The following is a 56819-nucleotide window of genomic DNA, read 5'->3' on the forward strand; positions in this document are numbered from 1 at the left end:
TATAAGAGACAGGCCACCGCCCGCCGCCCCGCACGCACGACGGCCCGCCCCGGCAGAACCGGAACGGGCCGAAGGAGCGGAGCGAACCGCCGGCGTCAGTGCGCCGCGGCGGGGATGCTCCCGGTCGTGGCGGATCCGGCACGTGCGAGCCGCTCGACCCGCACCGACTGCCGGTTGATGAGCAGGCCGCCGGCGAGGGCGACGAGCACGAGCACCCCGGCCGAGATGCCGAACGCCGCGTGGTAGCCGTCGAGCGTCGCCTGGGCCTGCTGCAGCTTGGTCGGGGCGGCGGACAGCCCGGACAGGCTGTTCGACACCACGTCGGCGAAGATCGTCGACAGCAGCGCCGTGCCGATCGAGCCACCGATCTGCTGCATGGTGTTGACCGTCGCCGAGGCCACGCCGGCGTCGGCCCGTGCGACCCCGGTCGTCGCGGTGTTCATCGCGGACGAGAAGATCGTGCCCATGCCGAGGCCGATCACGATCAGCGCCGGCAGGACGGTGCCCGCGTAGGAGCTGTCCAGGTCGGTGCGGAGCAGCAGGAGGAGCCCGGTCGCGGCGACCAGGCCACCGGCGAAGATGAGCACCTTCGGCCCGACGCGCGGCAGCAGGCGGCCACCGATCTGCGTCGCCGAGATCATGATCGACAGCGGCATCGGCAGGAACGCGAGACCGGTCTGCAGCGAGCTGAACCCGAGGGTCTGCTCCAGGTAGTAGGTCAGGAACAGGAAGATGCCGAACATGCCGATCGCGACCAGGCCGATCGCGATGAACGAGCCGCCGCGGTCACGGTCGAGCACGACGCGCAGGGGCAGCAGCGGGTGGGCGACGCGGGTCTCGATGAACACGAACGCGGCGATCAGCACGACGCCGCCAGCGAGCATGGCGATCGTGACGGGGGAGTCCCAGCCGTTCGTCTCGGCGTTCGAGAAGCCGTAGACGACGCCGACCAGCCCGAGCGTGATGGTGATGACCCCGAGGACGTCGATGCGCGGACGCTCGACCTTCGGCGGGCGCTCCATGAAGACCAGGGCGCCGATCACACCGAGCACGGCGAAGACGACGTTGACGTAGAGGCACCAGCGCCACGAGGCGTACTCGGTCAGCACGCCGCCGAGCAGCAGGCCGATGGCCGCACCCGAGCCGGCGATGGATCCGAAGATGCCGAACGCGCGACCGCGCTCCTTGGGGTCGCGGAACGTGGTGGTCAGCATGCCGAGTGCGGACGGGGCGAGCAGTGCGCCGAAGACACCCTGCAGCGCGCGGGCCGCGACGAGCAGGCCGAACGAGTCGGCCAGGCCACCGAGCACCGAGGCGACGGCGAAGCCGACGAGCCCGATGATGAAGGTGTTCTTGCGGCCGAACAGGTCGCCGAGACGACCGCCGAGCAGCAGCAGCGAGCCGAACGCCAGCGAGTACGCGGTGACGATCCACTGTCGCTGGTCGGTGCCGAAGTCCAGGTCGGCCTGGGCGGAGGGCAGGGCGATGTTCACGATGGTCGCGTCGAGCACGACCATCAGCTGTGCGAGGGCGATGACCGCCAGGGCGATCCAGCGGCGGTTGCTCTTGGCGGGGGTGGTGCCCGGAGTCGTGGGTGCTGTCCCGGTGGGGGTCGGCACGGTGTGTTCTGCCGTCACGGCAGCCTCCTTCGAGAAGGTTGGAGGGTGGGGTGGAGGTGCGCGCCGTCGGGCACTCCGGAGATGTGGTGGTGACGAAACCGGATGCAGGGCATCCGTTTGTGGTCAGTGTAGACCGAAACGGAAGGAGTGCATCCACTTGTTCCCAGAAAGTGCAACTACGGTCGGATCGTGAGCACCACCGACTCTGCGTCCGACCTCGAGCGACCGCTGCGCGCCGACGCAGCGCGCAACCGCGAGCTGATCCTGCAGACGGCGCGCAAGTGCTTCGCGGAGCGCGGGCTCTCCGTCACCTTGAACGACATCGCGCACGAGGCCGGCGTCGGGGTCGGCACCGTCTACCGACGCTTCGCCGACAAGGACTCCCTGATCGAGGCGCTGCTCGCCACCAAGTTCGAGGCCATGAACGACGCCGCAGCGCGTGCCGCGGACGTGTCCGACCCGCGTGAGGCGCTCCGGGTGTACCTGATGGGCGTCTTCGCGTTCCGTGCACGCGACCGTGCCCTCGCCGACGCCATCGTCCGTGCCGGCAAGGCCCGTCCGTCCATCGTGCAGGAGCGCGACCGGCTCGAACGTCAGGTCGCCGCGATCATCGGCCGTGCCGAGACCGCCGGCGTCGTCCGCCCCGGCTTCGACTCCCGGGACCTGCCGATGCTCACCGCGATGGTCGGTGCGGTCGCCGACGCCACCCGCGAGCACGACCCGGACGCCTGGCGTCGCTACGCGGAACTCCTGATCCAGGGCGTCCTGCCGGGCACGGGCGACACCGCGCCGATGCTCGGCGACCCGCTGGACCGCGAGTCGATCGAGCGCGCGCTGCACGCGCAGTCCTGACCAGGGACCCACCGGAGGCCCGTGGCGGCGCCGCCACGGGCCTCCAGTCCGGCGGTGGTCGCCACCAGAGCGGCCAGCGCGACGGGCGCGGCCGGACCGGCCGGATCGGCTACAGCCAGCTGGGGATCCAGTAGTGCGACCGGACGAAGTCCCACGGCACCTGCATCGCCGTCCACATCGGGTACCAGTAGACCGAGGCCAGCACGACGACGCCCAGGTACACGCCGACCCACAGGATCGCCCGTGACCGGCGTGACCGTTCGTCGCTCCGCCTGCCGAGCACCAACCCGATCGCGGCGGCCAGCGCCATCACCATGTAGGGCTCGAAGGCGATCGTGTAGAACTGGAACACCGTCCGGTCGACGTACATCAGCCAGGGCAGGTACCCCGCCGCGACGCCGAGCAGGACGAAGCCGTACTCCCACTTCCGGCGCAGGACCCAGAGCACGAGCAGCGCCACCGTGGCGATGACCGAGGCGTACCAGATGAACGGGTTCGCGATGCCGGTGATCGCCTCGCCGCAGCGGTTCGCCCAGCAGCCGTCCTGCCCGGCGTCCGTGCCGACGTAGAACATCGACGTCGGGCGCTGCATCACGAGCCAGAGCAGCGGGTTCGCCTGGTACGAGTGCGGGGTGTGCAGTCCGATGTTGAAGGCGTAGATCTCCGACTGGTAGTGCCACCAGTTCTGCAGGCTGTCCGGCACCCAGGCGAGCAGCCCGGTCCAGCGTTCGCCGCCCGAGGACAGCCAGTTGCGGTCCCAGCCGTCCTTCGACACGAACCAGCCCGTCCACGACGCCACGTAGGTCACCGCGGCGATCGGCACGGTCAGCAGGAACGACACCGGTGCCTGCTGCAGCAGCGCGCTCGACGACCAGAACTCGACCCCGGCGCGGCGGCGCATCATCATGTCGCTCAGCACGGAGTACACGGCGAAGAACGCCAGGAAGTACACCCCCGACCACTTCGTCGCCGCTGCCAGCCCCAGGGCCAGGCCCATCGCGAACAACCACGGCCGCCACCAGAGCACCGGACCCCACAGGGTGGTCCGGCCGGCGGCGGCGCGGGCGGCGACCCACTCGTCGAGTCGCCGTTGACCCTGCCGACGGTCGAGCAGCAGCGCCCCGAACCCGAGGATGACGAAGAAGGTCAGGATGCCGTCGAGGAGCGTCACCCGCGACATCACGATCGCCTGCCCGTCGATCGCGAGCAGGAAGCCGGCGAGCGTGCCGATCATCGTCGAACGGAACAGCGACCGGGCGATCACCGCGGTGAGGAACACCGTCGCGATGCCGAGCACGGCCACCGTGAAGCGCCAGCCGAACGAGTTGTCGGCCCCGAACAGCAGCATCCCGAGGCCGATGAGGTACTTGCCGAGCGGCGGGTGGGCGATGAACTCCGCGGCGCTCGTGAAGATGTCCGTCTCGCCGCGAACGAACCGGTCGTCGGTCGTCGGGGCGGTGTCACCGCTCGGGTTCGCGGGCCAGGTGCCCTCGTACCCGAGGTGCACGATCGACCAGCCGTCCTTGACGTAGTAGGTCTCGTCGAACACGAGCGAGTGGGGGGTGCCGAGGTTCACCAGCCGCAGCACGGCGGCGAGGAGCGTCACCGCGAGCGGACCCGTCCACCGCCACACGGCGACCCGCTGCGACGTGGAGAGCACCCGCCCCCACCAGTCGTCCAGGCGCGAGCCGACCGGCCGGTCGGGCACGGCCGTGCGGTCGTCGGTCAGCTCGCTGGTCATCGCTGAGCATCCTACGGATCGACCGCATGTCCCCGCTGCGACGGCGGTGCTCGCGCCGCGCGGCCGCGCCGGAGTCGCCGTGCGGGGACAATGGGTGCGTGATCGTCCTCGCAGCAACGCCCATCGGCAACCTCGGGGACGCCTCGCGCCGTCTCGTCGAGACCCTCTCCAACGCCACGGTCGTCGCGGCGGAGGACACCAGGACCGCCATCCACCTGATGCGCGCCCTGGGCATCGAGAACCGTCCGCGGCTCATCGCCCTGCACGAGCACAACGAGCGGGCGAAGGCGTCCGAGGTCGTCGAACTCGCCCGCGACGAGGACGTCGTCGTCCTCACCGACGCCGGCATGCCCGCGATCAGCGACCCCGGCTTCCCGCTCGTCGAGGCCGCCGTGGCCGCCGGGGTCACCGTCACCGCCCTGCCCGGGCCGTCGGCCGTGCTCATGGCGCTCGCCGTGTCCGGGCTGCCCACCGACCGCTTCACGTTCGAGGGGTTCCCGACCCGCAAGGCCGGGGAGCGCCGCCGGGCGTTCCAGGCGCTGGCGGGGGAGCAGCGGACGATGGTGTTCTTCGAGTCGCCGCACCGGCTGGCCGAGACCCTGGCGGACATGGCCTCCGGGTTCGGGGGTGACCGCCGCGCCGCGGTCTGCCGCGAGCTCACGAAGCTGTACGAAGAGGTCCGTCGCGGGCCGCTGGACGAACTCGTCACGTGGGCGTCCGAGGGTGTGCGTGGCGAGATCTGCATCGTCGTCGCCGGCGCCGCGGAGGCCACCGAAGAAGCCACGCTCGACGACGGGGTGCGCCTGGTGCTCGAGCGGGTGGCCGCCGGCATGCGCATGAAGGAGGCCGCCGCGGCGGTCGCGGACGCGACCGGGCTGTCGAAGCGGGACCTGTACGAAGGGGCGCTCGCGGCGCGCTGAGCGGGCACGTCACGTTCGCGTCCGCCGGTCTGGAGGCGCGTGGCGGGCCCGTCACGGGCCTCCAGGACCCGGTTCTCCACAGTCCACCGCCGCACGCGTCATCGGGGTTCCGTGCGCCCGTAGGATGGTCCGCATGTCCGCCGGGTCCTCGTTCAGCATCACCACGCCGATCTTCTACGTGAACGACGTGCCCCACATCGGGCACGCCTACACCGAGGTCGCCGCGGACTTCCTCGCGCGCTGGCACCGGCAGCGCGGTGACGACACCTGGCTGCTCACCGGCACCGACGAGCACGGGCAGAAGATCCTGCGCACCGCCTCGGCGAACGACGTCTCACCCAAGGAATGGGCCGACCGCCTGGTCAACGATGCCTGGAAGCCACTGCTCGACACGGTCGACGTCGCGAACGACGACTTCATCCGCACCACCGACGAACGGCACGAGCGTGGCGTGACGGCGTTCCTGCAGAAGCTCTACGACGACGGCTTCATCTACGCCGGCGAGTTCGAGGGCTTCTACTGCGTGGGCTGCGAGGAGTACAAGCAGCCGAGCGACCTGGTCGCCGGGACCGGTGCCTACGAGGGCCAGCAGGTCTGCGCGATCCACTCGATCCCGGTCGAGGTACTGGCCGAGCGCAACTACTTCTTCCGGATGTCCGACTTCGAGCAGCGCCTGCTCGACCTGTACGAGTCGAACCCGCTGTTCATCCAGCCCGAGAGCGTCCGCAACGAGATCATCTCGTTCGTCAAGCAGGGGCTCCGCGACCTGTCGATCTCGCGCTCCAGCTTCGACTGGGGCATCAAGATCCCGTGGGACAGCGACCACGTGCTGTACGTGTGGTTCGACGCCCTGCTCAACTACGTCACGGCGCTCGGCTACGGCACCGACGACGACGAGGCCTTCCGGCGCCTCTGGCCGAGCGTGCACATCGTCGGCAAGGACATCGCCCGCTTCCACGCCGTCATCTGGCCGGCGATGCTCATGGCCGCCGGGCTGCCCGTGCCGGAGCGCGTCTTCGGCCACGGCTGGCTGCTCGTCGGCGGCGAGAAGATGTCCAAGTCGAAGCTGACCGGCATCGCGCCGTCGGAGATCACCGACACGTTCGGGTCCGACGCCTTCCGCTACTACTTCCTGCGCGCCATCACCTTCGGGCAGGACGGCAACTTCAGCTGGGAAGACATCTCGGCGCGCTACCAGGCCGAGCTCGCGAACGGCTACGGCAACCTGGCGTCACGCCTGGTCGCCATGCTGCAGAAGTACTGCGACGGCGAGGTCCCGGCGCGCGGTGCGCTGACCGAGTCCGACCAGGCGATCGATGCCCTGGCCGTCTCGGTCACCGAGCGTGCCGACGCCGCCATCGCCGCCTTCGCCCCGCACGAGGCCATCGCGAGCGTGTGGGAGCTCGTCGACGCCCTGAACGGGTACATCACCGAGCAGGCGCCGTGGGCCCTGGCGAAGGACGACGCCAACCGCGAGCGCCTCGGTACCGTCCTGACCACCGCGCTCCGTGGCCTCGGCACCGTCACCGTCCTGCTGTCCCCGGTCATGCCGAAGGCGACCGAGAAGCTCTGGGCCTCGATCGGCGCCGGCGGGTCCGTCGCCGAGCAGCGGGTCGACCGTGCGTTCGAGTGGCAGGGTGCGTCGCACGTGGTGCCGCTCGAGAGCGGGCTCTTCCCGCGGATCGAGCAGGTCTCCGCGTGACCGACGCCGAGTCGCACGTCCGGTCCCGCGGTGACGGGGCGTCCGGTGGGTCGAAGCGCGACCTGACGTACCCGCCGCTGCCGCAGGCGCTCGTCGTGCCGGTGTACGACAACCACACCCACATGGAGATCGCCGACGGTGTCGGCGACGGGGGTGACGGTCCGCTCGAGTACCGCGAGCACCTCGACCGTGCCTCGAGCGTCGGCGTGCGTGGAGTCGTGCAGGTCGGCACGGACCTCGCCACCTCGGAGTGGTCCGCGTCGATCGCCGCTCGGGAGCCCCGGGTCCTGGCAGCCGTCGCGTTGCACCCGAACGAAGCGCCCGTGCTGCAGGAACAGGGGCTGCTCGACGAGCACCTCGCCGGCATCGAACGGCTCGCCGCGCTGCCGCGGGTCCGGGCAATCGGTGAGACCGGCCTCGACTTCTTCCGCACCGGCGAGGACGGCCGCGACGCCCAGGTCCGATCGTTCGAGGAGCACATCCGCATCGCGAAGGAGCACGACCTCGCGCTGACGATCCACGACCGCGACGCACACGACGCCGTGGTCGAGGTCCTCGACCGCGTGGGTGCCCCGGAGCGGACCGTCTTCCACTGCTTCTCCGGCGGCCCGGACCTCGCCCGGCTCTGCGCCGAGCGCGGCTGGTACATGTCCTTTGCCGGCACCGTGACGTTCAAGAACGCCGCACTGCTGCGTGAAGCCCTGGTCGTCGCCCCGCGGCACCTGATCATGATCGAGACGGACGCGCCGTTCCTGACGCCCACCCCGTTCCGCGGTCGCCCGAACGCGCCGTACCTCATCCCGCTCACCCTGCGGTCGATGGCGGAGACGCTCGGCACGGACGCCTCGATGCTCGCGGCCCAGATCGCCTCGAACACCGAGCTCGTCTACGGCGCGTGGGACGCCGAGCCCGTGACGGTGGACGAGTAGTCGTGGGCGCACTGCTCGGCCCGGCGGAGATCCGGGAGCTCGCGGCCGAACTCGACGTCACCCCGACGAAGAAGCTCGGCCAGAACTTCGTGCACGACGCCAACACCGTGCGGCGGATCGTGTCGGTCGCCGGTGTGACCCCGTCGGCTCAGGTGCTCGAGATCGGCCCGGGGCTCGGGTCGTTGACGCTCGGGCTCACCGAGACCGGCGCCCCCGTCACCGCCGTCGAGATCGACAAGCGCCTGGCCGCCAAGCTGCCGTCGACGGTGTCGTCGATGCAGCCGGACGCGTCGCTGACCGTCGTGCAGCAGGACGCCATGACCGTCGCCGCGTCGGACCTCGACACCGCACCGACGCACCTGGTCGCGAACCTGCCGTACAACATCTCCGTCCCCGTGCTGCTGCACCTGCTCGCGACCTTCCCGTCGATCGAGCGGTCACTCGTGATGGTGCAGGCCGAGGTCGGGTACCGGCTCGCCGCCACCCCCGGCAGCAAGGTCTACGGGTCGCCGAGCGTCAAGGCTGCCTGGTACGGCGCGTGGAGCACCGCGGGACTGGTCAGCCGCCAGGTCTTCTGGCCGGTGCCGAACGTCGACAGCGTGCTGGTGGCGTTCGACCGGCACGAGCCCCCGGGCGACGAGGCCCTGCGGTCGCAGGTGTTCGCCCTGGTCGACGCGGCGTTCCAGCAGCGCCGCAAGATGCTGCGGCAGAGCCTGTCCGGCGTGCTCGGCGGCAGCGCGCACGCGTCCGAGGTCCTGGCAGCGGCGGGCATCGACCCGACCGCTCGGGGCGAGGCGATCGGTGTCGACGACTTCGTGCGGCTCGGGCGGACGGTCCTCGCTGCTGCCGAGTGACATCTGGCCAACGGACAGGCAGCGAAATACGGAATGTTCGGTGGCGTCCGTTCGGCGCTCCTACGGTTGACTCCATCAACCAAGGAGGCATCGTGCGACCAGCCGAATCACCCCGCCCGCTCCGCCGTGTCCCGACCGAGGCGCAGGCCGCAGAGGGACGTCTTCGAGCGCTTCGGCGAGCTGACCTCGACCATCAGCGAGCAACGAGCATCTCCACTGCGGCGGAACGTCGAGCCCTCTTCGCCGGCACCCCGCGACCGGAGGGCACGTTCGAAGAACGTCGCGAGCGCCGGCGACGAGCGTCCGAGTTGATCGATCCGGACTTCTGGGTCGAGCCGACCGCGGCGTTCCACAGTCGACTCTGACCGTGTTCGGTCGACTCGAGCCGCATCAGTTCGACGAGCACCGGGTCCTCGAGTTCAACGACTGCGCCGCCAGGCCGGACGTCGTCCTCGTCGGCTCCAGTTTCGTCCGGAGCGCCCTGCGCCGATGCGAGCGTCAGGATGCCGAGGTGGTCACGTTCCTCGATCACCTCGACCTGGTCGGCACGGAGATCCTGTACAGCGCCTACACGGAGTTCGAGGTGCTGCAGGCTGCTCATGGGATGGGTGCGGAAGCCGCTCGTCGCCACGTCGCTGCGTGGAGGGAATTGCTGCGGTCGACTCAAATGCACTGGGTCGGGATCGATGCCGTCAGCGACGAGGTCCCGCACCTCATGGAGCAGTTCGGACTGACCGTCTCGGGTGCCGTGCACGTCGCAACAGCGGCGAACTGGGAGGTCGACGGCTTCGTGACGGTCGATCCGGCATTCGGGGTGGTCGACAAGGAGCGCCTGCCGAGGTTCCGTGGTCCGTGCGAGCCGGGGTGCCTCGCACCGAACACGGAACCTCGCACCGTGCGAACGCCGGCCGTCGCCTGTCTCAGTGCTCGCGGGACGCCATCATCTCGAGGATCTGCTGGTGGTTGCCGTTCCGCTCGGCGAAGCGCAGCGGGTGCACGTTCTGCACCAGGATCTCCGGGGCAGCGCCGGACTCGATGAGCGCCATGACCTCGTCGGCGAAGGCGTCGAGCGGCATCCCGCCGAAGTCGGCACCGCCCATCAGGTCGGTCGACACCGCCGGGGGAGCGAGCTCGAGCACCTCGACGGACGAACCGACGAGCTGCTGACGGAGGGCCTGGGTGTACGAGTGCACCCCGGCCTTCGTGGCGTTGTAGGTCGGCGTCGCGGTCAGCGGGACGAACGCGAGGCCTGAGGTGACGGTCATCAGCGTCGCGGCGGGCTGCTCGAGCAGGTGCGGCAGGAACGCGTCGATGAGCCGGATCGTGCCGACCAGGTTCGTCTGGATGGTCTCGATCGCGTCGTCCATGTGGTCGGAGGAGCGCAGGTCCTCGTTCCGCATGATCCCGGACATGGTGATCAGGGTGTTCAGCGAGGGGTACGCCTCGAGCACGGTGGAAGCGGCCGACGCGATCGAGTCAGCATCGCTGACGTCGATCTGCACGGTGCCGAAGCCGTGCTCGGCGGCGAGGGAGTCGAGGAGCGCCTGGCGGCGCCCGCCGATGACGACGGTGCTGCCGGCGGCCTGCAGACGCTGGGCGAGGGCGAGACCGATGCCCGAGGTCGCGCCGGGGATGAAGACGGTGGAGTTCGTGATGTCCATGACCACCACGATGCTCCGTGGACAGGGTCGCAACCAGAGCGCGGTCATCGGGGGATCGGCGATCCCTGGCACCCGGGCAGGAAGCGGACGATGATCGACCCATGGACCGTGCCGCGCTCGCCGACTTCCTCCGCCGTCGCCGCGAGCTGCTGCGCCCCGAGGACGTCGGCCTCGGGCAGGGGCCACGACGCCGGACCCCGGGGCTCCGCCGTGAAGAGGTCGCTGCCCTCGCCGGCATGTCCGTCGACTACTACACGCGACTCGAGCAGCAGCGCGGACCGCAGCCGTCCGAGCAGATGATCGCCGCGATCGCCCGGGCTCTGCGCTGCAGCCTGGACGAGCGCGACCACCTGTTCCACCTGGCCGGGCAGAACGCCCCGACCCGCATGCACCGCGCCGACCACGTCGACCCGGCGATCCTGCGGGTGCTCGACCGGCTCGAGGACACCCCGGCGATCGTCGTCAGCCACCTGGGCGAGACCCTGGTCGAGAACCGGCTCGCGGCGGCGCTCCTCAGCAGCTCGGTCGACCTGCCGGGCAACCGGCGGTACCAGGCGTGGCGGTGGTTCGTGACGGGTGAGGAGCTCGCGAAGTACGCACCCGAGCAGCACGAGCGGCTGGGGCGGGTGGTGGTCGCGTCGCTCCGGGCGACCGTCGGGCTCGCGGGCCCGGGAGACCGCCGGGCGACCGAACTCATCGCCGAGTTGCAGGCGCGCAGCCCCGAGTTCTGCGACCTCTGGGCCAAGCACGAGGTGGCCACACGCTGGTCGGACAACAAGACGATCGTGCAGCCGGAGCTCGGGCGCATCACCGTCGACTGCCAGGTCTTGCACACCGACGACCAGGCGCAGGCACTGCTGCTGTTCACCGCGCCTCCAGGATCGGAGGACGCGCAGAAGCTCGAGCTCCTCGGCGTCGTCGGACAGCAGACCTTCGCCGGCTGACGACCTCGCACCGTGCGAACAGCGCCCCGAGAAGCAACGCCACGTCACACACTTGGCCGCGTGCGGTATACCGTGCCTAGGGTGGGGGCGTGAGCACTCCGCGCGTGTACGTCATCCACGAGAACCCCGAGTGGTTCCCCCCGCTCGCCGCCGCCTTCGAGGCCGAGGGCGTCCCCGTCGAGGAGATCCTGCTGACCGAGGGGCAGATCGACCTCGCGGCCGAGCCGGCACCCGGCGTCTACTGGAGCCGCATGTCCGCGAGCTCCCACACCCGCGGCCACGAGCACAGCAAGGAGTACACCCGGGCGATCCTCGGCTGGCTCGAGCGTGCCGGCCGCCAGGTCGTCGGCGGCAGCCACGTGCTCGAGCTCGAGGTGTCCAAGGTCGCCCAGCACGGTCTCCTGCAGCAGGCCGGGTTCGACGTGCCGCGCACGACCGCCGTGTTCGGCACGACGACGCTCGAGGACGCAGCCCGCACCTTCACCGACGGGCAGGACGTCCCCTTCATCACGAAGCACAACCAGGGCGGCAAGGGCCTGGGCGTGCGGCGGTTCGACTCGCTCGTCGAGTTCGACGCCTACGTCGACAGTCCCGAGTTCGAGGCCCCGGTCGACGGCATCACCCTGCTGCAGGAGTACCTGACGGCCCGCGAGCCCTTCATCACCCGCGTCGAGTTCGTCGGCGGCGAGTTCGTGTACGCGGTCCGCGTCGACACGAGCGCCGGCAGCTTCGAGCTCTGCCCCGCCGACGCGTGCGAGGTGCCCCAGGTCATCGCGGGTGCCGTCTGCGACGTCCCCGGCACCGAGACCCTCGGCGCGCCCCCGGCGTTCGCCGTCCGGACCGAGATCACCGCCGAGCACCCGCTGGTCCAGCAGCTCCGCACGTTCCTCGCCGACCAGCGCATCTCCATCGCGGGCGTCGAGTTCATGGAGACGACGGACGGCCGCACCGTCGTCTACGACATCAACACGAACACGAACTACAACCCCGCGGTCGAGGAGTCCGCGCCGGCCTCCGGCCCGCGCTCCATCGCGAAGTACCTCGGTGGTCTGCTGGAGACGCAGTACGCGGCGCAGCTCACGGCCTGAGAACGCAAGAACCACCGGACTGGAGGCCCGTGGCGGGCCCGCCACGGGCCTCCAGTCCGCCTTTCCCACACCCCAAGGAACCAACGTGCGATTCGGATACTGGACCCCGCTCTTCGGCGGCTGGCTGCGCAACGTCGACAACGAGAACATGCCGGTCACCTTCGACTACGTGAAGCGCCTGGCGCAGCGCGCCGAGCGGATCGGCTTCGACCTGACGCTCGTGCCGGAGCTCAACCTCAACGACATCAAGGGCACGGCGGCGCCCTCGCTCGAGGCGTGGTCGCTCGCGGCGGCCATCGCGGCGACGACCGAGCGCCTGGAGATCATGGCGGCGATGCGTCCCGGGTACCACCTGCCCGCGGTGACGGCGAAGCAGGCGGCGACGATCGACGACATCTCGTGCGGCCGGTTCACCTTCAACGTCGTGAGCGCCTGGTGGGCTGAAGAGGCGAAGCAGTACGGCGGGATCTTCTCGGAGCACGACGACCGGTACAAGCGCACCGCGGAGTTCGTCGAGGTCATGAAGGGCCTGTGGCGCGAGACCCCGTACTCGTTCTCGGGCGAGTACTACGACATCGAGAACGCGCACCTCGAGCCGAAGCCCCGCGTGACGCCGCGCATCTACGCCGGTGGGGAGAGCGAGGCCGGCAAGGCAGCGATCACCGGGTACGCCGACGCCTACGTCACGCACGGCGGCACGGTCGAGGAGCTCCGCGCGAAGATCGACGAGATGAAGCAGCGTCGCGTCGACGCCGGCCTGCCGCCGTTCGAGGCGTTCGGCATGGCCGCGTACGTCATCGTGCGGGAGACCGAGGAAGAAGCGCAGGCCGAGCTCGCCCGGATCACCGACGTGCAGCACGGCAAGGCGTACGAGTCGTACCAGGACTTCATCTCGAAGTCGCAGCTCGAGCACGTGCCCTCGCTCGAGGACTACTCGGTGTCGAACCGCGGCCTGCGCCCCGGTTTCGTGGGGACGCCGTCGCAGGTGGCGGACCGCATCCGGGAGTTCGAGGACGCCGGCGTCGACACGCTCCTGCTGCAGTTCTCGCCGCAGCTCGAGGAGATGGACCGGTTCGGCGAGCAGGTCATCCCGCTCGTCCGACAGTCGGTCGGGGCGCAGTCCTGATGGGGGCCGCGCCGACCAACGCGGAGGACGGCTGGGCGTTCGAGACCCGCCAGATCCGCGCCGGCTTCAAGGCCGACCCGGGCTGGGGCGCGAACGTGCCGCCGATCGCACAGAGCGCCGCGTACGTCTACCCGTCGGGCGAGGACGCCGCCGCGCGCTTCATGCTCGACGCCCCCGGCCACACCTACACGCGGGTGAACAACCCGTCGGCGGCAGCCCTCGAACGCCGGATCGCCGACCTCGAGGGCGGGATCGGTGCGCTGGCGTTGGCCTCCGGGCAGGCGGCGACGTCGCTGGCCGTGCTCGGTGTCGCACGCGCCGGTGACCACGTGGTGTCGAGCGCCTCGCTCTACGGCGCGACCTACACGTTGTTCGCGTCGACCCTGCGGGACCTCGGCATCACCTTCACGTTCGTGCAGGACCCGACCGACCTGTCCGAGTGGGCGGCGGCGGTGCGTCCGGAGACGAAGGCGTTCTTCGGCGAGTCCATCCCGAACCCCCGCGGGGACGTCCTGGACTTCGCCGGAGTGGCCGGGGTCGCGCACGGGGCCGGTGTGCCGCTCATCGTCGACAACACCATCGCGACGCCGTACCTGGTGCGCCCGATCGAGCACGGCGCCGACATCGTCGTGCACTCCGCGACGAAGTACCTGGCCGGACACGGCAGCGCCATCGCCGGGCTCATCGTCGACAGCGGGAACTTCGACTGGGCGGCCCACGCCGACGCCTACCCGCAGCTGGCCACGACCGAGCAGTCCGGCTTCGCGAACACGAACTTCGCCGAGAAGTTCGGGCGACGGGCGTTCATCCAGCGCACCCGCTCGAAGCTGTCCGCCGACCTCGGGCCCGCGATCGCACCGTTCAACGCGTTCCTGGTGCTGCAGGGCATCCAGACGCTGTCGCTCCGGATGGACCGGCACGTGTCGAACGCCGCCACCGTGGCGACCTGGCTCGACGCACACGACCAGGTCGAGCACGTGCACTACGCCGGCCTGCCGGACTCGCCGTGGCACCACCTGCAGCAGCGCTACGTGCCGAAGGGGCCGTCGGCGGTGCTGTCGTTCGACCTCGCCGGCGGGGTCGCCGCGGGTCGACGGTTCGTGGCGGCGCTCGAGCTGTTCGACCACGTCTCGAACCTCGGTGACGTCCGCTCGCTCGTCGTGCACCCGGCATCGACCACCCACGTGCAGATGACCTCTACCGAGCGGGCGGCCGCCGGGGTGGGGGACGGTCTCATCCGCCTGTCGATCGGCCTCGAGCACATCGACGACATCACCGCGGACCTGGCGCGGGGGTTCACGGCAGCCGCAGCGGGATAGGTTGGGCGCATGACCACGTTGGCCGCACCGACCCGCGTGCGGACGCGCGCCCCCGGCAAGATCAACGTGTTCCTGTCCGTCGGGGCGTTGCAGGACGACGGCTACCACGACGTCGCCACGGCGTACCAGGCGGTGTCCCTGTACGAGGACGTCACCGCCGAGGCCGCCGACGACTTCTCGGTCACCTTCACGGGGCCGATCGACACGAGCACCGTGCCGGTCGACGAGTCGAACCTGGCCATCCGTGCGGCCCGGCTCGTGGCCGACGCGGCCGGACACCGCGGTGGTGTGCGGCTGACCATCGACAAGCAGGTGCCCGTCGCCGGCGGCATGGGCGGTGGGTCCGCGGACGCCGCGGCGACCCTGCTCGCCGTCGACACGCTCTGGGGCACCGCGCTCGGTCGCGAAGAGCTGCTCCGCCTCGCCGCGCAGCTCGGCGCCGACGTGCCGTTCGCCTTCGCCGGCGGCACCGCCGTGGGCACCGGCCGCGGTGACGAGCTGAGCCCCGCGCTGGCCAAGGGTGAGTTCCACTGGGTCCTCGCCCTGAGCGACGACGGGCTGAGCACCCCCGCCGTCTACCGTGCGCTCGACGAGCACCGGGAGCGGTACCGAGCCGACATCTCCCCGGCGCCGTCGCACCCCGTGGTCGAGGCCAACGTGCTGCAGGCCCTGCGCGCGGGCGACCCCGACCTGCTCGCCGACTGCGTCCACAACGACCTGCAGGCACCGGCCATGCGGCTGCAGCCCCGGCTCGCGGCGACCCTGGAACTCGGTGAGAAGTCCGGTGCCCTGGCCGGCCTGGTGTCCGGAAGCGGCCCGACCGTGGCGTTCCTGGTGGGCGACCGTGACGCCGCGCTCGAGCTGCAGGTCGAGCTCAGCGCCGCCGGCCTCGTCGCACTCCGCGCCACCGGCCCGGTGCACGGCGCACGCGTGGTGCACTGACCCGACGCCCCGGCGCAGCCGTCGGCGGCTGGCCGGCAAGCGTCAGCGGCTGTACTTCCAGAGGATGACCGTGCCGGTGTGCCAGTAGCGCACGACGTGGAAGCCCTCGGCCACGAGGGTCTCGGTGACCTGCGGGCGGATGTTCCGCGACTTGCCGCCGACGAACCACACGGTGTCGATGCCGGAGATCCGCTCGGGCACGGTCGTGGCCACGTCGCCGTTGACGTTCCAGAGCTGTCCGCGTTCGGCACCGGTCTCGGCGACGGCGAGGTCGCGCATCCCGGTGAAGGCTTCGGGGTAGGAGTCGGCGATGACCTGCGCGGTGGTGCCCGGGTGCTCCCAGACGCTGCCGAAGACGACGCCCTCGTTCCGGTCGGTGCGCCGGTCCCGCTCGCGCTCGATGATGGCCGCCGCGTTCGCCCAGTGCGAGTCCTGCTTGGCGTGGGGCAGCCGGACGATCGTGCTCGTCGGTGCCGACACGAGCAGCATCCCGACGACCGCGAGCGCCAGCCACCGCCGGGGTCGGATAGCCGTGATCGCCAAGCCGATGAGCAGCGCGACGAACGCCAGGCTCAGGCTGGCGTACTTCGGGGAGTACAGGTGCTCCCCGGCCGCGGTCGCGCCGACGAGCAGTGCGGTGGGGAGGATCGTCAGGGGGACGGCGACGCGCACGGCCTGCAGCCGCAGCAGGTCGCGGGCGGCCGGGGCAGGACGTCGGGCGGCACGCACGGCGAGCACGACGCCGACGATCATCAGCACCCACCCGAGCACCGCGTACGGCCAGACGGCACCGAACCAGGCGGTCGCGACGACCTGACGCACGGTGGCCCACCCGACTCCGGTGATCCAGCCGACCTGCTTGGCCTGCCCGGCGGCGAGGACGATGAACGGCGACACCACGAGCGCGGCCCCGACGGCGGCGACGCCCCAGCGCACGAACGCGGCGCGGTCGACCACCGGCGAGGACACCGGACCGCTGCGCTGCGAGAGCACGGCGTCGCGCCGTGCGGCACGGTCGGCGACGGCGGTCCAGAGGAGCACGACCCCGTGCGCGACGACGGCCAGGGCCAGGTAGACGTTGAACAGCACGGCGACCACGGCGAGCAGGCCGTAGACGACCCACCACCGGGTCGCGTGGTGCCGGATCCGGGTGCGCCGGACCGCGGTGATCCCCACGAGGGTCAGCGTGACGGCGAAGGTCGTGACGGTGGCGTACGGTCGCCCCTCGGTGCCGGCCCACGCGACGCGCGGCAGGACCAGGAACACGATCCCGGAGACGACGCCGAGCCGCACGCCGCCGAGACGACGGCCGAGGGCGACGACGAGCCCGGCGGAGACCCCGATGGCCAGGGCACTCGGGAACCGCAGCGTGAACGGCGAGTACCCGACGAGCGTGAACCAGACGTGCATCACGGCGTAGTACAGGCCGTGGACGGCGTCGACGTTCTGCAGTTCGGCCCAGAGCGCCGGCCAGCTCCGCTGTGCGCTCGCGATGGTCGCGGCCTCGTCGTACCAGACCGACGGCACCCAGCTGAAGGCCGCTGCGCCGACGACGCCGAGCGCGCCGACGGTGATCTCCGGGGTCCGTGCGAGGGCCCGGACGGCGGCCGCGACGAGCCCCAGCGAGCGCGCGCGCACCGACGTGTCCGACGTCGTGCGTCGGACCGGGACGGTACCGGTACGCGGGGAACTCACGCCCGCGACCGTACCGATCGGCTCTGGGGATCCGCCGCGTCCCGGCACTGAACTCTCACATGCAGGAGTTCGGTGCGACGGGCCAGAATGACGGGATGGAACCCCTCGTCGCCCCCGCCGCCGCGCTCTCCCCGGGACGGACGCAGCTCGGTTCGCGGACCGCCGCGCTCGCCGACGTCGGGGTCACCGGGCTGCGACGCCTGGCCACATCGCGCATCCTCGTCGTCGGGGCCGGCGGGCTCGGGGCGCCGGTGGTCGCGTACCTCGCCGGGATCGGTCGGCTCACCGTGGTCGACCCCGACGTGGTCGACGGCTCGAACCTGGCCAGGCAGACGCTCTTCACGGCCGCCGACGTCGGCTCGCCGAAGGCACGGGTCGCGATCGCCCGAGCCGTCGCGGTCGACCCCGAACTCGACGCGGTCGCCGTGGTCGCGTCGTTCACGCCGGACCTGGTCGCCGGACACGACGTCGTGGTCGACGCCGCCGACTCGGTCGTGGTCACCCGAGCGATCTCGGACGCCTGCGCCGCGGCCGGCGTGCCGTTCGTGTGGGGCACCGTGCTCGGCCACGACGGGCAGGTCAGCGTCTTCCGCGACGCCGGGCCGGACGGCGTCGACTTCCACGACCTGCACCCCGACGCCCTGCCCGACGAGGGCTCGTGCGCCCTCGACGGCGTCGTCCCCGCACTGTGCGGCGCGGTCGGTGCGGTGATGGCGGGACAGGTCTTCGCGTTGGTCACCGGCACCGGCGACCCGCTGCTCGGACGCGTCCTGACCGTCGACGCCCGCCGGTGGCGCTGGACCGAGAGCCCCGTCCGTCGCGGGCCCGCCTCGCGTCGACCGGCACCCGCATCCGCCGTCACGACGCCGCGCATCGCGCCGTCCGCCCTGGCCGCCAGGGTGGCGGACCCGTCGGACCCGCTGGTCGTCGTCGACGTCCGGACCGACGAGGAACGCGCAGCCGGCGTGGTCGCCGGTGCCGTCACCGACGACACCGGTGCGGACGAGGTCGTCGTGTACTGCGCACGCGGGCCCCGTGCGGACGCGTGGGCGGCGCGGCAGCCGGCCGGGAGGCGCGTGGCGGTCCTCGACGGCGGCTTCGAGGCCTGGCGTCGCGAGGGGCTGCCCGTGGCGATCGAGCACCGGTCCTGACCCAGCCCACTCACCCTCACCGGGTCTGGCACCGCATCCGCGGATAGGATCGGGCGATCATGACGCAACTGCGGGTACGGGACGCTGCGGCCTTCCTCGGGATCAGTGACGACACCGTTCGACGGCTCGTCGACGGGGGCACCTTCACCCGGGCCACGGACGACGCGGGGCGAGCCGTGGTCGACGGTCGCGAGGTCGCCGCGTACGCACGGGATCGCAGCTCCGAGCTGACCGACCCGGCGTCCGCGGTGAAGAGCTCGGCGCGCAACCGCTTCGTCGGGATCGTCACCGACCTGGTCGTCGACACCGTGATGGCGCAGGTCGAGCTGCAGTGCGGCCCGCACCGCGTGGTGTCCCTGATGAGCGCCGAGGCCGTCCGCGACCTGGGGCTCGAGGTCGGGTCCGTCGCGGTGGCGTCCGTCAAGGCCACGATGGTCGCCGTCGAGGCACCCGCCCATCAGGAGGACCCCCGATGACCCGTCTCCGGCCGTTCGCGGCGCTGGCCCTCGCCGCCACCGTCGCCCTCGGGCTCGCTGCGTGCACGGCTCCGGACACGGGCTCGGGGGCGTCGACCCCGGCGGGCTCCGACACCGAGGGGCCGACCGGTTCGATCACCGTCTTCGCCGCCGCGTCCCTGCAGCAGACCTTCACGACCCTGGGCGAGCAGTACGAGACCGCGCACCCCGGCGCCTCGATCCGGTTCTCGTTCGCCGGCTCCAGCGACCTCGTCACCCAGATCCAGAACGGCGCCCCCGCCGACGTGTTCGCCGCGGCGGACCAGGCGAACATGGCGAAGCTGACCTCGGGTGACCTGGTGACCGGGTCGCCGCGGGCCTTCGCCACGAACACGCTCGAGATCGCGGTCGCCCCGGGCAACCCGCGGGGCATCGGTGGCCTCGACGACCTGACGGCTCCGGGCGTCCGGCTCGTCACCTGCGCCGCCCCGGTGCCGTGCGGTGCCGCGACGGCGAAGGTCGAGTCCGCATCGGGCGTCGATCTCGAGCCCGTCAGCGAGGAGCAGTCCGTCACCGACGTGCTCGGCAAGGTCGAGTCCGGTCAGGCCGATGCCGGCCTCGTCTACGTGACGGACGTCCGAGGGACCGGCGGCAAGGTCGACGGGGTCCCGTTCGACGAGTCGAGCAAGGCCGTCAACACGTACCCGATCGGTGTGCTCCGGGAATCCGGGGACCCGGAGCTCGCGCAGGCGTTCTCGGAGTACGTCCGCTCCGCCGCCGGGCAGCGCGTGCTCTCCGACGCGGGCTTCGGGAAGCCCTGACCCGTGGCTCCGCGCGCTGACGGACGGCCACCGGTCGCGTGGTGGCTCCCGCTGCCCGCGGTGCTCGGCGGATTGTTCGTCGTCGTGCCCGTGCTCGCGATGCTCGGCCGGGTGGACTGGTCGTCGTTCGTCGGGCTCGTGACCTCGACCGCGTCGCTGACCGCGCTCGGCCTCAGCCTCGGCACGGCGCTCGCGGCCACCGGCGTCGCGTTCGTCCTCGGGTACCCGCTCGCCGTGCTGTTCGCGCGGTCGGCGTCGCGCTGGGTCGGCGTCGCACGAGCCGTCGTGCTCCTGCCGCTCGTGCTGCCGCCGGTGGTCGGCGGCCTCGCGCTGCTCGCGGCCTTCGGTCGGCTCGGCGTGGTCGGGGCCTTCCTCGACGACCACGGGCTGCACATCGCGTTCACCACGACGGCGGTGGTCATCGCGCAGACCTTCGTCGCGATGCCGTTCCTGGTGTCCTCGGTCGAGGGGGCGCTCCGCGTCGAGGGCGACCGCTACGAGCGGGTCGCCGCGACCCTGGGTGCCGGGCCGACTCGGACGTTCCTGACCGTCACGACGCCGCGGGTGCTGCCGGGGATCGTGTCGGGGCTCGTGCTCTGCTTCGCCCGGGCGCTCGGCGAGTTCGGAGCCACCCTGACCTTCGCCGGCAGTCTGCAGGGGGTCACGCGGACCCTGCCGCTCGAGGTCTACCTGCAGCGCGAGGTCGACCCGGACACCGCGGTGGCCCTGGCGGTCGTGCTCGTCGTGGTGGCCGTCGTCGTCATCGGGGCCTCGTCGTTCCGGACCCGCGGAGCCCTGGCGTGACGGCCGAGGGCGCGGCGGGTGTCTGGGCGCGCGTCGTCGTCGGGTCGCGGGACGTCGACGTCGCGATCGAGGTCCGCGCGGGGGAGTGCCTGGCGGTCATCGGGCCGAACGGTGCGGGCAAGTCGACGGTGCTCGAGGTCCTGGCCGGACTGCTGCCGATCGACTCCGGGCGGATCGAACTCGACGGGGTCCAGGTCTCGAGCCCACGGCACACCGTGCCCGCGCACCGTCGTCGGATCGGACTCGTCGCGCAGCGGTCCGACCTGTTCCCGTTCCTCGACGTCGTCGGGAACGTCGCCTTCGGACCCCGAGCCGCCGGAGCCGGTCGCGCCGCGGCCCGGCAGCTCGCCCGCCACGCGCTCGACGCCGTCGGGGCCGCCGAACTGGCCACCCGCGACCCCGGAACACTCTCGGGCGGTCAGGCGCAGCGCGTCGCGATCGCCCGCGCGCTCGCCACCGACCCGGCGGTCCTGCTGCTCGACGAACCGACCTCGGCGCTCGACGTCGGCGCGCAGGACGAGGTCCGCGCGGCACTCCGGACCGCGGTCGCCGGCCGGCCCGCGGTGCTCGTCACCCACGACCCGGTCGAGGTCGTCGCCCTGGCCGACCGCGTCGTCGTGCTCGAGGGTGGACGGGTGGTCGAGCAGGGCACCCCCGCCTCCGTGCTCGGTCGTCCGACGAGTGCGTTCGCCGCGACGTTCTCCGGACTCGCGCTGGTACACGGGACCGCCACCGGGGGTGGGATCGCGATCGACGGCGGTGGCGAGCTGGCGTCGGGGGCGCACGCCGTGCCTCCCGGCCGGCCCGCCCTGGCCGCCTTCCACCCGACGGCCGCCGTGCTGACGCGGGACGGTGCCGGAGCTGCGCGCACCGTGTCGTCGCTCGAGCCGCGCGACGGACTGGTGCGGGTGCGGGCCGGTGACCTGGTGGCGGACCTGACGCTCGCGCGGCTGACCGCGCTCGGGATCGCCCCCGGCGACGCGGTGCGCATCGACGTCCCCGCAGCCGAGGTGGCGGTCTACGCGCCCCGCGGTTGAGGAACGGGCGCCGGATCGGGCGTACCTGATCGGATCGGGCGTACCTGGTCGGAAGTTCGCACCAGGTATGCCCGAAAGCACCAGGCATCGCGGGCGTTCTGGGAAGGAACGTGCGCCGCTCAGCCGCCGGCGAAGGGCGGCATGACGTCGACGACCTCGACCCCGTCGAGCGAGGTCGCCCGCTCGCGCGTGGTCACGCCGTCGACCAGGTACGAGCAGCGCTCCTGCAACCCACTCCAGCGTGCCGGGTCGGCCGCGTCGATCGCGCCGAGGGCGGCCTCGATGGTGGGGGCCGTCGTGGTCAGTGAGTCGACGCCCACGGCGGCGCGGGCAGCGGCGAAGAACCGGATCGTGGTCATGCCTCAGCCGCCGATCGCACTCATGCCACGCGTCGGGTGCACGAGTTCGTCGCTGTCGTCACCGTGGTCGCGCGGCTTCGCCCACATCGCGAGCCGCCAGAGCTCGGCGACCTGGTCGTCGTCCGCCCCGGAGCGCATCGGTCCGAGCACGTCGGTCTCCTCGTCGGAGAACAGGCAGCTGCGCACGTGGCCGTCGGCCGTCAGCCGGGTGCGGGTGCAGTCGGCGCAGAACGACTCGGTGATGCTCGCGATGATGCCGACGGTGCCGAGCGGCCCACCGGTGACGGCGTCGTGCACGCGGTACCGCTCGGCCGGGGCACCGTCGCGCGGGGCGTCGTCCGGCGTGAGCACGAACGACGTCGCCAGCAGCGCGCGGGTCTCGGCGGCGGTGATCATCGAGGTGCGGTCCCAGGCGTGGTCGGGGTCGAGCGGCATCTGCTCGATGAACCGCAGCTCGTAGCCGCGCTCGAGGCACCAGCGGAGGAGCTCCGGGGCGGCCTCGTCGTTGATCCCGCGCAGCAGCACCGCGTTCACCTTGATGTCGAGGCCGGCGTCGTGCGCGGCCGACAGCCCGGCGATCACCTTGTCGAGGAACGGGCGTCGGGTCACGGTGGTGAAGACGTCGGGGTCGACGGTGTCGAGCGACACGTTCACGCGCCGCAGCCCGGCGTCGTACAGCCCCTGGGCGCGGTGGGCGAGACCGATCGCGTTCGTGGTGAGCGAGAGCTCCGGGGCGTCGGGCAGCGCGGCGCACCGGGCGATCACGTCGACCAGGTCGTGCCGGAGCATCGGCTCCCCGCCCGTGAACCGGACCTTGCGGACGCCGAACCGCGACGAGCCGATCCGGACCAGCCGCTCGATCTCGGTCGCCGTCATCAGGGCCTCGTCGGGGGCGAACGGCAGTCCGGCCGCGGGCATGCAGTAGGTGCAGCGCAGGTTGCAACGCTCGGTCAGCGACACCCGCAGGTCGACCGCACGCCGCCCGAACCGGTCGACGAGCCCGGCGGGAGCCGGGTCCACGGAGCCGGTCGTGCCGAGCAGGATCGCGGGTGCCATGGTCGTCAGCGTACGTGTTCCACACGTCGGAACGACAGCCGCTCCCACCACCGCCGCCACTCCGACCGCTCCGTGCGCAGCAGCGTGACGACCACGATGACGGCCACGGCCGCGAGCAACCACCACCGGTAGGCATCCGCTGACGGCCACACTCCGCGCAGCGCGATGGCGAGCCCGATCGAGAGCCACTCCCACCGGCCGGACAACACCACGAACGGGATGAGCAGCAGCGCGTACCAGGGGTAGCGCGGGGTCACTGCGAGGAAGGTCACGCCGATCATCAGGACCTCGCCGGACCACGGCCGTGACGGGTCGGACAGCCGCCACGCCACGAACGCGGCGGCCAGCACCAGGAGCCCGACCACCACCGTCCCCGCGTCGCCCTTGACCACGAGCGACACCAGCGCGAACCGGGAGCCGTCCTCGTAGCCCTCTTCGCTCAGGTAGCCGGGCAGGTACCCGAGCACGTCGAGGCCGGTCGTCAGCACGTAGGGCACGTAGAGCAACCCGAACACCGCGATGCCGATCGGGATCGCGCACCACGCCCGACCGCGGCCGAGCAACGGCGGGTACACGATCGCCGGGATGAGCTTCGTCGCGGTCGCAGCCCCGAGCGCGATGCCGCCCCAGATCGGTCGCCCGAACGCGACGAGCACGACACCGGCCGTGGCGAGTGCGGCTCCGACGACGTCGACGTGCGAGTTGGTGACCGCCTCGGACGCGACGAGCGGCGACCAGGCCCAGAGCGTCGCCCACCAGGTCGGCCGGCCGATCCGGCGGAGCACCAGGACGAGCCCGACGGTCACACCGAGCGACACGAGCAGCCCGGCGACCTGGAACGGCAGGTACTGCGCGCTCGCCGGCACGAAGAACCGCACGGCGGCGAACCAGAGCTGGGCCATCGGCGGGTAGATCGTCGTCACGTCGGGCCGGTTGATCGCGGTGCAGTGTCCGTCCGCACCGTCGCCGAGCCCGCGGAACCGGGGCTTGATGTCGTCGCACGTGCCGTTCACCTTGTCGGGGAACAACCAGTCGGGTCGGAGACCGGACAGTGCCGTGGACTGGGGGGTGTGCGCGTAGGGGGAGACACCGGCATGCTGGACGATGCCGTCCCACGCGTACCGAGCGGAGTCGGTGCTCGTGTTCGGCGGGCCGACCAGCGCGGCGATGCCGATCACCACCGCTCCGCCGATGACCATGGTGGTCATCCACCGGACGGGCACGAAACGCACCGCGAGCACGGCGATGACGAAGACGGTCCAAGCGATCAGCGTCCACGCAACGAATGCAGAACGATGGCCCGATCGGAGGAACCCCAGATGCGTGACGCCGACGGCGATGACGCCCGACAGGGCGAGTACCCCCACGACGGCCAGCACCGTGCCGATGCGGGCGGCGGTGCCGTCGGCCAAGGACGGTCGGAAGGCACGCAGTCGGTCGCTCATGGTCCGTCGAGGCTATCCGGCGTCCAGCGCCTGCTGCACGACGGACGAGCAGCTCTGGCGTCCCCCAACCGCAACGCCCGCTCGGCGGTGGTGCTCGGGCGCCTGCTCGGCATCGCGTTCCTGATCTGCTTCGGCACCGGGATCTACAGCCACCTGCTGCAGGAACCGCTCGGCTGGATGCGGTTCCCGACCCGTCCGACGCAGCTGTACCAGTTCACGCAGGGCCTGCACATCACGACCGGCATCGCGATCATCCCGCTGCTGCTCGCCAAGCTCAACACCGTCATGCCCGCCCTGGTGCAGGTGCCGCCGGTGCGCGGTGTGCTGCACCTGCTCGAGCGGCTGTCGATCGCGGTGCTCGTGTCCGCGTCGATCATCCAGGTCGTCACCGGACTGCTCAACACCTACCAGTGGTACCCGTGGCCGTTCCCGTTCCGGCAGGTGCACAACGCGATGGCCTACGTGATCATCGGGTCGCTGGTCATCCACATCGCCGCGAAGCTGCCGGTCATCGCCCGCTACTGGCGGAAGCGCGACTCCTACGACGCGCACGGCCGGTTCGTCGCGGATCCCGCGTCCGGCAGTGAACTGCTCCCACCAGGCCGGGAGGCCCGACATGGGACTGCCCCGAGCGCTGCGGTCTCCGAGACCGCCGGGTCCACTGCACCCGGCCTGCTGGGCCGCGTGTTCCGCTGGATCGACGGCGTCGACGCCGCCCCGAGCGGCGGCGCCGAGTCTCGGCCCACCGGACCGGACTCGGCCCCGGACACCCGCGAGGTGTCCGAGGAGCCGAGTCTCGGCCAGCCGGAGGTCGACGTGGCGGAGCCGAGCGGGGCCTCCAGGCGGACGCCGGACGCAGCTGCCGGACGACGTGAGCGGATCGCCCGACGCGGGTTCTTCGCCGGCGTGACGGCGGCGACCGTGGGCGTCGTCGCGCTCACGGCGGGCCAGTCCTCGAAACTCGCCGAACCGTTGAACGTCTTCGGCGCCCGCGGCCGCGGCATCGGTTCGCACGGTCTGCCGGTCAACCGCACCGCCCGTGCCGCCGGCGTGCTCGCCAGCGCGACCGCCGCCGACTGGACGCTCACCGTCGTCGGCCACGACGTGAGCCGCACCTTCGTGCGAGCCGAACTCGTCGCGCTCGGCACCGCGCAGGTCGACCTGCCGATCTCGTGCGTCGAGGGGTGGAGCCAGATGGCCACCTGGAAGGGCGTGCGGATGCGCGATCTGCTCGACGCCGTGCAGGCGCCGCAGGGGTCGCACGTGCGGGTGACGAGCCTGGAGCGGCACGGCGGCTACCGGATCATGGACATGGGTCCGGAGTACGCCGAGGACCCGACGACGCTCATCGCCCTCGAGCTGAACGGTGCGACGCTCGACCTGGACCACGGGTTCCCGGCGCGGATCATCGCTCCGGGGCGGCCCGGTGTGCTGCAGACCAAGTGGATCGAGAAGATCGAGGTGCTCCGGTGAAGGCCGCGCGGATCGTGCTCGTGGTGATCGGCGTGCTGGTCATCGCGTTCGGGGCGTCCGTGCTCGTGACGTCCGTCAAGCCGAACCGCATCGGCGGGCTCGGGGTGTGGCTGCTCGCGGCGGTGGTGCTGCACGACGCGGTCCTGTCGCCGTTCGTGGTCGGTGCCGGGCTGCTGCTGCGTCGGGCCGGACGCTCGCTGCGGGCCTGGGTGCTCGTCGTCGTCCAGGCGGCGATCGTGCTCGGCAGCGTGCTCGCCCTGGTGGTCCTGCCGGAGATCGCGGCCAAGGACCACGGGCAGAAGAACCCCACCGTGCTGCCGTTCGACTACGGTACGCGGCTGCTGCTCGTCGAGGGGGCGTTGCTCGTCGTCGTGGTGGTGGTGCTCGTGGTCGGGGTGGTGCTGGCCCGTCGGCCTCCGTCCGGTCCGTCCGGTCCGTCCGGTCCGTCTGGTTCGTCCGGTCCGTCTGGTTCGTCCGCCGTGCGCACCACTGGTTGACGGGACAACCTTTCGGTATGATCAGGTCATGACCGACGAGACCCCGTGGCTCACCCGCGAGCAACTGCGCGCGTGGATGAAGCTCGTCGCCGTCATGGAACTCCTGCCGGCGGCGCTCGACCAGCAGCTGCAGCGCGACGCCGACCTGACGCACTTCGACTACATGGTCATCGCGATGCTCTCCGAGACCGACACCCGGACCCTGCGGATGTCGGCGCTCGCCTCGGCCACGAACGCCTCGTTGCCGCGGCTGTCGCACGTGGTGTCCCGCCTCGAGAAGCGGGGGCTCGTGACCCGGTGCCCGTCGACCTCCGACCGCCGGGCCACCGACGTCCGCCTGACCGACGCCGGCTACGCCACCATCGTCGAGGCTGCTCCGGACCACGTCCGCACCGCCCGCCGGGTGGTCATCGACGCGCTCTCCGACGAGCAGGTCGCGCAGCTCGACGGCATCGCGGCGTCGCTCCTGACACGGCTCGACCCCGAGGGGCGCTTCGCGGCGCTCACCTACCCGCGCGAGGACGACGACACCGCGATCTGCGAGGCGCGGCTGACGGGAACGGCGTCCGACTGACGCCGGTCGTGGCCCTCGTCACGCTCGCTCGGCTGTGCCCGTCACTGCAATAGGCTCGCCGCATGACCGACCCCGCCGCGCCGTCCGACACGTACTCCTACCTCGGACCCGCCGGCACCTTCACCGAGGCGGCCCTGAAGCTCGTCGAGGCCGCCGCCGGCAAGCCCTGGCGGAGCGTCAACAACGTCGGTGAGGCCCTGGACGACGTCATGTCCGGCCGGTCGATCGGGGCCGTCATCGCGATCGAGAACAGCGTCGACGGCGGGGTCAGCGCCACGCAGGACGCCCTGGCCAGGATCCCCGGCGTGCGGATCGTGGGGGAGTACCTGGTCCCCGTCGACTTCGTGCTCGTCGCCCGACCCGGCACGACCCTGGCCGACGTCCGCACGGTGAACGCGCACCCCGTCGCCTACGCGCAGACCCACAACTGGCTCGAGACCAACCTGCCCGGCCACGGCCACATCCCGGCGTCGTCGAACGTCGCCGCGGCGCTCGCCCTGCTCGAGGCGAACCCGACCGCCGACGCCGCGGTCGCGCCGCCCGGCATCACCGACCACCACGACGTCGTCGTGCTCGCATCGTCCATCGGTGACAACGCCTCGGCGGTCACCCGGTTCGTCCTGGTGTCCAAGACCCTCGCCCTGCCCGAGCCGACCGGCGCCGACAAGACCAGTGTCATCGTCGAGCTGCCCGCCGACCACCCCGGCGCCCTGGTCGACATGCTCGAGCAGTTCGCGACGCGGGGCATCAACATGGGGCTGCTGTCGTCGCGCCCGATCGGGGACGAGCTCGGCCGCTACCGGTTCGTCATCGACCTCGACGGGCACGTGCGCGACGAGCGGGTGGCGGACGCGCTGCTCGGCCTGCGCCGGTTCAGCCCGCGCGTGACGTTCCTCGGGTCGTACCCGCGTGCCGACGGCGCCCGCCCCGAGGTTCCGGCGCGCTACTCGGACGCCGCGTTCGTCGAGGCGCGCGACTGGCTGCGGGGCATCGTGTCGGGCGAGCCCGGGGCGCGGTAGCGCGGCGCGGTGGGGCGCGGCGCGCCGAGGCGCGGCGCGGTGAAGCCGTGTGGTGCGAGGTTCCGTAGTCCGTGGGAGCCCGCGGCCCTCGCACGGGCCACGGAACCTCGCACGGGGCGTCCGGAGCCCGAGCGACAGGGTCAGGGCACCTGGCGCGAGCCGTGGCGGTCGTCCGCCGGGTCCGGCACGCGCACGGAGAGTCCCATCGGGTCGATCCGCGAGCGGAAGGCGATGACCTCGCCCACCGGGTCGCCGTCGATCTCGAACTCGTCGGGGCGCTCGAGCCGTGCCGTGAACTCCTGCCCGCGCAGGTAGCGCAAGGGGCGTTCCTCGCGGGACTTCGAGACGATCTTCTGGCCGACGGCGGTCTTGCCGAGGGTCGAACGACGGAAGGCCCGCAGGATCCCGTTCTCCCAGAACACCCGGGCGCCGATCCGAACCCAGCCGAAGAACCCGCGCGGACGCATGACGGCGATGTCGAACACGCCGTCGTCGATCTCGGCGTCCGGTAGCAGGATCGCGCCGGCCTGCAGCATGCCGCAGTTGCCGACGATCAGGGAGTGCGCCCGGAGCGAGCGGTTGCCGTCGTCGTCGAGCTGGTACCGGAACTCGAACGCGTTCGCGTCGCGGACCGACCGGAACAGGGAGTCGACGTACGCCAGCCAGCCCACCTTCTTCTTCAGCTCGGGACGGGTGTTCACGAGCATCCGGGCGTCGAGCCCGAGGCCCGCCATCACCAGGAAGCCGAAGCGTTCGCGCTCACCGCCGGGGCGCTCGACCTTGAGCATGCCGAAGTCGATCTTGCGGTCGTCGCCGTGGAAGATCGTTCGGACGCTCGCGCCGAGGTCGTCGAGGGGCAGCTTCATGTTGCGGGCGAGCAGGTTTCCGGTGCCGCTCGGCAGCAGTGCGAGGGTCGAACCGGCCTCGTGCACGACCTCGGCGACCGCGCGGACCGTGCCGTCACCACCGGCCGCGGCGACGACGTCGGCACCGGCCTCGATCGCGGCGCGGGCCATGCCGCCGCCCGGGTCCTGTTCCGACGTCTCGAACCACAGGGTGTCGGCCCAGCCGGCTTCCTGCTGCTGTTCTTCGACGGTGCGCTTGAGGGTCGGCAGGTGGACCTTGACCGGGTTGTAGACCACCGCGGCCGTCCGCTGCTCGGTGGGGAGGGCGTCCTGATCCGCGGGCGCGGTCTCCGAAGGGGTCGACATGCCTCCACGGTACCGATCGAGGCTGCGTGCGGTTGCCCCCGTCTAGGATGGGGCGGTGATCGATCCACAGCTGCTTCGCGACAACCCGGACGTCATCAAGGCTTCACAGCAGGCGCGCGGTGCCTCCGTGGCCGTCGTCGACGAAGCCGTCGCCGCCGATTCCGCCCGCCGCAGTGCGATCACCTCGTTCGAGTCGCTCCGCGCCGAGCAGAACGCCTTCGGCAAGACCGTCGCCAAGGCCCCGAAGGACGAGAAGGCCGCGCTCGTGCAGCAGGCGCAGGCGCTCGCCGCGAAGGTCAAGGAGGCGCAGGCCACCGTCACCGCGGCCGAGGACACCTTCAACACCGTCGTCCGCGGGATCCCGAACGTCGTGCTCCCCGGGGTGCCCGAGGGCGGCGAGGACGACTTCGTCACGCTCCGCACCGTCGGCACCAAGCCCGAGTTCGACTTCGAGCCGAAGGACCACGCCGACCTCGGCGAGCACCTCGGCATCATCGACATCCCGCGTGGCGTGAAGGTCTCCGGATCGCGCTTCTACTTCCTGCGCGGCATGGGCGCCCGGCTCGAGATCGCGCTGATGTCGCTCGGCCTCGACCGTGCGATCGCCGCCGGCTTCGAGCCGCTCATCACCCCGACGCTCGTCCGCCCCGAGACGATGGCCGGCACCGGGTTCCTCGGCGAGCACGCGGCCGAGGTCTACCGGCTCGAAGCCGACGACCTGTACCTGACCGGTACGAGCGAGGTCGCCCTCGCCGGGTTCCACGCCGACGAGATCCTGCCGCTCGAGGAAGGACAGGCCCACCGCTACGCCGGCTGGTCGACCTGCTACCGCCGCGAGGCCGGTTCGGCGGGCAAGGACAACCGCGGCATCCTCCGCGTGCACCAGTTCAACAAGCTCGAGATGTTCGCCTACGTGCACCCGGACCAGGCCGAGGCCGAGCACGAGCGCCTCGTCGCCCACCAGGAGCAGATGCTCCAGGACCTCGGGCTCCACTACCGCGTGATCGACGTCGCCGCCGGTGACCTCGGCACGAGCGCGGCGAAGAAGTACGACATCGAGGCGTGGGTCCCGACGCAGGGCACGTTCCGCGAGCTCACCTCGACGTCGAACTGCACGACGTTCCAGGCCCGCCGCCTCGACATCCGCTACCGCACCGAGAGCGGCAAGACCGCTCCGGTCGCCACCCTGAACGGCACCCTCGCCACCACCCGCTGGATCGTCGCGATCCTCGAGACCCACCAGCAGGCCGACGGTTCCGTGGTCGTGCCCGAGGTCCTGCGCCCCTACCTCGGTGGCGTCGAGGTGATCGAGCCCCGATGAGCACCCAGGGACGGTTCGTGGACGGCACCTCGCAGGGCGCGGGCAGCGACGCGCCCGCCCGCACCAAGCGCTGGCTGGTCGCGCTCGACATCGACGGCACCACCATGCGTGAGGACGGTGTCGTCGCCGAGGCAGTCGTCGCCGCCGTCCGTGACGCCGAGGCCGCCGGCCACGAGGTCATGCTCTCGACCGGCCGCAGCGAGGGCATGACCGTGCCCCTGCTCGAGACCCTCGGCATCCGGCCGAAGTACCTGGTGTGCGCGAACGGTGCGCTCATCCTGGCCCGCCGCGCCGACGGCTCCTACGTGCGCGAACACGTCGAGCGGTTCGACCCGTCCGAGGTGCTGCAGACCATCCACGGAGCGCTCGAGAACGCGGCGTTCGGCGTCGAGGACGAGACCGGGCACTTCCTGTTGTCCGGCAACTTCCCCGACGACACGATGACGGTGGAGGGCGAGCACGTGCCGTTCGAGCAGCTGCTCGGCGTCGAGGCCACCCGCGTCGTCGTCATCTCGCCCGGCCACGACACCGAGGACTTCCTGCAGATCGTCGAGCAGATGGGCCTGCACAAGGTCTCGTACTCCGTCGGCTGGACGTCGTGGCTCGACATCGCTCCCGAGGGCGTGACGAAGGCCACCGCGATGGAGCGCGTGCGCGAGTGGCTCGACATCCCGCGTTCCCGCGTCTTCGCCGCGGGCGACGGCCGCAACGACATCGACATGCTCCGCTGGGCCTCGACCTACGGCCGCGGGGTCGTCATGGGCCAGGCCCCCGACGACGTCGTCGACGCCGGCAACGAGCTCACCGGTGGCATCACCGACGACGGCCTGGCAGCGGCGCTCGACTCCCTGCCCCGTTAGTCCGCGCTCGCGCGCACCCCTGCCTGGAGGCCCGGGTAGACTTCCCGGGACGCGACCACGTCTCGCCACGTGGTCGCGTCACTGGAGGGTTGTCCGAGCGGCCGATGGAGCCTGTCTTGAAAACAGGTGGGCAGAGATGTCTCGTGGGTTCGAATCCCACACCCTCCGCGATGGACACACGGTTGCGCCCACTCCGCCTCGACGACGCGGCCGTCCTGGCTGCGGTCATCACCGAGAACGCCGACCACCTGCGACCGTGGGAACCGGCGCGAGCGCCGTCGTACTACACGGAGTCCGGGCAGCGGGACGTCATCACGCAGGCTCTCGCCGCGCAGCGCGCGGGCAACGCGGTGCCGTTCGTCATCGAGTCGACCGACGGGGAACTCCTCGGGCGGATCACGCTGAGCGGCGTCGCCCGCGGTGCCCTGCAGTCGTGCGCGATGGGGTACTGGATCCGCGCCGACCGTACCCGCCAGGGCCACGCGTCCCGTGCCGTCCGCGCGGCAGCCGATCATGCCTTCGACGTGCTCCGACTGCACCGCGTGCAGGCTGAGACCCTGCCCGAGAACGTCGGCTCGCAGCGCGCGCTCGAGTCGGCGGGCTTCACCCGCTACGGCTTCGCGCCGGAGTACATCAAGATCGACGGGGTCTGGCGCGACCACGTCATGTTCCAGCTCCTCGCGCCGACGCCGGCCCCGTGATCGAGGTCGTCGAGTACCGAACGACCTGGCCCGAGCGGTTCCGGCAGCTGTACGACGCGTACGCCGCCGCGCTCGACGACGCCGACGTGCCGTTCCGGAGCATCGAGCACGTGGGCAGCACGTCCGTGCCGGGCTTGGCGGCGAAGCCCGTTCTCGACGTCGACGTCGTGGTGGACACTCCCGACGTCCCGGCTGCAGTGGCGGCGATGGCGACGATCGGCTTCGAGCCGCGCGGTGAACTGGGGGTCCCGGGGCGGCAGGCGTTCCGGGCTCCGGAGCGCTTCGCCCCGACGAACACCTACGTCGTCGCAGCCGGGTCGCTCGCGCTGCGGAACCACCTGGCCGTCCGCGACGTGCTGCGTGCCGACCCGGCGCTCCGCGACGAGTACGCCGCCGTGAAACGCCGGGCGGCCACCGAGGCCGAGGACATCGACGACTACATCGAGCGCAAGAGCGAGGTGCTGGGCCGGATCCTGCGGGCCGGTGGCCTGGCTGACGACGAGCGCGCCGCCATCACCGCCACGAACCGTCGGATCACCGACCGCGGCGCGGGCGGCTGACGCGATCGGGGCGGGTGACGGTTCTGGTTCAGGAACCCGGGTGTTCGTGAACCAGAACCGTCACCGTCCCGACGAGAACAAGTCTCAGGCGCTGGCGAGCATCGGGTAGAGCGCGGTGAGCGGGGCGCTCAGGCCGGCACGGACGTCACGGCTGACCTGGTCGGCGAGGACCTCGTGCTCGCCGGCCTCGAACGCGTCCTAGGTCGACCGGACGATGTCGGCGGGGTCGGACTTCTCGACGTCGAGCCCCTCGGTCATGCCGGTGTCGGTGTAGCCGAGGTGGGCGCCGACGATCTGTGTGCCCTGCGGAGCGAGCTCGAGGCGCAGGGAGTTCGTGATCGACCAGAACACGGCATTCGACGCCGAGTACGCGCCGGCGAGGGCGACCCACGTCGATCAACGCGCCGTTGGCGATCGAGGGGGCGAAGGCCTTGGCGACGCGGAGTGCAGCGAAGACGTTGGTGGCGAAGATGCGCTCGACCTCTTCGACGGAGACGTCGACGAGTGGGTCGGAGCCTGGAGACCGGCGATGCGGTCGAGGCCGCCGCCGTGAGGGTGGGCGCGCAGCAGCGCATCCCGACCGCCCGCCTCCGCGCCGGCATAGAGGACGCATCCGCTTCGTGACGCGGTTATGTGTGATGCCGATAGTCATCGATGTGAGAGAACGAGATCGAATCGACATCGAGTCCGAGCAGGAACGCTGGGAGCGGTTCATGCCCAAACGGACGAACGGGCGCGTACCAACCGAGGCCGACGTCATTGCGTACTTGCAGGCAGCGAACGACGCGGATCTGCGGCAGAAGGTCCTCGGAGAATTGCGAGATCGGTCTCAGCTCGGTCCGGGCATGTTCCTGCAGCTGCTTGGGGCGGGGACGGCAATGTTCGCAGTCTTGGCGACGACGGCAGCATCAGTCATCTCATCGATTGCGGCATCGGATTCCGAAACCGCCTTCGAGTTCAGCATCGTGTTCTACGTCGCGATCGTCACCGCGACCGTGATTCTCTTCGTGGTTTGTTTTCTGAGCGCCATCCTTCGGCAACTGAAGTCGAGGGTCGCTGCCGTATGGCTGGCCGCCTACGAAGAGGCGGAACGCAGGCCATGGTGGAAGCGAGTGCGGAGCAGCATGCCGGTGAACGCAACCAGCTGACGGGCCGGAGGCCCGTGGCGGCCCCGTCCGTAGCCTCCAGGCTGTCCTTGGGTGCGTCAGCGACGCACGTCGCACCCGCAACTCGCGCCGAGGACCAACTCGGCCGGCACCAGGTCGCGGTGCCACTGGTTGTCGGCGTCGAGGCCGAGCACGCGGTCGACCGCGGCGACCGCCATCGTCTCGATCGGCTGCCGGACCGTGGTGAGCTGCGGGTTCGTGTAGTCCGCCTCGGCCGCGCCGTCGAACGACACGATCGCGACGTCCTCGGGGACGCGGAGCCCGAGTTCCCACAGAGCGCGCATCACGCCGATCGCCTGCATGTCGGAGCTGACGAAGACGGCTCGGGGGCCGGTCTCGTCGGCGAACATGCGGAGGCCGGCTTCGTAGCCACCGCGCCGGGTGAAGTCGGTGCGGACGATGGGGCCGTCGGGCAGGCCGGCCCGGCGCAGGGCACGCATCCAGCCCTGCTCGCGGAGCTCCATCGAGCCGGTGTGCCCCATCACGAGGCCGATCGAGCGGTAGCCGTGCTCGACCAGGTGTTGCGTGCCGTCGAGGGCGCCGCGCAGGGCGTCAACGCCGATGCTGGCGTACTCGGGGACCTCGAAGAACGTGTTGAGCAGAACCATCGGCAGGCCGGGGTCGGTGACGGTCGACAGGTCCGGGTGGGTCATGATGCTCGTCACGATGATGCCGTCGACCTGGCGGGCGGAGAGGCTGCGGAGCCGCTCGCGTTCCTGGGCGGCGTCGCCGTCGCTGTTGGCGAGCAGGACGTCGTAGCCACGTGCAGCGGCGGCGTGGGTGACGGCGACGGCGAGCTCGGACCAGAACGGGTTGTCGAGTTCGGGCACGATCAGGCCGAGCATCTTCGACGAGCCGGTGCGCAGGGCCTGGGCGCTCGCGTTCGGACGGTAGCCGAGGACGCGGATGGCCTCGCGCACACGGGCGGCGGTGGCGGCGGCGACGGGGCGCGGTCCGTCGTGCACGACGTAGCTGACGACGGAGGTGCTGACCCCGGCGTAGCGGGCGACGTCCGCACGGGTGACCGCCCTCGGGTTCGTCGGGACGGTCACGGCAGCCACCTTCGTCGGGTCCGGGAGCGTCGTTCGGGTGCCGGCCCACGACGGACCGGCACCCGAACGACACGTGTTACTCGGACGCGATCGTAGCCGACGACGTGCTGCCTGCTGCCGTCGGTGCGCTTGCCGTCGCAGCGCTCGTCGTCTCCGGGGCGTCGCCGAAGTCCGGCACCTCGAGTCGGGCGCCGCCCTGCAGCGCGGACTGGTGGGCGATGATGCCCGGCAGGGTGAAGCGCGCGGCGGTCCAGGCGTTCACCGGCGGCAGGGTCCGGTCGACGACGGCGCGGACGAAGTCGTCGGCGAGGAACTGGTGGCTGCCCTCGTGTCCGGTCGGCACGCCGTCGTACTCGGCGGGCAGGCGGTCGGTGTCGTGCACCTCGGCGTAGCCGGAGACGAACGCGTCGCGCAGGGACGGGTCGACGTCGGCCAGGCGCGGGTCGTCGAGGGACATCGTCGCCTGGGTGTCGATCTTGTCGCTGATGTCGTACGAGTCCTCCTTGTCCTGCCAGACGCTGGTCTTCGCGAGCTGCTCGAAGCTGGCCTCGGTGCCGAAGTAGCGGAAGCGCGACTCACGGATGTGCGACGGGTAGCCGACGCGACGCATCTCGTTGATGCGCATGACCCCGCCGTTGTCGAGCTCGAACAGGGCGGTGGCGTTCGAGAAGTCGTTGTCGAACTGGCTGACGTCCTTGTCGAAGACGCCGTCGCCGCGGTCGTCCTTGACACCGATGCAGCTGACGCTGACCGCGTGCCCGGGGATCGCACCGAGGACCCCGCCGACCGAGTGCGTCGGGTAGAGCATGGGCGGGTAGCTGGCGGTGCGCTTCCACTCGTCGCCCCCGCTGTACTGGTACGCGGCGTAGAAGCCGAGGTCCATGTCGTGCACGTAGTCGCCCTCGGCGTAGAACACCCGGCCGAAGGCGCCGGCGGCGACCTGCTCGCGGGCGAACACGGTCGCGGGGTTGTAGTAGCTCGTTTCGCCCATCATGTAGGTCAGACCGGTCTCGCGGACCGCCTGGATGATGTCGCGGATCTCGTCGACGGAGATCGCCATCGGCACGGCGGAGTACACGTGCTTGCCGGCGCGCAGGGCCTTGACCACGAGCGGACCGTGGGTCCAGCGCTGCGTGAAGATCGCGACGGCGTCGACGTCCGAGGCGAGGACGGCGTCGAAGTCCGGGAACGTGCCGTCGAGGTGCTGCGTCTCGACGAGTTCGGACGCCCGCTCGTCGACGAGGTCCGTGACGTAGACGCGGTCGACGTCGGGGTGGAGCTTGAACAGCTTGGCGAACTGAGGGGCGAACTGGCCCGCGCCGACCATTCCGACAGAGATCATCAGTGACCTTTCCAGGGTGTGGGATGCGTCGCCGAGCGGGTCGCTCCGATGCGATCGAGCGCAATCCTGACACACGTGGTCTACACGTGACAACCCCGGTCCACAGCCCGGAAACCGGGCCTTGCGAGCGGTGGTCCCCACGTGTAGATTCCCGGCTCACGGACTGCTGCACGTCAGTCCACCGCAGACGAAGGAGTCGCGATGGCAACCGAGAGCCCTGTGTCGTCACCCTTGACGACCGCCAGCACGAGACGGAGGAGTCGGTCCGCCGACCTCGCCCGTGCCCGCACCACCGCACCGAGCCGCCGCCCAAGGAACGACCTGTGGCTCGCGCTCGTCTTCATCGCCCCGGCAGCCGTCGGTTTCGCGGTGTTCCTGGCCTGGCCGACCGTGCGGGGCATCTACCTGAGCTTCACGTCGTACAACCTGCTCACCGAGCCCGAGTTCACCGGCCTGCAGAACTACGCCCGCCTGGTGCAGGACTCGATCTTCTGGCACTCGATGGTGGTGACCGTCGAGTACGTGCTCATCAACATCGTCATCCAGACCGTCGTCGCGCTGTTCATCGCCGTGATGATGCACCGCCTGACCAAGTCGACCTTCGTGCGCGGCATCGTGCTCGCGCCGTACCTGGTGTCGAACGTCGTCGCCGCCCTCGTCTGGCTCTGGATCCTCGACACCCAGCTCGGCATCGGCAACGAGATGCTCGCCGCACTCGGGCTCGACCGCATCCCGTTCCTGCAGAGCGACGTCTGGGGCATCCCCTCGATCGCGCTCATCAACGTCTGGCGGCACGTCGGCTACACGGCGCTGCTCATCTTCGCCGGCCTGCAGTCGCTGCCCGAGACCGTGTACGAGGCCGGACGCATCGACGGAGCGAGCGAGTGGAAGATGTTCTGGCGCATCACGGTGCCGCTGCTCCGCCCCATCCTGTCCCTGGTGCTGATCATCACCGTGATCGGTTCGTTCCAGGTGTTCGACACCGTCGCCGTCACCACGCAGGGCGGCCCCGCGAACGCCACGAACGTCGTGCAGAACTACATCTACAACCTGGCGTTCGGCCGGTTCCAGTTCGGCTACGCGTCCGCGGTCTCGGTCGCGCTCCTCATCGTCCTCAGCATCATCACGATCATCCAGTACCGCCTCACCCGCTCGGGTGAGTCCGACCTGGACTGAACGGAAGCGCCATGACCACGACACTCACCCGTTCCGTCACCACGTCCCGCCCGCCGCGGATGGGCGCCGGCCACCGTCGTCGCCCGTCGCTCGGCCGCGTGCTCGCCTGGGTCGCGATGATCCTCGTCATCGTCGTCACCCTGTTCCCGTTCTACTGGATCCTGCGCACCGCGCTGTCGTCGAACACCGCGATCAACTCCGACCCCACCTCGCTGCTGCCCGTCGGGTTCAGCCTGGGCGGGTTCGAGCGGGTCTTCGGCCTGCAGTCCACCGAAGAGGCGTTGGCACAGGGCGGCTCCGGCGCCGCGCTGAACTTCTGGCGGTACCTGCTCAACTCGATCCTGGTGTCGACGCTCGTCACCGTCGGCCAGGTGTTCTTCTCGGCGGCGGCCGCCTACGCCTTCGCCCGGCTGCGCTGGCCCGGTCGCGACAAGGTGTTCGGGGTGTTCCTGGCGGGGCTGATGGTCCCCGCGATCTTCACACTGCTGCCGAACTTCACGCTCATCAAGCAGCTCGGGCTCGTCGACAACCTGCTCGGCATCGCCCTGCCGACGATGTTCATGACCCCGTTCGCGGTGTTCTTCCTGCGGCAGTTCTTCCTCGGCATCTCGAAGGAGGTCGAAGAGGCGGCGCTCATCGACGGCGCCGGCAAGGTGCGCGTGTTCTTCCGGCTCGTCATCCCGATGGCGGCCGCCCCGATCGCCACGCTCGCCGTGTTGACGTACATCACGAGCTGGAACGACTACTTCTGGCCGCTCATGGTGTCGTACACCGACAACTCTCGGGTGCTGACCGTCGCGCTCGGCGTCTTCAAGTCGCAGACCCCGCAGTCCGGCACCGACTGGGCCGGGCTGATGGCCGCGACCCTGGTGGCGGCGCTCCCGATGATCCTGCTGTTCGGCGTCTTCGCCAAGCGGATCGTCAACTCCATCGGCTTCTCCGGGATCAAGTGACCCGGCTGTCGGACAGGACGAACACCATGACGAACCAACTGACCCGCCGCACGCTCTTCGCCGGCGGCGCCTCCGCCCTGGCCCTCGGCGCGCTCGCCGCCTGCTCGTCGCCCGGTCGCCGCACGACGAACCGGTCGGCTGCGCGCACCGTGAGCTACTGGCTCTGGGACGCCAACCAGCAGCCCGCGTACCAGGCCGTCGCCGACGCGTTCCACCGCGCGAACCCGGACATCACCGTGCAGATCACCCAGCTCGGGTGGAACGACTACTGGACCAAGCTCACCGCGGGCTTCATCGCCGGCACCGCGCCCGACGTCTTCACCGACCACCTGACGAAGTTCCCGCAGTACGCCGACCTCGACGTGCTCTACAAGCTCGACGAACTCGACGCCACGAAGAGCATCCGCGACGACGACTACCAGTCCGGGCTCGCCGAACTGTGGAAGGGCCAGGACGGCCACCGCTACGGCTCCCCGAAGGACTGGGACACCGTCGCGATGTTCTACGACGAGAAGGCGATGGCGAAGGCGGGGGTCTCCGCCGAGGAGCTCGGGTCGCTCGAGTGGAACCCGGACGACGGCGGCACGTTCGAGCGGATGCTCGCGCGGCTGACGGTGGACTCGAAGGGCCGACGCGGCGACGAGGACGGCTTCGACAAGGACGACGTCGCCGTCTACGGCATCTCGTCGAACGGCTCGGGCGGTGACGGCTTCGGACAGACCCAGTGGTCGCCGTTCACCGGATCGGTCGACTGGTTCTACACGAACGAGAACCCGTGGGGCGACAGGTTCCGCTACGACGAGCGGGTCGTGCAGGACACCCTCGCCTGGTACTACCGGCTGGCCGAGAAGGGCTACATGGCGAAGTACGGGGTGTTCTCCACCACGACCGGGCCCGAGGTCCAGCTCGGCGCCGGCAAGTGCGCGCTGTCCTTCAACGGCTCGTGGATGATCGGCTCGTACCTGGGCATGGAGGACCTCGACGTCGCGGTCGCGCCCACGCCGATCGGCCCGTCGGGTCACCGTGCCTCGATGTTCAACGGGCTCGGCGACTCGATCACGAAGCAGGCGAAGGACCCCGAGGCCGCGGCGAAGTGGGTGGCGTTCCTGGGCAGTGATGAGGCGCAGCGGATCGTCGGCGAGAGCGGCATCGTGTTCCCGGCCCGTCCCGCGGGCACCGAGGCCGCCGTGGCGTCGTTCCGGAAGCGCGGCCTCGACGTCTCGGCGTTCACCCGGCAGGTCGAGGAGGACACCACGTTCCTGTTCCCGGTCACGAAGAACCCCGCCGACGTGCAGGCGTTGCTGCAGCCCGCCTTCGACGACGTTTACGCGAACGGCAAGCCGATCTCGACGCTGACCGGGGTCAACGAGCAGGTCAACAACCTGCTCGCCCTCACCTGATCGACGCCCTGCTGGTCCGCCCGTCGTCCGCATGCCGCACCGTCCGGTGCGGTGTGCGGACGACGCGTTGACCGTGCCGCCGACCACGATCCAGACTGCAGGGGATGACTTCCCTCACCTCCCTCGTCTACATGTCCGTCGCCGTCGACGACCTGACCGACGACCAGCTGGTCGCCATGCTGCGCGAAGCGCGCCTCCGCAACCACGCGCTCGGCGTCTCCGGGCTCCTGCTCGCCAAGGGCGGCCGCTTCATGCAGGTGCTCGAGGGCCCGGTCTGGAGCGTCGAGGACCGCTTCGCCGCGATCGAGCGCGACCCGCGGCACACCGGCGTGAAGTCGCTGTCGCGTGAGTCCATCAGCACGCGTCGGTTCGACGGCTGGGCGATGGCGTTCGGCAGCCCGACCGGGGACGAGCTCCGTGACGAGCCCGGCTTCAGCACCTTCCTGAGCGACCGCACCGGTCTTCCGACCGGGGTGGCGGGCACGCCCGCCGACTGGCTGCTCCGCTGGTTCCGTGGGCGCGACCTGCAGGACCTGCCCGAGGAGCGCGTCACGCTCGGCCGGCACGCGGCCTGAGACGCACCACCCCTCGGACTGGTGGCGCGGTGCCAGCTGGCACCGTCCCTCCAGACTGTGAGACTGGTCCCGTGGAACGACGTGAGCAGATCCTGGTGGCCGCGGCGGAGGAGTTCGACCGCGTCGGCTTCGCCGGCGCGACGATCGCGGGCATCGCCCGCACGGCGGGCGTCTCGCAGGGCACGCTGCACTTCCACTTCCCGACGAAGCTCGCCCTGGCGCTCGGCGTCATCGGCGAGCAGAACGCCCGCACCTTCGACGTCGTCAGCCACACCGACAGCTCGCCGGTCGCCGCGCTGGTCGGGGCGTCGCACGGCATCGCCGACCTGCTCCGGACCGATCCGATCGTACGGGCGGGGATCCGGCTGTCGCTGGAGCGCGGCGAGTTCCAGACCGCGACGCTGAGCTTCTACGAGCAGTGGATCGGCGGGATCGTCGACGTGTTCCGGTTGGCGATCGCGAGCGGGGAACTCCGGACGGACCTGACCGCGGAGCAGCTCGGATCAACGGTGGTGCCCTACTTCACCGGCGTGCAGCTCGTGTCCGACGTCCGGACGCGGCGCACCGACCTGATGCCGGCGGTGGCGACGATGTGGCGCGTGGTGATCGCGGCGACGGCGGACCCGAAGCACCGCGACCGGCTGCTCGCGGTCGTCGAGGACGCGTTCGGCGCTGACTGAACCGCTGGTACGGCGCTGCGGACGGGTGCGGCGCTGCCGGCGGGTCAGCGGTCGTGCAGCTCGCGGTCGCGGAACCACTTCAGCAGCCAGGCCGCACTGGTCCGGTCGAACGATCGCGGGAAGTCCATCGTGCCGGACAGGAACGGGCTGAAGCCGTCCTCCGAGCGGACGTCGTCGTCGTCCAGCGCCCGGTAGGCCATCGACCAGCCGTCGAAACGTCGGCGCTCGATGTCCTCGCGCACCAGTGACTTGACCTCACCGTGACGTCGGTCCTTCGCGATCACGTCGTACCGGTCCTGCACGCTCCACGCCGGCCCCTCGAGCAGCTGCATGAAGCGGCCGCCCTTGGCGAGCAGGAGTCCGGAGACCCCGAGCGCTTCGTTGCGCAGCCGGGACTCCGCGAGCAGCACCGCCATGGCCTGGTCGTCGAAGGGGACGACGGCACGGCTCATGTAGACGATGGAGACGAGCACTCCTCCATCCTGCTGGGTGGAAGGCCGCTGCGCGAAGTGGATGTCCGCAACGCGCCCTCCGGATCGGCGCTGCGGATCAGCCCTGCGGCAGCTCGTGTGCGGTGACGTCCTCGTTGCGCTTCTTCCGCCACGGGCGGGCCGGGGTGTTCGGACCGTCCCAGACCAGGATCGCGCCCCAGGCGGCGGCGAGCAGCGGCACCGAGATGATCGCGCCCGTGATGCCGGCCAGGACGGTGCCCGCGGTCAGACCGATCAGGATGACGAGGCCGTGCAGCTTGAGCGTGCGACCCATCAGGACCGGCTGCAGGAAGTTGCCCTCGAGCTGGTTGACGACGATCACGATGCCGATCACGAAGAGGGCCTGCACCGGGCCGAGGGCCACGAGCGCGACGAGGGCGGCGAGGATGCCGGCCGCGGTGGCACCGACGATCGGGATGAACGCCGTGATGAACACGATGACGGCCAGCGGCAGGGCGAGGGGGACGCCGACGATCGCGATGCCGACACCGATGCCGATCGCGTCGACCGCAGCGACGGTGGCGGTGCCGCGGACGTACCCGCCGAGGGTCGAGACGACCCGGTCGCCGACGCGGCGTGCGCGGGCGTAGCGCTCACCGGTGAAGGGGCGGAGCAGGAACTCCCAGATGCTCGGGCCGTCCTTCAGGAAGAAGAACAGCACGACGATCATCAGGACGAGCCCGGTCAGGAAGTTCGCGGTGGCCGAGGCACCGGCGAGGGCACCGGAGCCGAACTGCGCGCTCGTGACGAAGTCGGAGGCGCCGGCGACGGCGTCGTCGATCTGCTTGTCGGAGATCGAGAACGGCAGGTTCTTCGCGAACGTCTGCAGCTGCTGGAACCCGTCGACGGCGGACTTCTGCAGCTGTGCCCACTGGTTCTCGACCGCGACGACGATGAGCCAGCCGATCAGGCCCAGGACCGCGAGGACGCCGATGAGCACCGCGAGGGTGGCCAGCACCGACGGCACCCGGTGCTTGCGGAGCCACGACACCACGGGGTGCATGGCCGACGCGATGATGAGCGCGAGGAGCACGGGGATCGTGACGACGCTGAGGATGTTGCTCGCCCAGACGATGCCGGCGACGACCACCACGACGATGATGAGCTGCAGGCAGCGGGTCGCGAGGTGCCCGGCGGAGTCGGACCACGCGGCCTGGACCCTCGACGGAACGGGCGGAGCGGTCGGGCGTGGAGCGTCGCGGAAGAACGGCATGCCCGAGACGCTACCGACCGGACGGCCGACGCGCCGGTTCCGCCGGCTCGATCGTCCGCCCGGTGTCCTCTCCCCGCGTCGCCGGGGCGACCACGAACGCTGCGACCAGCAGGACGAGGGGCACGAGCATCGCCGTCTGCAGGCCGAGGTGCTCCCCGACGAACCCGAGCAACGGCGGCCCCACCAGGAACGCGATGTACCCGGCGGTGGCCACCACCGACACCCGGCGGTCGCCGTCGGAGGGGTGGTCGCCCGCGGCGGAGATCGACAGGGGGAACCCGAGGGCGATGCCGAGACCCCAGACGCCGGCCGCCGCCGCGGTGACGACCGGACTCGGTGACAGCACGACGAGCAGGACCCCCACCGCACCGACGGCTGCACAGACCCGGACGACCGGGGCGCGACCGAACCGGGCGACGAGCGGGGTGCCGGCCGCGCGACCGATGAGCATGGCCAGGGCGAACCCGGTGAACACGAGGGACCCGACGGACTCCGGAGCGTCGTGGTCGGTGGTCATCAGCAGCGGGAGCCAGTCGCTCGCGGCACCCTCGGCGAAGGCCATCGCCAGGGTGATCACGGCGATCATGGCGAGCTGCACGGTGAGGACGGAGCGGCGGGCTCCCCGACGGGTGCCCGGGGCATGGGCAGGCGCATCGGTGGGTGTGTCACGGGGCACCGGCCGCAGGTTCAGCGCCGCGAACACCGCCAGCGCGGCCATCACCGCGGCACCGACGAGCAGGTGCACCCCGACCGGGGTCCGCGCCGCCGTCATGGCGATGCCGACGACCCCACCGACCACGCTGCCGAGGCTGAAGCAGGCGTGCAGCACCGGCACGACCGGTCGTCCGGTCTGCCGTTCGACCGCGGCGGCCTCGACGTTCAGCCCGATCTCGGCGACCCCCGCCCCGAAGCCGATCAGGAACAGCCCGGCCCAGACCCCGGCGGCGACCTGCGCCGGGGCGAGCAGCGCGACGAGCACCATGCCGACGACGGGCAGCGCGCCCCCGAGCAGGATGAGCGGGCGGTTGCCGAGCCGCCGCACCAGGGCCCCGGCACCGAGGATCCCGATCATCGACCCGATCGACAGCCCGAGCAGGACGAGGCCCATCGCCTCGATCGAGGCACCGAGCTCGTCGCGGATCGCGGGCGTCCGGGTGATCCACGTCGCGATCCCGAACCCGGTCACCGTCGACGTGGCGAAGAGTGCGAGTCGATGCCGCCCGGCCATGCCCCCATCTGATCGGTCCCCGGGCGGCCCGTCAAGGGCGACCGCGTCCCGCGCCTAGGATCGGGCGCATGGCGACCGTCCTCCTCGTCCGTCACGGACGCACCACCGCGAACGCCACCGGCGTCCTCGCCGGACGCACCGCCGGCGTGCGACTCGACGCCGTCGGCCGCACCCAGGCGGAGCGGACCGCGGAGCGCATCGCCGCGGTGCCCGTCGTCGCCGTGGTGTCGAGTCCGCTCGAGCGCTGCCGGCAGACGGCCCGTGCGATCCTCGACCGGCAGACCGACCGGCAGACCGGCCGGCCGGCCGGGCCACCCGCCTCGCTGATCGAGCGGGCCATCACCGAGGCCGACTACGGGCAGTGGCAGGGCCGGAAGCTCGCCGACCTGGCGAAGGAGCCCCTCTGGCGCACGGTGCAGGCGAACCCGAGCGCCGTCGTGTTCCCCGGCGGTGAGTCCATGCAGACGATGCAGTCCCGGGCCGTCGCGGCCGTCCGGCGCATCGACGCCGAGGTCGAGGCGGAGCACGGACCCGGCGCGGTCTGGGTCGCGGTGAGCCACGGCGACATCATCAAGAGCGTCCTGGCCGACGCGTTCGGCATGCACCTGGACCTGTTCCAGCGCATCGGCGTCGGCCCGGCCTCGGTGTCCGTCGTGCGCTACGGCGAGCACCGCCCCGAGGTCGTCGCGACGAACACCGAGTCGGGCGACCTGTCCTGGCTGCGCACCGCCCAAGCACCCAGCGGGGACGCCGCGGTCGGGGGCGGCGCGGGCCATCCGGAACCCGATGCGCACACCGGCACCGGGCGTCCGGCACCCGACGCGCCCGCGGGTCCTGCCCGACCCTGAACGGGCGGAGCCGAGCGCTCCTACAATGCGGGTATGCCCACCATCGTCCACGGCTTCGACTGGCCGGACCGCCTCGTCGTCGGCACCATCGGCCGTCCGGGTGAGCGCGCCTTCTACATCCAGGCCCGCTCCGGTCGACGCGTCACCAGCGTCGCGCTCGAGAAGGAGCAGACCGCCGTGCTCGCCGACAAGATCGACGAGCTCCTCGACGAGGTCGCGACCGTCGACGACAACCGCTTCAGCGTGCCGCCGTCGGTGCCGGTCGAACTCCGCGACCCGGAGCCGCTCGACCAGCCCGTCGAGCCCGAGTTCCGCGCGGGAGCCCTGAGCCTGGGCTTCGACCCCTCCACCGCGCAGGTCGTCATCGAGGCGTACCCGATCGACGACGAGGTCGAGATCGTGTCCGAGGAGAGCGAGGACGGCATCGAGATCGAAGCCGTCGTGGAGATCCCTGAGCCCGCGGAGCTGTTCCAGGTGAAGATCCCGGTCGGCACCGCCCGGGCCTTCGTCGAGCGCACGCGCGAGGTCGTCGCCGCCGGTCGTCCGCCCGGCGACGCATGAGCGACGGCTCGCTGTCCGTCCGGGCGCGCATCCGCGAGGCGTCCAACGCCACCTTCCTCGCCGAACTCGACGGCGCGACCGTCGTCTACAAGCCCATCGAGGGCGAGCGCCCGCTGTGGGACTTCCCGGACGGCACGCTCGCCGGCCGCGAGATCGCCGCGCACCTGGTCTCCGAGGCGTTCGGCTGGGGTGTCGTCCCGCCCACGTGGATGGGCGACGGTCCGTTCGGCCCTGGCATGGTGCAGCGCTGGCAGGACGTCGACCCCGAGCAGGACGCCGTCGACCTGGTGGCGCCGGAGCTCGCCGAGGCAGACGATTCGCCCTGGCTGCCCGTGCTCGAGGCGATCGACGAACAGGACCAGCCCGTCACGCTCGTGCACGAGGACTCCGAGGCCCTGCGCCGGATGGCCGTCTTCGACGTGGTCGTGAACAACGCCGACCGCAAGGGTGGGCACGTGCTCGCGATGCCCGACGGCCACCGCTTCGGCGTCGACCACGGGCTCACCTTCCACGTCGAGCACAAGCTCCGGACGGTCCTGTGGGGCTGGATCGGGGAGCCGCTCGGGCCGGACGAGCTCGAGGGCCTCGACCGGGTGTCCGAAGCCCTGCGCGGCGGTCTCGGCGACGAGCTCGCCGAGCACCTGACGGACGAGGAGATCGACACGCTCCGAGCGCGCTGCGCGGCCCTGCGTGCCGTCGGGATCTTCCCGCCGCCGCCCGGTCACGGCCCCGCCGTGCCCTGGCCGCTGTTCTAGACGCACCCGACAATGGACTGGAGGCCCGTGGCGGTCTCGCCACGGGCCTCCAGTCCGTCTCGTGAGGGCTTCAGAGCCCCCGGTCGTCGCGGAAGAGCGCGCCGTCGGCCCCGCGACGCGAGCCGAGGTACGAGCCGACCACGGCGACCCCGAGGTCGTCGTTCTCCGGTGCCACGACGCTGCCGTCCACCCGCTTCGCCATCGCGTCGATGAACCGGGCGAGCCCCGGGTCCTCGCCGAGGCGGAAGAACGTCGTCTGGGCGCCGAGGCGTCCGGCGTTCTCGAGCTCCCGCACGGTCAGCGCGATCGTCACCGGGTCGGGCGGGTAGTCGAACCAGACCTGCCCGTTCGGCTCGAGGTGCGACGTCGGCTCGCCGTCGGTGACGACGAGGAGCACCGGTTGGGCCGTGGGGTGCTTGCGGAAGTGCCGGTTGGCGAGCAGCAGGGCGTGGTGCAGGTTGGTGCCCTTGTCCCACATCGCGTCGAGACCGACGAGCTGTTCGACGTCCATCACCTCGGCCTCGCGACCGAACGCGATGAGCTGCAGGTCGTCGCCGCGGAACCTGGTCGACACCAGGGTGTGCAGCGCCAGGGCGGTGCGCTTCATCGGCACCCAGCGGTCCTCCATGGCCATCGAGAACGACGTGTCGACGAGCAGCGCGACGCAGGCCTGGGTGCGTGCCTCGGTCTCCTGCACCTCGACGTCCTCGATGCTCAGGCGCACGCCGGCACCCGCTCGACCGCTGGCCGCCGTCCGCACCACGGCGTTCGTGACGGTGCGGGGGATGTCCCACGGCTCGGTGTCGCCGAACGCCCACTGCCGCGACGCACCCGAGGGCTCGCCCGCGGCGCCCGAGCGACGGAGGTCCCGCGCGCCCTGGCGACCGGACATCCGCTGGGCGACGTCCTTGAGCAGGCTCTTGCCGAGCTGCCGCATCGCCTTCGGGGTGAGCCGGAGCTGCCCGTCGGCACCGCGGCGCAGCGCCCCGGAGTTCCGGAGCGCCTGCTCGAGACGCTGCAGGGTCTTCGCGTCGACCGCCGCCTCGTCACCGAGCTGCCGGGACAGCGCGTCGAGGTCCAGGTCGTCGAGCTCCGAGCCCGGCCCGGACTGGGCGAGCTGGTCGGCGAGGGCGTCGAGGTCCGCGATGTCCTGGAACACCCCGGTGCCGTCGCCCAGCCCGAGGCCCTGTTCGCCGTCCATGCGTTCCGATCCGCCCCAGTCCTCGCCGGGACGCAGTGCGCGAAGGTTGCCGTCGAGCTGGGACAGCTGCCCCATCAGGTCGGGGGAGCCGAAGGCCTGCTGGGCGAGGGCGTCGAGTTCGTCCCGCTGCTCCTGGGTCATCGAGTTCCGCATGCGCTGCGCCGCGGCCGCGCGGGCTGCCAGGTCGTCGAGCAGCTCGTCGACGTTCGCGGGGTCCGACGGGAAGTACTCGCCGTGCTGGTCCATGAACTCGTCGAACTGCTGCTGGGTGTCCTCGCCGCGGGCGTGCGCCTCGAGCAGGGCGTTGAGGTCCTGCATCATCGCGCTGACCGCGGCCCGGTCCTGGTCGGTCGCGCCCTCGAGCGCCTGCTTCATGCCGGCGAAGCGCTGGTCGAGCACCTCGCGGCCGAGCAGGTCCTTGATCTCGTCGTACTTCTGGCGCGCGGTCGGGCTCGTCCAGTCGTAGTCGCCGAGCTCCTGCACCGCGGCGGCGGGGGAGGGTGACAGGCTGTCGAGCTGCAGTTCGGCCAGGGCCCGGTCGCCGTCGTCGAGGTCGACGTTGCGGGCGAGCTCCCCGCGCTCGGCGAGCAGCGCCTGCTCGAGGAGCTCGCGCACCTGCTGCAGGGTGCCGTCGAGGTTGTTCCTGCTCGTCAGCTCACGGCGGCGCTCGGCCACCCGTCGGGCCAGGTCGTCGAGACCGCGCTGCGTCCGGCCGCCGCGCCGCAGGAACTCCCGCATCGCCCGCTCGGGCGACGTGCCGCCCATCACGTCCTGCCCGATGGCGTCGAGCGCCTCGGCCAGGTCGACCGGGGCGGCGAGCGGGTCGGGTCCGTCGGTGTAGCGGCCGTACCGGGTGTCGCGCGTCAGGCGCCGGTTCTGCCTAGCCATAGACGGCTTCGCCCCCGCCGGACTCCTTGCTGATGCGCCGGGCCAGGAACAGCCCCTCGAGGGCGAGCTCGATCGCGCCGGCGCGTTCGCCGTCGTTCGTCGCACCCATCCGGTCGCACACCTGGTCGTACAGGTCGGACTCACCGATCGACGGCAGGCCTTCGAGGAACGCCCGGGCGCTGACCTGCTCGCCCGTGGTCACCATCGTGCCGCCCTCGAGCGCGTCCACGAGCACCGTGAAGTCGAGGCCCTTGAACCGGGAGCGCACGGTCTCGGCGGTCGCGGTGCGGAGCAGGTGCTCGAGGACCTCGTCGGCCCGGTCCTCTTCGCCGTTCTCGAACTCGATCTTGCCGCCGAGGACGTCCACCGCGGTCTCGAGGTCGATCGGCCGCGCGACCGCCTCGTCCTCGCCCTGGCGAGCTGCGCGGTGCACCGCGGCGGCGGACACCGTCTCGGCACCGGCGATCGCGAACCGGGCGCTCACACCGCTGCGCTGGTCGACGGCGCTCGAACCACGCAGTGCCCGGGTGAACCGGGCGAGGATCTCGATCAGGGCGTCCGGGACCTCGGCCGTCAGCTGCGCCTCCTGCCGGATGACGGCGATCTCGTCGTCGAGCTCGATCGGGTAGTGCGTGCGGATCTCGGCGCCGAAGCGGTCCTTCAGCGGCGTGATGATCCGGCCGCGGTTCGTGTAGTCCTCGGGGTTCGCGCTCGCCACGACGAGCACGTCGAGCGGCAGCCGCAGCACGTAGCCGCGGATCTGGACGTCGCGCTCCTCCATCACGTTGAGCATCGCGACCTGGATGCGTTCGGCCAGGTCGGGCAGCTCGTTGATCGCGACGATGCCACGGTGCCCACGGGGGACGAGCCCGAAGTGGATGGTCTCCGGGTCGCCCAGGCTGCGGCCCTCGGCGACCTTCATCGGGTCGACGTCCCCGATCAGGTCGGCGACGCTCGTGTCCGGCGTCGCGAGCTTCTCGACGTAGCGGTCGTCCCGGTGCCGCCAGCTGATCGGCAGGGCGTCGCCGAGGTCGTCGGCACGCCGGATGCTCGCGGTGGTGATCGGTTCGTACGGGTGCTCGCCGAGCTCGGAGCCGGTGATGACCGGCGTCCACTCGTCGAGCAGGCCCTGCAGGGTGCGGAGCAGCCGGGTCTTGCCCTGGCCGCGCTCGCCGAGCAGGACGACGTCGTGGCCGGCGATCAGGGCGCGTTCGAGCTGGGGGATGACGGTGGTCTCGAAGCCGTGCAGCCCGGGCCACGGATCGGTGCCCTGGCGCAGGGCGGTCAGCAGGTTGTCGCGGATCTCGGCGCGGACCGTCTTCTGGACGTGACCAGAGGTGCGGAGCTCGCCGACCGTGCGGATGTCAGGTCGGGTCACGTTCTGGACGTTACGCCGTTGCGGACCGGAGGCGCGGTGTCAGCCCGCACCGCGCCTCCAGCCCGCTTGTGGGTTCCCATCGCACTTGCGATCATTGGGATCCCGGCGACGGAGCCGGATTCGAAGTAGGGGGATCCGGCTCCGTCCCCGGTTCCTCGTTCCGCATCTGAACCACATCGGCGATCTCGGCGTACGGTCCCATTTCGTGAGCAGCGCGAACGCAACCATCAAGAGCCTGGTGCCCGCCAGGATGGACCGCTTGCCGTGGACCCGGTTCCACTGGAGCGTCGTCGTCGGACTCGGCGTGTCCTGGATCCTCGACGGTCTCGAGATCCAGATCGTCTCGAACGCGGGCTTCCAGGCGGACCTGAACCTGTCCACGCAGCAGGTGACGTCCCTCGGCACGATCTACCTGGTCGGCCAGGTCGTCGGTGCCCTGGTGTTCGGGCGCATGTCCGACCGACTGGGGCGGCGCAAGCTGTTCATCCTGACGCTCGCGATCTACCTGATCGGTTCGGGCATCGCGGGCCTCGCGCAGGACTTCTGGTTCCTGGCGGCCTTCCGGTTCGTCGCGGGGTTGGGCATCGGCGGCGAGTACGCGGCGATCAACTCGGCGATCGACGAGCTCATCCCGGCGAAGTACCGCGGGCACGTCGACATCGCCATCAACGGCACGTACTGGGGCGGTGCCGCACTCGGCGCGTTCGCGAACATCTACCTGCTCGACACGTCCTACTTCGCCGAGAACATCGGCTGGCGCATCGGGTTCTTCCTCGGCCCGGTGCTCGGCATCGCGATCATCTTCCTGCGACGGCACATCCCGGAGAGTCCGCGGTGGCTGATGACGCACGGGCGCGAGGAAGAGGCCGAGGCCACCGTCTCGCGCATCGAGGAGTCGGTGGAGAAGGCGACCGGCAAGCCCCTGCCGGAGGTCGACCAGTCGAAGGCGATGACGGTCACGCCGACCGACCGCGTCGGGTTCCTCGCCATCGCGCGCGTGCTGCTGAAGCAGTACCCGACCCGCACGCTCGTCGGCGCGACGATGATGATCACGCAGGCGTTCCTGTACAACGCGATCTTCTTCACCTACGCCCTGGTCCTCACGAACTTCTTCGGCCTGAAGACGGCGGAGACGGCGGTCTACTTCTTCCCGTTCGCGATCGGCAACCTGCTCGGCCCGATCATCCTGGGGCGCTTCTTCGACACCTGGGGTCGACGCCAGATGATCTTCCTGACGTACCTGGTGTCCGGCCTCGTGCTCGCCACGTCGGCGTTCCTGTTCCGGGCCGACGCGATCTCGGCGACCGTGCAGGTCGCGTTCTGGTGCGTCTCGTTCTTCTTCGCCTCGGCCGGGGCGTCGAGCGCCTACCTGACCGTCAGCGAGATCTTCCCGCTCGAGCTGCGGTCGCAGGCCATCTCGTACTTCTTCGCCCTGGCGCAGATCTTCGGTGCGGTCGCGCCGGCCATCTACGGCGCCTTCATCGGTGACGGGTCGTCGCGGGAGCCGCTGTTCTGGGGGTACCTGCTCGGATCCGCGGTGATGATCGGTGGCGGCGTGGTGGCCCTGATATTCGGGGTCGACGCCGCGCGGAAGGGGCTGGAGGACGTCACCCAACCGCTCTCGGTGCTCACCGGGGACGCGAAGTCCGACCGGAGGTGAGCCCGGCGACGGCGGTCTGACATTCTGTATTCAGAGTGTTTAGCGCCGCCGTCGCCGCGCTGTCACTGTGCGTGCATGGCACTCCTCCACAGCACGACACCGGCCACCACGATCCACGGCAGCGACCGCCCTCGCCTCGGGGGTGCCGCCCGTGCGTGAGCCTGGGGTGATGGAGCACACCCCCACCCGAGCCGGCGCCGACGGACTCGATCCCCACGGCCTGCGCCGCAGCCTGCTGCGCGACGCGGTGTTCCTGCGACTGCTCGACAACGTCCTGCGGGGGGAGTACCGCCGCGGGCAGCGGCTGCGGCTCGACACCCTGGCATCGGACATGCGGGTGTCGCGCACACCCGTGCGCGAAGCCCTCGTGACCCTCGAGTCCCTGCAACTGGCCAGCGTGCAGCGGTACGTCGGTGTCGTGATCTCGCAGTGGTCGGTCGACCAGATGATCGAGCGACTGCGGATCGCCCAGGCCCTGCTCGTCGATCCGCCGTCGAACTCCGTCGGGTACCACGACCGGTTCGACAAGGCGTGGCTGCGCGACTGCTGGACCGAAGCAGGTGCCTTCGTCGAACTCGGGGCCTGGTACCTGCGGCGCCGCGGGTCGTCGGTCAGCGGCGACTGGTTGCTGTCGCAGCGCATCGTGCTCGACATGTTCTTCACCGACGACGTCGCCCTGGCGAACGGCATCGATGCGGTGGTCGACCGCCGACGACGGGTCGCGATCGTCGAGCGGGCCGTGGACGCGGCGGAGCGGGACGCCCTCGACGACTGCGCCGCGGCGCTCCTCGACCTGTCGTCCGCCCTGATCGCGCTGCCGGACCGCTTCCGGGTGGTCGTGTCGGCCTGAACCGGCGGCGGCTGCGGATCCGCTCAGCTCCGCGCCCACCGCCGTGGTCCACGGGTCCCGACGCCGCGCAGTGAGCGGTGCCGGTGCCCCTCGCACACTGGATCGTCAGGCAACGTCGTGGCAGCCTTGACCGGTTGCTGTCCCCGGCGTGTCCACCGACGACAGGAGTGCCCGTGAACGACGTCCGCGATCGATCCCACCGCTTGAACCGAGCACCAGGGATCGCACGGCACGGACGTCTGCGGCGCTCGAGCCCCCTCGCGACCGCTGCCAAGACGGTGTCCGCCGTCGTCGCAGTGGCCTTGGTGAGCTCGGTCTCCGTGACGGCGATCGCGGCGAAGCAGGTCACGGACGACCTCGGTGACGGCGTCGAGATCCAGGGCCAGCCCGCACCGCAGGCGCAGGGCGGTGCGAAGCCGCTCAGTGCCTTCACGGGCGGGTTCAACATGCTCGTCGTCGGCACCGACAACGACCCTGACCAGAGCCCGGCGTTCGGAGAGCGCGACGCGACCCTCAACGACGTCAACATCCTGCTGCACGTCTCGGCCGACCACACCAACGCGACCGCGGTGAGCATCCCGCGCGACCTCGTCACGCCGATCCCGGCCTGCAAGAAGACCGACGGCACGGGCACCGCGCCGGCGATGGCGGCGCAGCCGATCAACACCTCGTTCGGCGAGGGCGGCCTGAACTGCGTCACCCAGACGGTCGCCGGGCTGACCGGACTCGACATCCAGTACTCGGCCGCGGTGTCCTTCAAGGGCGTCATCGAGATGTCGAACGCGATCGGTGGCGTGCCCGTCTGCGTCGCCCAGCCCATCACCGACTCCTACACCGGGCTGGACCTGCCCGCCGGCACCTCGACCCTGCAGGGTGACGAGGCCCTGGCGTTCCTGCGCACCCGGCACGGGGTCGGCGACGGGTCGGACCTCGGTCGGATCTCGAGCCAGCAGGTGTTCCTGTCGTCGCTGCTCCGCACCGTGAAGTCGAACGACACCCTCGGTTCGCCGGCCCGCCTGTACAAGCTGGCCCGGGCGGCGGCGTCGAACATGCAGCTGTCCCAGAGCCTGAACGACATCGGGACGATGGTGCAGATGGGCCTGGCGCTCCGCGACCTGCCGTTGGCGCAGGTGAACTTCGTGCAGTACCCGGGCACCACGGGCGGCACCGGTGTCTACGAGGGCAAGGTCGAGCCGACGACGTACCTGGCCGACCGGCTGTTCGCGAAGATCAAGGCCGACCAGTCGTTCTCCCTCGGGGCGGACAGCACGGGCATCGGGTCGGAGACGAGTCCGACGCAGCCGAACCCGACGCAGTCGAACCCGACGCAGCCGACCGCTGCAGCGTCGTCGCCGACCGCTGCACCGTCGTCGCCGGCCGCTGCGCCGGAGCCGGCGACCCCGGCAGCGCCGTCGTCCGCTGCGCCGCGCACCCCCTCGGCGACGCCCGAGACCATCGACGGCCTCGAGGGCCAGTCCGCCGACCAGCAGACCTGCTCCAAGGCGTTCGGGTACTGACGCGCGGCGCAGGCGGTCCCTTGCCGTCCCCGAGTCTCGGCTGCGCGGACTCTTTGCGGCCTTCAGCGCCCGTGCACTGTCCGCGGGGACGAGTCTCGGCTCGGTGCCTCCCCGCCCCGAACCCAGAAACGGGGGCGCGGTGGTGGGCCGCGCCCCCAGGGGAAGTCGCTCCCCGCCGGGCGCCACGCGATCGGGCGCGCCGGGCCCGCACGGGGAACGACGTCGGGTGCTGTGTCGCGACGACGGGGACGAGCCCCGGAACGTGATTGCCGCGTCCCGATGATGCTATGCAGTGGGGTACGCCCCTACAACCCCCACGTGTCCCCACTTCGGGGGACCGCGCGCGACAGGTCGTGCCACGCGCGGGCGTGCGTCGGGTCGAGAGTGGCGCGGTCCTCCTGTATGGTGGTCGCAGCGCTCGCGAGAGTGCTTGGAGACGTCGCATAGTCCGGCCGAGTGCACCACCCTGCTAAGGTGGAGTCCCCTTTGAGGGGACCGAGGGTTCAAATCCCTCCGTCTCCGCACTGCACGAACTGCAGCACGAAACCCCGGTCCGATCGGACCGGGGTTTCGTCGTTCCCGGGCGCCTCGCATGGTGGCCGAGCCCGCTGGAACCAGGTTCCGGACACCACACCGCGGAAACGCCCGGTGCTGTGTCCGGAACCAGGTTCCGCGGCTCGAGTGCGCGCGCGTCTGACCTCGGGTCACCTCGCACCCGGCCTGGAGGCTCGGCGCACCTCCGCCCCGCCGGCGTCGGCCCCGGCGTGGTCGCCACTCAGGCGCGCGGCGGCCCCGTCGTCGACCGCACGATGAGCGTCGGCGGCACGAGCGTCCGGATGGGATCTGGGGGAGCCGCCGCGACCGCGCCGATCCGCTCGACCAACCGCGCAGCCGCCAGGCGCCCGACCTCGTCGTTGTGCGGGTCGACCGTCGTCAGGCGCAACAGGGGTGACGCGGCGAGCGGGGTCTCGTCGTTGCCGATCACCGAGATGTCCTGCGGCACACGGAGTCCGGCTTCCTGCACGGCGGCGATCGCGCCCATCGCCATGACGTCGTTCGCGGCGAACACCGCCGTCAGGTCGGGGTGCTCCCGGAGTGCGAGCCGCATGCCCTCGTAGCCGGTCGATTCCGAGGTCGGGCCGGAGCCGTAGACCAGCGGCTCGATGCCGGAGGCGACCAGCTGCGCGACGGTGGCCTGACGGCGGACGGCAGCCGGGCCTCCCGAGCCGGTGACGTGGGCGATGCGGCGGTGACCCAGGCCGATCAGGTGATCCGCTGCCAGGCGTCCGCCGGCGGCTTCGTCGGAGGCGACCACGTCGAGTCCGCCCGGTACGTCCTCGCGCGCGCCGGCGATCACGACCGGGGTGTCGGCGGGGACGACGACGTCGGGGAAGCCCTCGGCTGCGAGCACCACGCCGTCGACCCGCAGGGAGACCAGGTCGTCGAAGGGCGAGGAGTCGAGGTGGGCGTTGGCGCGGGTGTCGGCGAGGGTGAGGCGGAGTCCGTGCGGGGCGAGGGCCTCGCGGATGCCGTCGAGCATCGGGACGTACCAGGGGTTCCGGAAGTCGTCGACGATGACCCCGATGGTGCGGGTCCGGGTGCCGGCGAGGATGGCGGCGGCGCGGTTCGGGCGGTAGCCGAGCTCCGCGACGGCGGCGAGCACCGCGGACCGGCGAGCGGGGGAGACCCCGGGGTCGTCGCGCAGCACCATCGACACCAGCGACTTCGAGACGCCCGCGCGTGCGGCGACGTCGATGATCGTCGGCGGGCGAGGGGTCACGCTGAGCCTTTCCGGCACGGTGCTTGACAGGACATGGGCTGGTGCGGTTACAGTCTACCGACACGTTCTGGAACGTTCCAGAATCGGGATCCAGCGACCTTCTCGAAGGAGAGAACATGAGCGACAGCATCGGCGTCGCCGTCATCGGTGCGGGCATGGCGGGCAAGGCCCACATGGCTGCGTGGCGGAACGCCCCCTCCCTCTTCGCCCCGACGCTGCCGCCCGTCCGGCTCGTCTCGGTCGGCGACGTCTACGAACCGCTGGCCGCCGAGGCCGCACGTCGCTTCGGCTTCGAGCGGCACGACACCGACTGGCGGGCCATCGCGGCGGCCGACGACATCGACGTGGTGAGCGTCGTCGTCGCGAACACCCTGCACCGCGAGATCGTCGAGGGGCTGCTCGCCGCCGGCAAGCACGTGCTGTGCGAGAAGCCGCTGTCCGACTCGCTCGACGACGCACGCGCGATGGCGACCGCCGCTGCCGAGGCCGCACAGCGCGGGGTGCTCGGCCGCATCGGGTTCACCTACCGCCGGGCTCCCGGCCTCGCTGCCATCAAGGAGCTCGTCGAGGACGGCACGCTCGGCCGGGTCCTGCACGTCTCCGGCCGGTACTGGACCGACTACGGCGCCTCGCCCGACGTCCCGTTCTCGTGGCGCTTCGCGGGGGAGCCGGGGTCGGGCGCGCTCGCCGACGTCGGCTCGCACCTGACCTACGTCGCGGAGTTCCTGGCCGGCCCGGTCCGGAGCGTCAGCGGTGGCACGTTCACCACGTCGATCACCGAGCGCCCCGTCGCCGCCGGACACGCCCTGCGGGGGCAGGCCGTCCCGCTCACCGGTGAGACCGCGGCCGTCGGCAACGACGACTACGCCACGTTCAGTGCACGCTTCGGTGACGGCACGGTCGTCGGGTCGCTCGAGGCCTCCCGCGTCGCGGCCGGGCACCCGAACGGGCTCGTCGTCGAGGTGTTCTGCGAGCGCGGCGCCGCCCGATGGGACCAGGAGCGCGCCTCCGAGATCGGCCTCGCCCTGCGGTCCGACGGCTCGCGCCTGGGCGGGTACCGCCAGGTCGTGCTCGGCCCGGACCACCCCTACGTCGCGGGCGGGATGGCGATGGACGCCCCGGGCGTCGGCTGGGGGCAGAACCAGATGTTCGAGTACCAGGCGCGGGCGTTCCTCGACGAGATCGCCGGGCTGTCTGCCGCCGTGCCCGACGCCCTGCCCGCGAACGCCACGTTCGACGACGGCGTGCACAACATGGAGGTCCTCGACGCGGTGGCACGGTCCGCCGCGGCCGGGGGCACCACCGAGACGATCAAGGAAGCAGTGACGGCATGAAACTCGGTCTCTACGACGCGATCCTGCACGACCGG

The 56819-nt window shown here is 71.2% G+C and carries 56 protein-coding genes and 2 tRNA genes (1 of these 58 running past the window's edge); 40 read left to right on the forward strand and 18 right to left on the reverse strand.

Annotation, left to right across the window (positions count from 1 at the left end):
* Positions 1–95: 95 nt before the first annotated feature.
* A complete protein-coding gene (locus tag DEJ30_RS14400) occupies positions 96–1637 on the reverse strand; it encodes an MFS transporter (RefSeq protein WP_110862400.1) in 1542 nt (513 codons plus the stop codon).
* 171 nt (positions 1638–1808) lie between these two features.
* Here DEJ30_RS14400 and DEJ30_RS14405 point away from each other — a divergent pair, with 171 nt between their 5' ends.
* Positions 1809–2471 (forward strand): TetR/AcrR family transcriptional regulator, encoded by a 663-nt coding sequence (locus DEJ30_RS14405; protein ID WP_181420151.1) that lies wholly within the window; start codon positions 1809–1811, stop codon positions 2469–2471.
* A gap of 109 nt (positions 2472–2580) precedes the next feature.
* Here DEJ30_RS14405 and DEJ30_RS14410 read toward each other — a convergent pair whose 3' ends face one another.
* Complete coding sequence (locus DEJ30_RS14410) at positions 2581–4212, reverse strand: dolichyl-phosphate-mannose--protein mannosyltransferase (protein WP_110862402.1); 1632 nt, start codon at positions 4210–4212, stop codon at positions 2581–2583.
* Between the two features lie 98 nt (positions 4213–4310).
* Here DEJ30_RS14410 and rsmI point away from each other — a divergent pair, with 98 nt between their 5' ends.
* The 4 genes from rsmI (at position 4311) to rsmA (ending at position 8617) form a co-directional block, all read left to right on the forward strand.
* Positions 4311–5132, forward strand: a complete 822-nt coding sequence (rsmI, locus tag DEJ30_RS14415; RefSeq protein ID WP_110862403.1) for a 16S rRNA (cytidine(1402)-2'-O)-methyltransferase — start codon at positions 4311–4313, stop codon at positions 5130–5132.
* A gap of 133 nt (positions 5133–5265) precedes the next feature.
* A complete protein-coding gene (gene metG / locus DEJ30_RS14420; protein WP_110862404.1) occupies positions 5266–6834 on the forward strand; it encodes a methionine--tRNA ligase in 1569 nt (522 codons plus the stop codon).
* A complete protein-coding gene (locus tag DEJ30_RS14425) occupies positions 6831–7763 on the forward strand; it encodes a TatD family hydrolase (RefSeq protein WP_110862405.1) in 933 nt (310 codons plus the stop codon). Before metG ends, DEJ30_RS14425 begins: the two co-directional genes overlap by 4 nt.
* Before the next feature lie 2 nt (positions 7764–7765).
* On the forward strand, positions 7766–8617 hold the full coding sequence (gene rsmA, locus DEJ30_RS14430; protein ID WP_110862406.1) for a 16S rRNA (adenine(1518)-N(6)/adenine(1519)-N(6))-dimethyltransferase RsmA: 852 nt from the start codon (positions 7766–7768) through the stop codon (positions 8615–8617).
* A gap of 193 nt (positions 8618–8810) precedes the next feature.
* Here the strand turns inward: rsmA and DEJ30_RS14435 are convergent, their stop codons facing one another.
* Together DEJ30_RS14435 and DEJ30_RS14440 are read right to left on the reverse strand one after the other, a co-directional pair.
* Complete coding sequence (locus DEJ30_RS14435) at positions 8811–9371, reverse strand: hypothetical protein (protein WP_146238606.1); 561 nt, start codon at positions 9369–9371, stop codon at positions 8811–8813.
* Positions 9372–9537: 166 nt separating this feature from the next.
* Complete coding sequence (locus DEJ30_RS14440) at positions 9538–10278, reverse strand: SDR family oxidoreductase (RefSeq protein ID WP_110862454.1); 741 nt, start codon at positions 10276–10278, stop codon at positions 9538–9540.
* 101 nt (positions 10279–10379) lie between these two features.
* Here DEJ30_RS14440 and DEJ30_RS14445 point away from each other — a divergent pair, with 101 nt between their 5' ends.
* From DEJ30_RS14445 to DEJ30_RS14465, 5 genes are all read left to right on the forward strand, one after another.
* Entirely contained in the window at positions 10380–11222 is an 843-nt protein-coding gene (locus DEJ30_RS14445; RefSeq protein WP_110862408.1) for a helix-turn-helix transcriptional regulator, read from the forward strand.
* An 89-nt stretch (positions 11223–11311) separates the two neighbouring features.
* On the forward strand, positions 11312–12310 hold the full coding sequence (locus DEJ30_RS14450; protein ID WP_110862409.1) for a RimK family alpha-L-glutamate ligase: 999 nt from the start codon (positions 11312–11314) through the stop codon (positions 12308–12310).
* Positions 12311–12395: 85 nt separating this feature from the next.
* Positions 12396–13436, forward strand: coding sequence for an LLM class flavin-dependent oxidoreductase (locus DEJ30_RS14455; protein ID WP_071406522.1), 1041 nt, complete (start codon positions 12396–12398; stop codon positions 13434–13436).
* Positions 13436–14755, forward strand: a complete 1320-nt coding sequence (locus DEJ30_RS14460; protein WP_110862410.1) for an O-acetylhomoserine aminocarboxypropyltransferase/cysteine synthase family protein — start codon at positions 13436–13438, stop codon at positions 14753–14755. The genes DEJ30_RS14455 and DEJ30_RS14460 overlap by 1 nt, the downstream gene beginning before the upstream one ends.
* A 9-nt stretch (positions 14756–14764) precedes the next feature.
* The gene (locus DEJ30_RS14465; protein ID WP_027466065.1) at positions 14765–15697 is read left to right on the forward strand and encodes a 4-(cytidine 5'-diphospho)-2-C-methyl-D-erythritol kinase; all 933 of its coding nucleotides are present in this window, start codon (positions 14765–14767) and stop codon (positions 15695–15697) included.
* A 42-nt stretch (positions 15698–15739) separates the two neighbouring features.
* On the opposite strand, the gene DEJ30_RS14470 is transcribed toward DEJ30_RS14465, so the two are convergent.
* Positions 15740–17392 (reverse strand): glycosyltransferase family 39 protein, encoded by a 1653-nt coding sequence (locus tag DEJ30_RS14470; protein ID WP_110862411.1) that lies wholly within the window; start codon positions 17390–17392, stop codon positions 15740–15742.
* Positions 17393–17487: 95 nt separating this feature from the next.
* Between DEJ30_RS14470 and DEJ30_RS14475 the strand changes: the two genes are divergently transcribed.
* The 5 genes from DEJ30_RS14475 to DEJ30_RS14495 are packed head-to-tail and all read left to right on the forward strand — an operon-like array spanning position 17488 to position 21660.
* Positions 17488–18543 (forward strand): ThiF family adenylyltransferase, encoded by a 1056-nt coding sequence (locus DEJ30_RS14475; RefSeq protein WP_181420152.1) that lies wholly within the window; start codon positions 17488–17490, stop codon positions 18541–18543.
* A gap of 59 nt (positions 18544–18602) precedes the next feature.
* Complete coding sequence (locus tag DEJ30_RS14480; protein WP_110862413.1) at positions 18603–19019, forward strand: molybdopterin-binding protein; 417 nt, start codon at positions 18603–18605, stop codon at positions 19017–19019.
* Positions 19016–19819, forward strand: coding sequence for a molybdate ABC transporter substrate-binding protein (gene modA, locus DEJ30_RS14485; protein WP_110862414.1), 804 nt, complete (start codon positions 19016–19018; stop codon positions 19817–19819). Before DEJ30_RS14480 ends, modA begins: the two co-directional genes overlap by 4 nt.
* A gap of 3 nt (positions 19820–19822) precedes the next feature.
* Positions 19823–20623: an ABC transporter permease gene (locus DEJ30_RS14490; protein WP_110862415.1), complete on the forward strand. Its 801-nt coding sequence runs from the start codon at positions 19823–19825 to the stop codon at positions 20621–20623.
* Positions 20620–21660, forward strand: a complete 1041-nt coding sequence (locus tag DEJ30_RS14495) for an ABC transporter ATP-binding protein (RefSeq protein ID WP_110862416.1) — start codon at positions 20620–20622, stop codon at positions 21658–21660. The genes DEJ30_RS14490 and DEJ30_RS14495 overlap by 4 nt, the downstream gene beginning before the upstream one ends.
* Before the next feature lie 119 nt (positions 21661–21779).
* On the opposite strand, the gene DEJ30_RS14500 is transcribed toward DEJ30_RS14495, so the two are convergent.
* The 3 genes from DEJ30_RS14500 to DEJ30_RS14510 are packed head-to-tail and all read right to left on the reverse strand — an operon-like array spanning position 21780 to position 24520.
* The gene (locus DEJ30_RS14500) at positions 21780–22019 is read right to left on the reverse strand and encodes a MoaD/ThiS family protein (protein WP_110862417.1); all 240 of its coding nucleotides are present in this window, start codon (positions 22017–22019) and stop codon (positions 21780–21782) included.
* Between the two features lie 3 nt (positions 22020–22022).
* Positions 22023–23075, reverse strand: a complete 1053-nt coding sequence (moaA, locus tag DEJ30_RS14505; RefSeq protein ID WP_110862418.1) for a GTP 3',8-cyclase MoaA — start codon at positions 23073–23075, stop codon at positions 22023–22025.
* Positions 23076–23080: 5 nt separating this feature from the next.
* Positions 23081–24520, reverse strand: coding sequence for a glycosyltransferase 87 family protein (locus DEJ30_RS14510; protein ID WP_110862419.1), 1440 nt, complete (start codon positions 24518–24520; stop codon positions 23081–23083).
* Between the two features lie 87 nt (positions 24521–24607).
* Between DEJ30_RS14510 and DEJ30_RS14515 the strand changes: the two genes are divergently transcribed.
* The 4 genes from DEJ30_RS14515 to pheA all read left to right on the forward strand — a co-directional run bounded on the left by DEJ30_RS14515 (position 24608) and on the right by pheA (position 28083).
* On the forward strand, positions 24608–25993 hold the full coding sequence (locus DEJ30_RS14515; protein ID WP_110862420.1) for a molybdopterin-dependent oxidoreductase: 1386 nt from the start codon (positions 24608–24610) through the stop codon (positions 25991–25993).
* Positions 25990–26490 carry a hypothetical protein gene (locus DEJ30_RS18275; protein WP_181420153.1) on the forward strand — a complete coding sequence of 167 codons (501 nt, stop codon included), beginning with the start codon at positions 25990–25992 and terminating at the stop codon, positions 26488–26490. Before DEJ30_RS14515 ends, DEJ30_RS18275 begins: the two co-directional genes overlap by 4 nt.
* A gap of 28 nt (positions 26491–26518) precedes the next feature.
* Positions 26519–27064 carry a MarR family winged helix-turn-helix transcriptional regulator gene (locus tag DEJ30_RS14520; RefSeq protein WP_110862455.1) on the forward strand — a complete coding sequence of 182 codons (546 nt, stop codon included), beginning with the start codon at positions 26519–26521 and terminating at the stop codon, positions 27062–27064.
* A gap of 62 nt (positions 27065–27126) precedes the next feature.
* Positions 27127–28083: a prephenate dehydratase gene (pheA, locus tag DEJ30_RS14525; RefSeq protein WP_110862421.1), complete on the forward strand. Its 957-nt coding sequence runs from the start codon at positions 27127–27129 to the stop codon at positions 28081–28083.
* Between the two features lie 140 nt (positions 28084–28223).
* On the opposite strand, the gene DEJ30_RS14530 is transcribed toward pheA, so the two are convergent.
* Positions 28224–29294 (reverse strand): diacylglycerol kinase family protein, encoded by a 1071-nt coding sequence (locus tag DEJ30_RS14530; RefSeq protein ID WP_110862422.1) that lies wholly within the window; start codon positions 29292–29294, stop codon positions 28224–28226.
* A gap of 55 nt (positions 29295–29349) precedes the next feature.
* Here DEJ30_RS14530 and serS point away from each other — a divergent pair, with 55 nt between their 5' ends.
* From serS to DEJ30_RS14555, 5 genes are all read left to right on the forward strand, one after another.
* Positions 29350–30615, forward strand: coding sequence for a serine--tRNA ligase (gene serS / locus DEJ30_RS14535; RefSeq protein WP_110862423.1), 1266 nt, complete (start codon positions 29350–29352; stop codon positions 30613–30615).
* Entirely contained in the window at positions 30612–31475 is an 864-nt protein-coding gene (locus DEJ30_RS14540; RefSeq protein ID WP_110862424.1) for an HAD family hydrolase, read from the forward strand. The genes serS and DEJ30_RS14540 overlap by 4 nt, the downstream gene beginning before the upstream one ends.
* A gap of 83 nt (positions 31476–31558) precedes the next feature.
* Positions 31559–31643, forward strand: a tRNA-Ser gene (locus DEJ30_RS14545).
* Positions 31644–31645: 2 nt separating this feature from the next.
* Positions 31646–32176, forward strand: coding sequence for a GNAT family N-acetyltransferase (locus DEJ30_RS14550; RefSeq protein ID WP_110862425.1), 531 nt, complete (start codon positions 31646–31648; stop codon positions 32174–32176).
* The gene (locus DEJ30_RS14555) at positions 32173–32736 is read left to right on the forward strand and encodes a GrpB family protein (protein ID WP_110862426.1); all 564 of its coding nucleotides are present in this window, start codon (positions 32173–32175) and stop codon (positions 32734–32736) included. Before DEJ30_RS14550 ends, DEJ30_RS14555 begins: the two co-directional genes overlap by 4 nt.
* Before the next feature lie 198 nt (positions 32737–32934).
* On the opposite strand, the gene DEJ30_RS18280 is transcribed toward DEJ30_RS14555, so the two are convergent.
* Positions 32935–33087: a hypothetical protein gene (locus tag DEJ30_RS18280; RefSeq protein WP_181420154.1), complete on the reverse strand. Its 153-nt coding sequence runs from the start codon at positions 33085–33087 to the stop codon at positions 32935–32937.
* On the opposite strand from DEJ30_RS18280, the gene DEJ30_RS18285 reads away from it, so the two are divergent.
* Positions 33071–33289 (forward strand): hypothetical protein, encoded by a 219-nt coding sequence (locus DEJ30_RS18285; protein ID WP_181420155.1) that lies wholly within the window; start codon positions 33071–33073, stop codon positions 33287–33289. The genes DEJ30_RS18280 and DEJ30_RS18285 overlap by 17 nt on opposite strands.
* 85 nt (positions 33290–33374) lie before the next feature.
* A complete protein-coding gene (locus tag DEJ30_RS14570; protein ID WP_110862427.1) occupies positions 33375–33884 on the forward strand; it encodes a hypothetical protein in 510 nt (169 codons plus the stop codon).
* A 56-nt stretch (positions 33885–33940) separates the two neighbouring features.
* Here DEJ30_RS14570 and DEJ30_RS14575 read toward each other — a convergent pair whose 3' ends face one another.
* Together DEJ30_RS14575 and DEJ30_RS14580 are read right to left on the reverse strand one after the other, a co-directional pair.
* A complete protein-coding gene (locus DEJ30_RS14575) occupies positions 33941–34954 on the reverse strand; it encodes a LacI family DNA-binding transcriptional regulator (RefSeq protein WP_258366660.1) in 1014 nt (337 codons plus the stop codon).
* A gap of 76 nt (positions 34955–35030) precedes the next feature.
* Positions 35031–36296: a Gfo/Idh/MocA family protein gene (locus tag DEJ30_RS14580; RefSeq protein WP_375231881.1), complete on the reverse strand. Its 1266-nt coding sequence runs from the start codon at positions 36294–36296 to the stop codon at positions 35031–35033.
* 231 nt (positions 36297–36527) lie between these two features.
* On the opposite strand from DEJ30_RS14580, the gene DEJ30_RS14585 reads away from it, so the two are divergent.
* The 5 genes from DEJ30_RS14585 (at position 36528) to DEJ30_RS14605 (ending at position 41080) form a co-directional block, all read left to right on the forward strand.
* Positions 36528–37472, forward strand: a complete 945-nt coding sequence (locus DEJ30_RS14585; RefSeq protein ID WP_220032963.1) for a carbohydrate ABC transporter permease — start codon at positions 36528–36530, stop codon at positions 37470–37472.
* An 11-nt stretch (positions 37473–37483) separates the two neighbouring features.
* Positions 37484–38425, forward strand: coding sequence for a carbohydrate ABC transporter permease (locus DEJ30_RS14590; RefSeq protein WP_175475023.1), 942 nt, complete (start codon positions 37484–37486; stop codon positions 38423–38425).
* A gap of 26 nt (positions 38426–38451) precedes the next feature.
* A complete protein-coding gene (locus tag DEJ30_RS14595) occupies positions 38452–39825 on the forward strand; it encodes a sugar ABC transporter substrate-binding protein (protein WP_220032962.1) in 1374 nt (457 codons plus the stop codon).
* Between the two features lie 104 nt (positions 39826–39929).
* Positions 39930–40400 carry a BLUF domain-containing protein gene (locus tag DEJ30_RS14600; protein ID WP_110862432.1) on the forward strand — a complete coding sequence of 157 codons (471 nt, stop codon included), beginning with the start codon at positions 39930–39932 and terminating at the stop codon, positions 40398–40400.
* A 71-nt stretch (positions 40401–40471) separates the two neighbouring features.
* Positions 40472–41080, forward strand: coding sequence for a ScbR family autoregulator-binding transcription factor (locus DEJ30_RS14605; RefSeq protein WP_181420156.1), 609 nt, complete (start codon positions 40472–40474; stop codon positions 41078–41080).
* A 44-nt stretch (positions 41081–41124) separates the two neighbouring features.
* On the opposite strand, the gene DEJ30_RS14610 is transcribed toward DEJ30_RS14605, so the two are convergent.
* The 3 genes from DEJ30_RS14610 to DEJ30_RS14620 all read right to left on the reverse strand — a co-directional run bounded on the left by DEJ30_RS14610 (position 41125) and on the right by DEJ30_RS14620 (position 44012).
* Entirely contained in the window at positions 41125–41553 is a 429-nt protein-coding gene (locus tag DEJ30_RS14610; RefSeq protein WP_110862434.1) for a BLUF domain-containing protein, read from the reverse strand.
* 76 nt (positions 41554–41629) lie between these two features.
* Positions 41630–42784: an AI-2E family transporter gene (locus tag DEJ30_RS14615; RefSeq protein ID WP_110862435.1), complete on the reverse strand. Its 1155-nt coding sequence runs from the start codon at positions 42782–42784 to the stop codon at positions 41630–41632.
* Between the two features lie 10 nt (positions 42785–42794).
* Positions 42795–44012 carry an MFS transporter gene (locus DEJ30_RS14620; protein WP_110862436.1) on the reverse strand — a complete coding sequence of 406 codons (1218 nt, stop codon included), beginning with the start codon at positions 44010–44012 and terminating at the stop codon, positions 42795–42797.
* 68 nt (positions 44013–44080) lie between these two features.
* On the opposite strand from DEJ30_RS14620, the gene DEJ30_RS14625 reads away from it, so the two are divergent.
* From DEJ30_RS14625 to DEJ30_RS14635, 3 genes are read left to right on the forward strand one after another with little or no spacing between them, the layout of a single operon-like run.
* Positions 44081–44860 carry an MSMEG_4193 family putative phosphomutase gene (locus DEJ30_RS14625; RefSeq protein ID WP_110862437.1) on the forward strand — a complete coding sequence of 260 codons (780 nt, stop codon included), beginning with the start codon at positions 44081–44083 and terminating at the stop codon, positions 44858–44860.
* A gap of 33 nt (positions 44861–44893) precedes the next feature.
* Positions 44894–45421, forward strand: coding sequence for a DUF3090 domain-containing protein (locus tag DEJ30_RS14630; protein WP_110862438.1), 528 nt, complete (start codon positions 44894–44896; stop codon positions 45419–45421).
* On the forward strand, positions 45418–46176 hold the full coding sequence (locus DEJ30_RS14635; RefSeq protein WP_110862439.1) for an SCO1664 family protein: 759 nt from the start codon (positions 45418–45420) through the stop codon (positions 46174–46176). The genes DEJ30_RS14630 and DEJ30_RS14635 overlap by 4 nt, the downstream gene beginning before the upstream one ends.
* Before the next feature lie 70 nt (positions 46177–46246).
* Here DEJ30_RS14635 and DEJ30_RS14640 read toward each other — a convergent pair whose 3' ends face one another.
* Complete coding sequence (locus DEJ30_RS14640; RefSeq protein ID WP_110862440.1) at positions 46247–48265, reverse strand: VWA domain-containing protein; 2019 nt, start codon at positions 48263–48265, stop codon at positions 46247–46249.
* A complete protein-coding gene (locus DEJ30_RS14645) occupies positions 48258–49643 on the reverse strand; it encodes an AAA family ATPase (RefSeq protein WP_110862441.1) in 1386 nt (461 codons plus the stop codon). Before DEJ30_RS14645 ends, DEJ30_RS14640 begins: the two co-directional genes overlap by 8 nt.
* A 205-nt stretch (positions 49644–49848) precedes the next feature.
* Here DEJ30_RS14645 and DEJ30_RS14650 point away from each other — a divergent pair, with 205 nt between their 5' ends.
* From DEJ30_RS14650 to DEJ30_RS14665, 4 genes are all read left to right on the forward strand, one after another.
* Positions 49849–51303, forward strand: coding sequence for an MFS transporter (locus DEJ30_RS14650; protein WP_375231882.1), 1455 nt, complete (start codon positions 49849–49851; stop codon positions 51301–51303).
* 169 nt (positions 51304–51472) lie between these two features.
* Entirely contained in the window at positions 51473–52153 is a 681-nt protein-coding gene (locus DEJ30_RS14655) for a GntR family transcriptional regulator (protein ID WP_110862443.1), read from the forward strand.
* A 305-nt stretch (positions 52154–52458) separates the two neighbouring features.
* Entirely contained in the window at positions 52459–53670 is a 1212-nt protein-coding gene (locus tag DEJ30_RS14660; RefSeq protein ID WP_258369971.1) for an LCP family protein, read from the forward strand.
* Between the two features lie 432 nt (positions 53671–54102).
* Positions 54103–54192, forward strand: a tRNA-Ser gene (locus DEJ30_RS14665).
* Between the two features lie 253 nt (positions 54193–54445).
* On the opposite strand, the gene DEJ30_RS14670 is transcribed toward DEJ30_RS14665, so the two are convergent.
* Positions 54446–55450, reverse strand: coding sequence for a LacI family DNA-binding transcriptional regulator (locus DEJ30_RS14670; RefSeq protein WP_110862445.1), 1005 nt, complete (start codon positions 55448–55450; stop codon positions 54446–54448).
* 116 nt (positions 55451–55566) lie between these two features.
* Here DEJ30_RS14670 and DEJ30_RS14675 point away from each other — a divergent pair, with 116 nt between their 5' ends.
* Together DEJ30_RS14675 and DEJ30_RS14680 are read left to right on the forward strand one after the other, a co-directional pair.
* Complete coding sequence (locus tag DEJ30_RS14675; RefSeq protein WP_110862446.1) at positions 55567–56784, forward strand: Gfo/Idh/MocA family protein; 1218 nt, start codon at positions 55567–55569, stop codon at positions 56782–56784.
* Positions 56781–56819: the start of a sugar phosphate isomerase/epimerase gene (locus DEJ30_RS14680; RefSeq protein ID WP_110862447.1), read on the forward strand. It continues 966 nt past the right edge of the window; 39 of the gene's 1005 nt are visible here — the first part of the coding sequence; it begins with the start codon at positions 56781–56783; its stop codon lies off the right edge, out of view. Before DEJ30_RS14675 ends, DEJ30_RS14680 begins: the two co-directional genes overlap by 4 nt.

It is taken from the genome of Curtobacterium sp. MCPF17_003 (assembly GCF_003224385.1).
Lineage (GTDB): Bacteria > Actinomycetota > Actinomycetes > Actinomycetales > Microbacteriaceae > Curtobacterium > Curtobacterium flaccumfaciens.

Coding starts and splice junctions, on each gene's coding strand:
- DEJ30_RS14410 (WP_110862402.1), bottom strand. CDS start 4,212: ATGACCAGCGAGCTGACCGACGACCGCACGGCCGTGCCCGACCGGCCG.
- metG (WP_110862404.1), top strand. CDS start 5,266: ATGTCCGCCGGGTCCTCGTTCAGCATCACCACGCCGATCTTCTACGTG.
- DEJ30_RS14440 (WP_110862454.1), bottom strand. CDS start 10,278: ATGGACATCACGAACTCCACCGTCTTCATCCCCGGCGCGACCTCGGGC.
- DEJ30_RS14445 (WP_110862408.1), top strand. CDS start 10,380: ATGGACCGTGCCGCGCTCGCCGACTTCCTCCGCCGTCGCCGCGAGCTG.
- DEJ30_RS14460 (WP_110862410.1), top strand. CDS start 13,436: ATGGGGGCCGCGCCGACCAACGCGGAGGACGGCTGGGCGTTCGAGACC.
- DEJ30_RS14465 (WP_027466065.1), top strand. CDS start 14,765: ATGACCACGTTGGCCGCACCGACCCGCGTGCGGACGCGCGCCCCCGGC.
- DEJ30_RS14475 (WP_181420152.1), top strand. CDS start 17,488: ATGGAACCCCTCGTCGCCCCCGCCGCCGCGCTCTCCCCGGGACGGACG.
- DEJ30_RS14480 (WP_110862413.1), top strand. CDS start 18,603: ATGACGCAACTGCGGGTACGGGACGCTGCGGCCTTCCTCGGGATCAGT.
- modA (WP_110862414.1), top strand. CDS start 19,016: ATGACCCGTCTCCGGCCGTTCGCGGCGCTGGCCCTCGCCGCCACCGTC.
- DEJ30_RS14500 (WP_110862417.1), bottom strand. CDS start 22,019: ATGACCACGATCCGGTTCTTCGCCGCTGCCCGCGCCGCCGTGGGCGTC.
- moaA (WP_110862418.1), bottom strand. CDS start 23,075: ATGGCACCCGCGATCCTGCTCGGCACGACCGGCTCCGTGGACCCGGCT.
- DEJ30_RS14510 (WP_110862419.1), bottom strand. CDS start 24,520: ATGAGCGACCGACTGCGTGCCTTCCGACCGTCCTTGGCCGACGGCACC.
- DEJ30_RS14520 (WP_110862455.1), top strand. CDS start 26,519: ATGACCGACGAGACCCCGTGGCTCACCCGCGAGCAACTGCGCGCGTGG.
- pheA (WP_110862421.1), top strand. CDS start 27,127: ATGACCGACCCCGCCGCGCCGTCCGACACGTACTCCTACCTCGGACCC.
- DEJ30_RS14530 (WP_110862422.1), bottom strand. CDS start 29,294: ATGTCGACCCCTTCGGAGACCGCGCCCGCGGATCAGGACGCCCTCCCC.
- DEJ30_RS14540 (WP_110862424.1), top strand. CDS start 30,612: ATGAGCACCCAGGGACGGTTCGTGGACGGCACCTCGCAGGGCGCGGGC.
- DEJ30_RS14550 (WP_110862425.1), top strand. CDS start 31,646: ATGGACACACGGTTGCGCCCACTCCGCCTCGACGACGCGGCCGTCCTG.
- DEJ30_RS14570 (WP_110862427.1), top strand. CDS start 33,375: ATGCCGATAGTCATCGATGTGAGAGAACGAGATCGAATCGACATCGAG.
- DEJ30_RS14580 (WP_375231881.1), bottom strand. CDS start 36,296: ATGATCTCTGTCGGAATGGTCGGCGCGGGCCAGTTCGCCCCTCAGTTC.
- DEJ30_RS14590 (WP_175475023.1), top strand. CDS start 37,484: ATGACCACGACACTCACCCGTTCCGTCACCACGTCCCGCCCGCCGCGG.
- DEJ30_RS14595 (WP_220032962.1), top strand. CDS start 38,452: ATGACGAACCAACTGACCCGCCGCACGCTCTTCGCCGGCGGCGCCTCC.
- DEJ30_RS14600 (WP_110862432.1), top strand. CDS start 39,930: ATGACTTCCCTCACCTCCCTCGTCTACATGTCCGTCGCCGTCGACGAC.
- DEJ30_RS14615 (WP_110862435.1), bottom strand. CDS start 42,784: ATGCCGTTCTTCCGCGACGCTCCACGCCCGACCGCTCCGCCCGTTCCG.
- DEJ30_RS14620 (WP_110862436.1), bottom strand. CDS start 44,012: ATGGCCGGGCGGCATCGACTCGCACTCTTCGCCACGTCGACGGTGACC.
- DEJ30_RS14625 (WP_110862437.1), top strand. CDS start 44,081: ATGGCGACCGTCCTCCTCGTCCGTCACGGACGCACCACCGCGAACGCC.
- DEJ30_RS14630 (WP_110862438.1), top strand. CDS start 44,894: ATGCCCACCATCGTCCACGGCTTCGACTGGCCGGACCGCCTCGTCGTC.
- DEJ30_RS14635 (WP_110862439.1), top strand. CDS start 45,418: ATGAGCGACGGCTCGCTGTCCGTCCGGGCGCGCATCCGCGAGGCGTCC.
- DEJ30_RS14640 (WP_110862440.1), bottom strand. CDS start 48,265: ATGGCTAGGCAGAACCGGCGCCTGACGCGCGACACCCGGTACGGCCGC.
- DEJ30_RS14655 (WP_110862443.1), top strand. CDS start 51,473: ATGGAGCACACCCCCACCCGAGCCGGCGCCGACGGACTCGATCCCCAC.
- DEJ30_RS14675 (WP_110862446.1), top strand. CDS start 55,567: ATGAGCGACAGCATCGGCGTCGCCGTCATCGGTGCGGGCATGGCGGGC.